The organism is Capnocytophaga sp. oral taxon 336 str. F0502, assembly GCF_000411575.1.
GTDB classification, from domain to species: Bacteria; Bacteroidota; Bacteroidia; order Flavobacteriales; family Flavobacteriaceae; genus Capnocytophaga; species Capnocytophaga ochracea.
In genome coordinates this window covers 466372-524042 of the sequence record NZ_KE150488.1, presented here as the reverse complement: position 1 = coordinate 524042, position 57671 = coordinate 466372, and the positions used below count along the sequence as shown (strand labels likewise).

Sequence of the window (57671 nt, the reverse complement as noted above, 5' to 3'; positions counted from 1 at the left end):
CCGGAGAAGTATCGGCAGTGCGATGTCCTAAACGCACAATGATGACTTTATCAGTAGGATTTACAATTACGTATTGTCCCAAATGTCCGCGCATCATAAAGAAATGGGTATCTTTATAGTCTAATAACCACCAACCATAGCCGTATTCTGGACTCTCGGCAAAGCGCGGTTGTACAGAAGTCGCCACAAAGGTAGAGTCTAATAGCTGTTTGCCATTCCATTTACCATTATCTCGATAGAGTTTCCCGAGGCGGGCAAAATCACGTGCATTCGAAGCAATACAACAATACGCTTTTTCGAGTCCGCTTTCTTTACTGTCCAATTGCCAAAGAGCATCGCTCTCACAACCCATAGGTTGCCATAAGCTCTCGGTGAGATACTGAGTAAGGGTCTTCTTTGTAGCTTTCTCCAATACCATTCCCAAAAGAAAAGTATTTCCACTGAGGTATTTATAGGCTTTCCCAGGAGGAGAAACAATCCTCAGTTGGAGCATCTTTTCTCTAAAATGTTTATCAAAATAAGCACGAGTCGTAATAGAAAACGGATTGTAATACGCCTCGTCCCAGTCAAGCCCTGATGCCATAGACGAGAGGTCGCCTACCGTAAGCTGGGCTCCGAAGCCTTTTTTGTACTCAGGGAAGAAATCGCTTACTTTTTGGTCGAGACTCTTGATATAACCATCAGCAATAGCCCTACCCAAGAGCGCCGACACATAGCTCTTTGCCATAGAAAACGAATTACTCTTGCTCTCAGTATTATAGCCTTCAAAATACTGTTCGTGCCATATACTATCTCCTTTGATGATAAGAAAAGCTACCGTTCCGTATTTCTTGTGAGCATTTTGTAACTCGGGGGTTTCGGGTATTTTGTTGTAATCCGCTGAAAGTGGCCAAGGCTGAGGAGTAGGACTTTTAGCAATTGTACGATTGTCAAAATAGGTATAATCATCAAGGAAAGTAGTAGTATGCCCCGTGCCGTAGACCACCACTACTGCTTTGAGAATATAACCATAGCCTGCCACGTAAAGGGTACCAATGAGTAATAGCAGTACAACAACGAAATTAATGAGAAACTTTTTCATATTTATTTTTTAATAGGGTTTATTTATGCTTATTCTTCATCAGGCAACAATATAGTTTCGCCATTCTCGGTTTCGTACATTACCCCGAGGCGTTTACCTTTTTTCTGAGTGGTAGAAGCATCCGGGGTTGCACCTTCTACAGTTTTATATTTAGTGATTTTCTGCCCTTCACGACGAAGGATTTCCATATCATCACCTTTCTTCTTTACAATGGTAAAATCTTCACCCGAAAAGAAATCAGCCATATTCAGGTTCATCACCATCGATACCATTAAGGCAACGGCAAAGACCATTGCTACGTCAAAGAGGTTTACCACTACACTTAGCGGGTCGGCATCATCGTCTTTGAGTCGGGATATGCGTCGGTTTGTTTTCATTGTCTTGCGGGTTGAGTTAATACTCTACTTACGTACTCAAGGTTGTTGATTTCTTTGCTATACCAGCGTTGTTTGAACTGCAAAGTTACCAACCCTACTAAACTAATCACTAAGCCTACAACGGTGGTGGCAAATACCACTTGCATATTACTTGCCATCTTAGAAATGTCTCCGGTGGAGAGCCCCGTAAGCGCCGGACTCATAGCGATAAGTGTACCGATGAGCCCTAAAACGGGACCTACTTTTGCCAATAGCTTAGAGGTGGCTATGTCTTTTTCGCCTTCATTCTCGAAGTTGGAAATCATATAGTCGTAATATGCCTCGTCGGGTATATGGCTAAGAATATCACGCAAGTATTGAGTGTAAAGAGCGTTATCGCGTGCGGGCAATAGGGCTTTAAGTTGTTCTGCGCTTTCGGGTGTGAGCGTCTTGATGGCTTCATTCAGTTGTTTGTCGTTTTTGTATTTAGTGATGAAGCGGTTGTAGAAACTGCCTACCAATAATAAAGCGCGCACAAAAAGTACCAAGAGTACGATAATGTCGGGTATCAGCACACTATCCGATACCAAGAATAGAATTTTAGAAATCTCACTCATAAAGTTAATGTCTTAATTTAGTAATTTGTCAATATTTGCCTCTACTCATTAACTAACTGACAAATCAGCTAACTTGGTAATTGTTTGTTCGTATCCATATTCGAAGGCTTGATCGAGCTTTTTAGTATCGAGTACGCCTACATTGCTGAGGTTATGTAGTAGTAAGTAGTCACATTTTTTAAACTTGCGGTTATAATTGCCATCCATAGTGATGTTGTAAATGCGTTGCATAAACTGGAACGAGTTGCTGAGCTCCTTCTCGGTAATCGTTTCTAGCGGATTCACAAAGCTCCCTATAATTCTATCGCATCGGTCTTTGAGGGGTTCTATGGGGAAGTTGTTCAGCAATCCCCCGTCGCAATATAAACTGTCTCCTATTCTCACCGGTGAGAAGTAAGGCGGTAATGCCGACGACGCAATGAGGGGCTGAATGAGCTCTCCTTTGCTAAAATACTGTACTTTACCATTCAGCAGATTGGTAGTTGTTACCACTAAGGGCAATCGCAAGTCTTCAAAAGTCGGACATTGGAATTGTTTCTTAAAGAACTTAGTATATTTAGCACTATCTACTAATCCCACTTTTTTAAAAGTGAGCATCGACCATTTGAACACAGGTGTTTCTTTAAAAAAATGCACCATATCCTCGGGCTTTACCCCACAAGCGTAGAGTGCCCCAATAAGCGCTCCACCACTGGTACCCGAAATAATTGAGGGTTGCAAGCCTTTTTCTTCCAAAGCCTTCAACAATCCAGCGTGTGCCAAAGCGCGCACCCCGCCACCTGAAAATACTAAACCTAACTTCATAAGTTCCTCACCCCCTCCGTTCTCCCCCTCCCCAAAAGGGAGGGAGGAGGAAATCCGTAAAAGGGAATTTATTCTTTATATTGTTTGTTACTTTTATAATTTTACTTCCTCTCACTTTTTAGCTTGCCCCTCTCCTCGGGAGAGGGAAATGGGGAGAGGATTATCTAATTAAAATAAATGCCAGCATTGCACTCACGTAGGCAATTCCCGTCATAAATATCCATTGGATAGCTGTCCATTTCCAGCTGTTGGTCTCTTTTCGTACTACGGCAACAGTGCTAAGACACTGCATTGCAAAAGCGTAATAGAGCAAGAGCGAAATACCGGTGCCGAGTGTGTATACAGGCGTACCATCAGGACGTACTTCAGCGCGCATTTTTGCCAAGATAGTACGTTCGCCCTCTTCACCTTCGGTATCCAAATCTTTTCCTAAACTATAAACCGTTGATAGGGTACTAATGAACACCTCTCGCGCTGCAAACGAGGCTACTACCCCTATACTGATTTTCCAATCGTAGCCCAGCGGACGAAATACCGGCTCTATTCCTTTGCCTATGTAACCCAAAAACGAGTATTCAAGACTTTGGGCTTCTATGTAATGTGCTTTCTGCTCGGCAGTCCACTGGTGAACTTGTGCTTTCTGCTCGGCGGTAGCCTCTATGCTGTTGTACTTTTCTCCTACTCCGTGAGACCCTAAGAACCACAAAAGTATCGAAATTGCTAAAATGAACTTCCCGGCTCCTACTACAAAGCCTTTGGTCTTCTCATATACAGTGAGGCATACATTGCGCAAAAGCGGAATTTTATAATCGGGAATTTCGGCGATAAAGAAACTGTTGTTCTTGTGCATCTTCAGTACTTTGTCTAAGATGAAAGCCGAGAGCAAAGCTACTGCAAAGCCCAAAAAGTACATCGCAAAGAACGTCCACGCTTTATAGCTAATCCAGCAAAAATCACCGTCTGGAATTACCAAGTTAATGATGATGAGATATACAGGCAAACGCGCTGAACAGGTCATAAACGGAGTAACAAGTATGGTGATTAGGCGTTCTTTCCAATTCTCAATATTACGGGCAATCATCACGGCAGGTACGGCACAAGCTGCTCCCGAAATCAGAGGAACAACACTCTTACCACTGAGCCCAAAACGACGCATTACATTGTCCATCAAGAACACCACCCTACTCATATAGCCACTTTCTTCCAATAGGGCAATCAAGGTGAAGAGTACAGCTATTTGGGGAATAAACACCGTAATACCTGCGATTCCTGGTAGGATACCCTCTATTAGTAATTCGCTAAGTGCACCAGCAGGTAGTTTAGTAGCAAGCCATTCCCCAAAAACATTGAAACCGTTTTCTATCCAATCCATTGGATAGCTCGACCAAGTAAATACTGCTTGGAAGATAAGTAAGAGTATCGCAGCAAACACCACATAGCCAAAGAAGGGGTGTATGAGGAAGCGGTCGAGATGTGCTCGAAGCGTCTGTGCTTTGCGCTGGTCTACCGTATATGTTTCTTTCAGTATTTTGTTGATAAACTGATAGCGAAGTATCGTTTCTTTTTGCTGTTTGCGCCGTTGCTCACTTTCTGACGTGCCAAAAGTCATCGCCTCTAAGCGAGAGATATCTACGTAAGGAGTGAGCGACAGTTGTTGATAATTTACAATCGCTTCTTTCAGCTCCGTAAGCCCTTCGCCTTTGCGAGTGCTGGTGAGGACAACTTTCGTCTGCAAAGCTTGCGCTAATTTTTCCACCTCAATACTGATACCCTTTTTGCGCATCTGGTCTACCATATTGATAACAAGTATCGTAGGCAACCCAAGATCTTTTACTTGGGTAAAGAGCAAGAGATTTTGCTTGAGGTTACTCACCTCACACACCACTACCACCACATCAGGGTAATGAGGCTCAGAGTTATGTGTAAGCACATTTACAGCCACGTGCTCGTCTTCCGAGCTTGGATTGAGACTATAGACACCCGGCAAGTCTATGATTTCGGCTTGCTGGGTATCGGAAAGCTTGCAGTATCCTATTTTTTTTTCGACAGTAATACCAGGGTAGTTGCCTACCTTTTGGTTCAAGCCCGTCAATGCATTGAAGAGCGAACTTTTACCGGTATTAGGGTTGCCCACAAGGGCGATTTTTAAATTTGCCAATTTGTTAATTTGCTAATTAAATTGCTTGTGCGGCTTGCACCTAATTTGCTAATTGAATATTCTCTGCCATATCCTTTCTAATCGAAAGATATGCCTCATTCATACGGATATAGATAGGGTCGCCAAAAGTAGCTTTTTGGAGTACCTCTATTTCACTGCCCGCATAACAACCTAAATCAATGAGTTTTTGAGGTATTTTAGTAATATCAAAGTCTTGTATAATCCCTTTTTCGCCCTTCTTTAGCTCGGCAACAGTACAAGCACGGTTGCGCACTTCTTCCATAACGATTATTATTTAGAATGATTTTGAGTGCAAAGGTAGTAAATAATTTTAATTCTACAATACCATAACTGCCGATAACAACTGTAATATCTATAAAACAAAAGCCTAAACACCGCATTACGCTAAATGTTTAGGCTCTAAGTTAATCTTCCCTTCTCGATTCCTTTATTTTGTAATCGCCTGTATGGCTCTCTGCCGCCTGTCGTACTACGACCTCACACCAATTACCTTCCCATATATATCAGCAATATACTGATATCCGCTGGCGATACCCCACTGATGCGTGAGGCTTGCGAAAGGGTAACAGGGCGTATCTTTTTCAGCTTCTCGCGCCCTTCAAACGAGAGCGATACTATCTTGTCGTAATCGAAGTTGTCGGGAATGCGCACACTCTCCAAGCGGTTGAGTTTATCAGCATTATTGCGCTCTTTTTCTATATAGCCGGCGTATTTCACCTCCACTTCTGCGCAGGTTTTTTCTTCTTCGGTAAGTTCATTCTTCTTTATATATTCGGCAATACGGTCTATAGCCTCAAAGTCAGCAAGAGTTACATCGGGGCGAGAAAGTACCTTTTGGAGCTTGTCACCTTGTTTCATTGGTGATGACTCGTATTTTTCGAGTATAGGGTTTACCTCTTCGGGGGTAACGCTCAATTCCTTTATATAAGTGATAAATTCACTCACCTTGCGTTCTTTGGTTTCCCACGCTCGATAGCGCGCTTCACTTACAGTACCTATTTCATACCCTAACGGAGTCAATCGTCTGTCAGCATTATCCTGTCGCAAGAGGGTGCGGTATTCAGCACGTGAGGTAAACATACGATAAGGCTCTTCGGTGCCTTTGGTAATGAGGTCATCAATCAAAACTCCTATATAAGCCTCGTCGCGTTTCAGTACAAAAGGAGCTCGCTCGCGTATTTTCAGCACCGCATTCACGCCTGCCATTAGTCCTTGTGCAGCGGCTTCTTCATAGCCCGTAGTTCCGTTGATTTGCCCCGCGAAGTATAAGTTTTCTATAAGTTTCGTTTCAAGCGTATGTTTCAGCTGGGTAGGCGGAAAATAGTCGTACTCTATCGCATACCCTGGACGGAAAAACTTCACCTTCTCAAAACCTGCTACCTGACTCAGGGCAGCATATTGCACTTCTTCGGGCAAAGAAGTCGAAAAGCCATTCACGTACATCTCTACGGTATGCCAGCCTTCGGGCTCTACAAACAGCTGATGATGGTCTTTGTCGGCAAAACGATTGATTTTATCTTCTATCGAAGGACAATAGCGCGGTCCTACCCCGTGAATAATGCCCTGAAACATAGGCGAACGGTCGAAGCCTGTGCGCAATATATTATGTACGCGCTCGCTGGTGTACGTCATATAGCAGTCTTTTTGCACTGCGAGCGGCTGTGTTTCAGCAGAGAAAGAAAACTTTTGTGGATGCTCATCGCCCGGTTGAGGAATCATCTTACTGAAATCAAGCGAACGTGCATCTACACGTGGAGGCGTACCTGTTTTCATACGTCCCGCCTCAAAACCGTGTTGTACGAGGCACTCGGTGATGCCGTATGCTGCGGGTTCACCTGCACGCCCTCCGCCAAACTGTTTCATTCCTATGTGCATCACTCCGTTCAAGAAAGTACCATTGGTGAGCACTACACTCTTCGCTTTGATAGTAATCCCCAACGAAGTGCGTACTCCTACTACTTTGTCTTTCTCAATCAGAAGGTCGTTTACCATTCCTTGTAAGAAATCAAGTGTAGGCAGACTTTCCAACTGCAATCGCCACGCTTCCGAAAAACGCATACGGTCAGATTGTGCACGCGGACTCCACATAGCAGGACCCTTCGATTGGTTGAGCATCTTAAATTGAATGGCGGTTTTATCAGTGATAATCCCCATATAGCCCCCCAAGGCATCTATTTCGCGTACTATCTGCCCTTTGGCAATACCTCCTACAGCAGGGTTACAGCTCATTTGGGCGATATGTTGTAAGTTCATAGTAATCAGTAGTGTGCTGGCTCCCATATTGGCAGCCGCAGCGGCAGCTTCAGCACCTGCGTGTCCCCCGCCCACTACTATCACATCATATTCAGTTGTAAACATTTGTCTAATTTGCAAATGTGCTAATCTGCTAATTTGCTAATTTTTCTTTAGAAGTTTATACAGTTCTTTGATACTCTTTTCGAAGCGTTTGATGAGTTTAGGATTAGTTACTTTACTGCGTAACTGAGGCTGTTCATACCAAGCGGTATCAGCTCCTGCCCTACTATGACTCAGTTCCAATTGGTTGTCTATATTTACAATAAAATAATAATCGGAAGGAAAATAAGAGTCTTTTTCATCAAAGAACACAATAGATTTCGGTAGATAAAAATCTCCATATTCATAGGTAGTGTGAGGTTTTTCAGTATTCCACACTACAGCATACTTAAAACCTTTGGTGTTGTTCCAGAAAGCCCACGACGATGTTTTCTGAGGAAGCTCAAAAATCTGCAAGGCATCTTCGGGAATGAAAGCACTGAGTTGTATGATTTTATTGAATAAATCAACGGTAATCACCTCGTTCTTTAATGGGTGACCGTGTAGTTTCCTCTCTCTGTAATAGATTCTTGGCATAACAATTCAAACTCTTTTAAGTGTGCAAAGGTACAAAATAAAATCATAACTAAAAAATGATACGCAAAAAATAACATTTTTTCTCTTTCTAAATATCATTTTACAACCGTCTCACATACACCTCTTATCCCTATTGCCTATGGCCTAAGGCCTATTGCCCTTTCCCTTTCTTTCGCCTCGAAACCTCTTTTTTAACATTTTTAGCCTTGTTATATCACAGTATGAATCAGCTACTTACACACCCTTTCTATACCAATCGTCCAAGATTCGTATAAGCTTCCTATAAGCTCTCTATAAGCTAAGCACACCTCTCCAATAGCCTTTTCTCTCCCAAAAACCTCCCAACACACTTTTTATATTTTTCGTTTTCCTCCGATAACTCAAACCAGTCCGATTTGCCCGACAAGTCAGACCTATTAAAAAACCTTTTTTATCACTACTCTTTTGCTAATTTCCTCATTTCCTCATTTTCTAATTTTCTATGCCCGTCGTGCTACGACTGCCCGTGCGGTTCGCACCTAATTTACTAATTACTCGAACTCACATTAGCCTAAAAACACTTTAATTTCAATAAAAGAATAATATTTCAAAATGTTAAATAAAGTTAAATTTCACAGAAAGTTATAATCTAAGAAATAGCTTTTAAAAGTGAATCACAAACTTCTATTTATTTGAAAATAAGCATTTTGTAAAATGATATGTGAAAAACTGAAAAAAACGCAATGTTTTTGGCGATTCTCTGAAAACATTGCAAAGAATTCAGCAAAATGATGAAAAAAATAGGGTATTTTCAGGAAATGCACTTGTTTTATTCAAAAAATAACATTAGAAAATTATACACATTTGGTTATTTAGCACAGAAAAAATTACCCACAAAATTTGCTTTTATAATATTTTTTTTCTGAACCTTTGCAAAATTAATTGAACGAAATAATATAATAGCGATGAAAGAAAAATTGATGTATGCACTGTTATGTACTGTGCTGTTCTTTGGTGTTGCCTTTGCCCAAGAACGCACCGTAACAGGGGTAGTAAAAGATGAAGCAGGCACTCCACTACCCGGTGCCTCAGTACTGGTAAAAGGTACTTCTCACGGGGTCGCCACCGATTTCGACGGTAAATACTCTATTAAAGTACCTAATGACAGCGCCGTATTAGTCTTTTCTCAACTGGGGAGCGCCTCAGTAGAGAAAGTAGTAGGTACTGCCAAAGTGATTAACGTTGTCCTTAAAGAGAACGTAACTGAACTTAAAGGAGTAGTCGTTACTGGTTACCAAGAGTTTGACCGTTCTAAATTTACGGGTAATGCCCAAACCCTCAAAGCCGACAATATCAAAATGGACGGCGTAGTCGATGTAGGTCGTATGATCGAAGGTCGTGCCGCAGGGGTAAACGTGCAGAACATCTCTGGTACTTTTGGTGCTTCACCTAAAATTACCATTCGCGGGGGCTCATCTATCTTCGGCGATACCAAACCGCTATGGGTGGTCGATGGTGCCGTACAAGAAGAAGTAGTAAATCTCAGCTTCGAGCAACTCGCTTCGGGTGATGCTTCTACCCTGGTAAGCTCCGCTATCTCTGGTATCAATGCCAACGATATCGAGAGCATCGAAATCCTCAAAGATGCCTCAGCCCTTTCTCTTTACGGAGCACGCGCCCTGAACGGTGCCGTGATTATCACTACCAAAAGTGGTAAGAAAAACGTAAAAACACAGATAAACTACCAATTAGAAGAGTCCGTGCGTATGATTCCTAACTATAATCAGTACGACATTATGAACTCTCAAGAAACAATGGACGTATATCAAGAGTTGGAACGCAAAGGCTACTTTTCGCTTTCTTCTTATACTCAAGCGCGTTACGGTGGGGCTTATAATATAATGTATCGTGCTATCGATACCTTTAATCCCGCTACAGGTACTTTCTTACTCGAAAATACCGAAGCAGCACGTACTGAATTTCTAAAAAAATACGAATACGCCAATACCGATTGGTTTAAAACGCTCTTTCGCCCATCGCTCACTCAAAACCATACGGTGAGTCTTTCAGGTGGGGGTGAAAATGCAACGGTGTATGGTTCAGTAGGTTTCTTTGTAGACCCCGGTTGGACAATTGCTGACCGTGTACACCGCGTAACCGGTAACCTCAAAACCACCTATACCCTTTCACCCAGCGTAAAGATAGGGGTGCTTACACAAGGCTCTATCCGTACCCAAAGAGCTCCCGGTACTTACAACCGTTCAGCTAATACCGTAAGTGGTGGGTACGACCGTGATTTCGATATCAACCCGTTTAGCTATGCGCTCAACACCACACGCGCCTTGCGCCCTTATGGCGATGATGGACAATATGAGTATTACAGCTATAACTATGCTCCTATGAACATCCTCAACGAGCTCGCTAATAACTATATGGATTTGAACGTGCTTGAGTATAAAATTCAAGGTGACTTAGAAGTAAAACTCGCCAAAGGCTTGAAGTATAATTTCCTCGGCTCTGTACGCCACGTAAAGAGTTCTAACGAACACTCTATGAGAGAAAACTCTAACGTAGTAGGAGCTTATCGCGCCAATCGCACTACCGTGATTGCCAAAGCCAATCCTTTCTTGTTCAAAGACCCTGAAAACCCTGATATGATTCCTCAGGTAGCATTGCCCAACGGAGGTATTTATAAACTTACCGAAAACAACTTGCAAAGTTATTACTTTCGTAATGCCTTAGAGTACAAACGCTTGTTTAAAGACGTACACGACCTAAAAGTATTCTTTGGGCAAGAGTATCGCCATACCGACCGCGATAACTCTTTCTTCAACGGATATGGTTATCAGTTTGCACGCGGAGGAACTGCCTTTACCGATTATCGCGTGATTCAAAAAGCAATACAGGATAACTCTCCTTACTTTGGTAAATCTTTCACCAAAGAACGTGGTATTGCCTTTTTCTTGCAAGGCACTTATACCTATGATAATCGGTACGTATTTGCAGGTACTGCCAATTACGAAGGCTCTAACCAATTGGGTAGAAGTCGTAGCTCTCGCTGGTTACCTACTTGGAATGTCAGTGGTCGTTGGAACGCTTCCAACGAGAAATTCCTCGAAGATAATAGCACCATCTCAAACCTCGCTTTCCGCCTTAGCTACGGACTTATAGCTGGTTTAGGCTCTGCGAGCAACGCCTTAGCTATCTTTAAAAATGAGGTAGCTAACCGTTATAACCTAAATGATAGAGAAAACACTATCTATATAGAAGCGCTTCAAAACTCCGAGCTTACTTGGGAAAAAGTATACGAAGCTAACATAGGTATAGAACTTGGTTTGTTCAAAAACCGCGTTAACTTATCATTAGACCTTTACCAAAAGAACTCTAAAGACTTGATTGACTATGTACGTACCTCAGGTGTTGGAGGACAACTTGTGAAATTAGCAAACAATGCTTCTATGGTGACTAAAGGTATAGAGCTTGCTTTGGATACCAAAAATATCAAAACCGTCGATTTCAGTTGGAATACCGGTATCAATTTTGCCTATTTTAACCAAGAAATTACAAGTCTTACCTATCGCCCTAATGTGTACAACTTAGTACGTGAAGTAGGAGGAAATGTAGTAGGAGGCGCTCGTAATACCTTGTATTCTTATGATTTCAAAGGATTAAACGATAAAGGTCTTCCTGTGTTTAACTTGCTCGACGGTAGCACCGACTATAATAAAATAGATTTCCAAAGTATGGATAATATCTTGTCTTATCTCAAAAAGGAAGGTCCTGTAGAACCTAATATTACTGCGGGGCTTTCCAATACTTTCAAATATAAAAACTGGGAATTCAGTTGCTTGATTACCATAGCAGCAGGTAACAAGATACGCAAACCTGACCAATATGATGTCGATTACAACGACCTAAGTGTATTTCCTAAAGAAATGAAAAACCGTTGGATACACCCAGGCAACGAATATACTACCAATATTCCTGGTATTGCCGATAAGAGAACTGTTAACGAGATAGGTAGAAGTACCCTACGCCGTGTGTACAACGCCTACAACTATTCTACCCAGCGAGTAGTAGATGGCTCTTTTATTCGTATGAAAAGTATGAGTCTTTCTTATACTTTTGCCAAAGACGTATTGGATGCTTTGCACATAAACAACCTTACCTTGCGCTTACAAGCTACCAATCCGTTCTTGATATATGCACATAAAGACCTCAATGGGCAAGACCCTGAGTTCTTCCGTACAGGAGGAGTAGCTTACCCTGTAAATGCTCAATATACATTTACTATCAACCTTGGAATCTAAAAACAAGTAGCAATGAAAAAGAATATATATACACCCATAATAGCCCTTATTTTAGGCTTATCACTTACCGCTTGCGATAAATTCTTAGATGAAGTACCCGATGCGCGTACTGAACTCGACTCGCCCGAAAAAGTACAAGAGCTCTTGGCAACAGCCTACCCCAATGCTTTGTATGCAGATTTCTGTGAAACAATGAGCGATAATGCTGGCGACAAAGTGAACCTCACCGAGTCCTCCATTTTCAACACTCAAATGTACTCTTGGGAGACTAACAACGAATATAGCTCTTGGGATACACCACCTCATTATTTCTATGCTGCTTATGCAGCAGTTGCTAATGCCAACTATGCCTTGGAAGCAGTAGAAAAACTCGGAGGAGGTAGTGAGCTCAACTATCTCAAAGGCGAAGCACTCGTAGCCCGTGCTTATGCACACTTTATGTTGGGGCTCTTCTGGTGCAAGCCCTATAACCCCGCTACTGTCACTTCCGATTTAGGGTTGCCCTATGCTACCAAAGCCGAAAGAAAAGTTTTTGAGATATACAAACGCATCCCTTTAAAGGATTATTACGATGCGATTGAAAAAGACTTGACAGAAGGCATATCTCTTATCGATAATAGCAAGTATACTAAACCTAAATTCCACTTTACCAAAGAAGCGGCTCACGCTTTTGCCTCACGCTTCTATTTGATAAAAGGTGATTGGGATAAGGTAATAGCACACGCCAATGAAGCTCTTGGTAGTGCCCCTGCTAATAAGCTACGTGATGTGAAAGGACAACGCACACGCACTTATGCACAACAACAACTCTTGTACGCTAGCTCCGATGAACCCGCTAATGCTCTGATTGTAGGTGCTTCTTCAAAATATGAAAGAAATTTTGCTTTCAACAAGTACGGTTTGACCTTGCAGAAATCTGAAGAAGTATTAGGTGACAACAAACACCCTTTAAATGCCTTCCGTGCTACTTGGGCTTTTGCTATCTTTGGACGTGATGACTATCGCAATATCCCTAAATATCAAGAGTATTTCAAATACACCAATGTATCAGCAGGTAATGGTTACGTCTATGATATGGCAGTGCTCATCTCTTACGACGAGGTATTCTTAAACCGTTTGGAAGCCTACCTAATGAAAGGTGAAAAAGCGAAGTTCCTCACTGATTTGGTAGTCTTCCTAAAAAAGAAAACTATGCAAGACATCCCCGATTCCTTTGTGTTAAGTGAAGAGGATATGAATACCATTTATCAAAACAAAGGTACTGAGTTCGACCCCGCCTATATACTTTCTACCCAACAACGAGAATGGTTACAAGCAGTAGCCGATGTGAGAAGAGCTACCTTTGTGTTTGAAGGTTTGCGCTGGATAGACAACAAACGTCTCGGAATGAAAGTCGTGCACGTGAAAAGAGGTCAAACAATGGAACTTCTTAAAAACGACCCTCGTCGTGAGTTGCAAATTCCTGAAGATGCTGTTTCTAATGGTATCACTGTAAACCCAAGATAATTGCTAATTTTTAATAGTTAATCATATGAAAAAAATAAGTATAATCGCAGTGTTGGCTTTATCGTTAGCTGCCTGCAACAACAAAGAATCACTAAACTCTGAGAGCGTGTTAAAACCCAGAGTTACAGCTAAGACCCCTTTGGATACCTATATATACAACAACTTCCAAAAGCCTTACAATATTATAGTAACCTATAACTATATCGATGCTGATTTCGAAATGGGTAAATACTTCTACCCCCCTACTGAAGCCAAAGTGCAACCGATGCTTGAAATCGTAAAAAAAGTATGGATTGATGCCTATTCCGAGGTAGCAGGACCTAACTTCATAAAAGAAGTAGCACCGCGCCAAATCTCCCTTATTGGAGGATACAACGTGAACCCCAGCGGTACCATTACTCTTGGTTTTGCCGATAGCGGTATGAAAATTACCCTTTTCAATGTCGACCAGCTCGACACCCACAATCACAGTGGCACACGCCAGTATTTCCATACCATCCAGCACGAGTATTGCCACATCATCAACCAGAAGAAACCTTATTCTTCTGAATATGGTAAGATTACCCCTTCTGGCTATACCGCCAACTGGTATAACGTGCGAGAAGCCGATGCTAACGCCGCTGGTTTTATCACCCCATATTCTATGTTGAATGACATTGAAGACTTTGCCGAGATGACTTCTGGGATGCTCAGTATGAGTAAAACCGCTTGGGACGCCAAAATAAACGCTATCAGTAGCGCGACTGGAAAAGAAGCTATTCGCAAGAAGGAAGCTTTTGTAGTTGCCTACTTCAAAAGCGAATGGGGTATCGATATCTATCAACTACAAGCTAAAGTAGAACAACAAATGCTATCTGTATTACAATAAAAAGTAGAACAATGAAAAAATTAATATACCTATTTGTAGGGGCTCTTACAATTTTTGCCTGCCAAAAGAACGAACCCGATGACCTTTTTGGCAAAAGCCCCTCTAAGCGCTTCGAAGAAAATCAAAGCGAACTCCGCAACGCCCTTACTTCCGCCTCTCAAGGCTGGAAACTTACCTACTTTACCAAAGAAGGCACCTTTGGAGGCTACCATTTCTTGATGAAGTTTACTCCTGAAGGTCTTGTAACAATGGTATCTGATTTCAATAGTAGTACAATCTCTCCTACCACCAGCAAGTACGAATTGCAACAAGGACAAGGAGTGAAACTCACCTTCACTACCAAAACCTATATCCACGAGCTATCTGATGCGATGCAAGGACAACGAGGAGCAGGTTATGCAGGTGAATATCAGTTCCTGTATTACGGTAAAGAAGACGATAAACTCAAATTCAAAACCCAGCGCAAATCTACCGAACAATTTGTGTACTTTGAGCCCGCTACAGCGCAAGATTGGACAGACATTAGCACTCTTTCAAGCAACCTCAATGCCTTGGCAGAGAATATCTCTAATTATTATATGGAGGTAACAGCTAATGGTACTACTATTCCCTATGAAATCGATATGCAAAACGGGAGTATAGGGGTAGCCCCACTTTCTAATGCCAATGATTTCTCACAAGTCTCAGTAGTGGCCACCAAAATAGGAGTAGCCTTTAAACCTGCTCTTACTATTCAAGGCAAAAACTTTACCGAGCTTATACGTGATAATAGTACCACCCCTCCTACCTATAAAGCTACCGTTGATGGCGTAACGGTAAAGGTGTACTATTCATTAGTACCTCCTGATGAATTTGTTACAGATGATTACCTAGTTATTCCTTCAAGATTAAATGCTTTTGTAATACTTCCTTCTACCTTAAAATCTCTTATGTCACGAGATTTTTATGATAATATCTTAAAAATCGATGGCGTTAAAGATTTTGAAATCTTTAGGATGGACTTTGGTAATGATGGAACTTGCACAATCCAAATAGCGTATAAATTTGATGGAAATAATAATTCATGGCTTTACCTTACCTGTAATTATGAATTAAGAAACAAACGCTTGTATTTAAAAAATCCAGGAGCCCTAAAAAAAACAAACGCTACTGTTTGGGAGAAAACTGAAAATGCAACTATTTTTGCAAAAGCTACAAATGCCATAACAAAAACAATACAAATAGCTGCAGAAGGATTTTATGTAGCAAATACAGGACGTACTTATTCAGGATACCCAATATACTCCTTACAAAGTCGTAATAATCCTACTTATATCGCTCCTTATCTCGTCTATAAAAGATAATTTAACAACTTTGTCAAAGTTTCTTGCCCGTGCGGCTCGCACCTTTGGCAAAGTTATTTAATCTCTAAAACTCTAACCTAAATGTACAAATTTATCCTTATAGTAGCTGTACTCCTGCTCATTACCCATATTTTCTATGAGCCTTCAGTAATAGCTATTACTGCCCTATTACTGCTTATTGTGCTATCTATTTGGAAAATAAAACATCCATAAAATAAACACCTTATGAAAAAGTTTACCCTACTCTTGATCGCTATGAGCCTCTCGTTCTGCTCTAAGAACGATGATAACACTCCTGAGCCCGACCCTATTGCTCCAATACAAAACCCTGCCCTGATGAAAGAACTTACTGCTTCTTCCGAAGGATGGAAACTTACTTATATCTCTGCTGACGACTCTTTTGGAGGCTATCAGTTCCTGATGAAGTTCGACACTCAAGGAAAAGTATCTATGCTCTCCGACCTCTGTGGCACTACTACCCCCACTATCAGTAGCTATAGCACCCAAGAAGAGGCACGTGGTTTGGTGCTCAGTTTTATAGGGCAGAATCAAATCCACCTGTTAGCCGATGCCTTGCAAGGGGAAATAGGCTATGCCCATACAGGAAAGATATATCAGTTTTTGTACACAGGTAAAGATGGTAACAAACTCAAATTTCAGAATCTACTTGTAAAAGGCAATTCTTTTATTTACTTTGAGCCTGCCACCTCTGCCGATTGGACACATACCCCTGCTTTGTACAAAAATATCACTCCGATAACGGAAAATGCAACTCATTATTATCTAAAAGTAAGCACCGGTACGGGCTCTCCTACTACTTACCCTATTCAGTTTACCAATAGAGTGTTGGCGCTGAAAGATACACAAAGTAAAGTAGCTGTTTTAGCAACTGAAAAAGGCGTTGCTTTCAATTGCACTTTCATTTTAGGAGGACAACCTTTTACCGAGTTGGAACGCATTGCAGGTAGTATGCCTCCGGTGTATAAGGCAACAGTAAATGGGGTTACTGCCGAACTTTTCTATTCCTCAGTACCTCCTAATTTCTTTGACAACGACGATTATAAAGATGTCAATACCACTATTGAAGGGTTTGCTCTTATAAGCCAAGCTTTCAAAAATAATGAATATATGAGTGAAGCCTTCTATGAAGATGTCTTAAAAGTCAATGCCTCTACCGACCTCTTTATGCTTAGAATAATGTTTGATGGCACTGATGATTGTAATATACAAATAGGACATCGATTCCCTGATAGTGGATTCTCTATACTACAAATCAGTTGTAAATACGAACTTAAAAACAAACGTTTATACTTAAAAGACAGTGATAAAAATTTGAGTACTAGCGATGCTAAAGCTTGGAGCGATGAGAAAAACAAGGCTATCTTAGAGCAAGCTAAACGTGCGTTAGGTGCCATCTACGACCTTGGTACACAGGGCTTCTATATTAAAAAATTAAATATAAAAGTTCAACCTCAAGAAGATAACCCCGTATATCTATTGCAAAGCTATGAATTTCCTTTGTACGCTTTCCCTATTTGGGGAGTACCTAAATAAGGGGTCAGTTATTGGACGGAGTCTGATTGGTCTGACAATTCTGACTTTCAATCCTTGAAAGCTTAAAAAACTAAATATAAAATGAAAAAGTTATTATTATCCCTGTTATTATGGGCTACTGTTAGCGCTTTTAGCCAAGAAAAAGAAACCGCTAAAGATAGTATTCCCTATTCTAAATGGTCATTCATACCCTCTGCCGGTATAGGTTTTGCCAAAATGGTAAGCAACGATTTTCAAACCTTCGGGATTTTTGAACACGGTCATTTACAAATACACTATTATCCCGAAAGAAACTTCCGTTTGGAAACAGGATTAGGAGTATCTCATTTTTCACAAGGAAACTTTAAAGAGAGTGAAAAAGAATACTCCCTGCTAAGGGTAGCCACCCTTGAAGTACCTGTGAGATTAGAAGTGCTTACTCCTGTAAATAACAATGTTTATCTCCTTACAGGTGGGGGATTACAGTTCAACGCTCCTATATGGCATCAGTTTAAAACTCAAGACGTAAACTACCAAAGCTCCACAGGAGGTACTCTCAACCTCTCTCTTCACCTCCTCGCTGGGATAGAAATCTACGCTACCGATAAAACCATACTCTCTATTTATGGAGAATACGGAGGCTCTTTTTGGCAAAAAGGGAACTATGTAACTCGCCATCAAGCTACTATTAACGTTGGTTACACTTATATATTCTGAAAAACGTCAGTTCTCACAGGTGCGAGCCACACGGGCAGGAGAAAATTAGCAAATGGGTAGTGATAAAAAAGGTTTTTCGGAAGGAAACGGATAAGAACGGAAGAGAGGATTCAGGTAAGAGGTAAAAGATAGGAGGTAAATTGGGTGCACTTAGCTTATAGAGAGCTTATAGGAAGCTTATACGAATCTTGGGCGATTGGTATGAAGGGTATGTAAATGGTTGATTCATACTGTAATACAACAATGCTAAAAATAGTAAAAACAGGGTTTCGAGACGAAAATAAGAGAAAGGATAAACGGCTTACTGAAGGTCTCGGAGAGACTCTGAGAAACTCGGAGGTGCGAGCTATAGGGTCGTAAAGAGGGGAGTATAGCGATATAAAAGAGGAAATAGTATTTGGTTATACCCGACTGATGTTAATCAAAAAGAGAGGGGAGACAGTTTACATAAACTGTCTCCCCTATTGTTATATAAAATAATAGCGATGGGATTTTTCTACTGTTTAAAATACTTCTCTAAACTCTACTTCTTTATCGGTTTTGTTTACGATGAGTATTTCAGAAGACTGGGCTGTATGACCTAAATCTTTACCTTCATCTATGGTATATTTCACCAAAATACCACCTGTAAGTGTGGTTTCTAAGGCTTTTACCACTATTTTTACTTCCTTATTGCTGGCAGGAGCCACGATAGCTAAAACGCTCTGTTTGCTGAAATCAATAGCGGTGGGGCGCGCTGTGATAGTAGTAGCACCTCCAAAGATACGGTCAAAATCAGCTTGTGAGTCGATTTTTAAAGTTTCTACTTTTGTATTTTGGAAAGTATTATTCACAAAATAGTTCTCAGCGGGAGTGTAACTCACAGCATTTTTGCTGTTGCCACAACTGGTGAGAAACGTTGCTATTACTGCCATACTTAGGATAAGTCTTTTCATTATTTGTGAGTTTTTAATGATAACCTGCTAACATATAGACAAAAACCGTGCCAAGGCTATAAAAGGTCACGTGCAATAAGGCGTTCCATACCCATTTTTTTTGCTACACGGTCACCTTGTAAACCGTGTAAAAAGACCCCTAAGCAAGTAGCTTCTACCGCACTATAACCCTGAGCCCGTAAGCCCGTAAGCATTCCAGTAAGCACATCGCCACTGCCCGCGGTTGCCATTCCTGCATTTCCAGTGGAATTTATCCAATACTTTTCTCCATCGGTTATCATCGTATAGGCTCCTTTAATAAGAAGTATTACTTTGTGCTCTTTGGCAAAGGCTTTGGCTTTGGTCAGCTTGTGCAGGTCGTCGTCCCACTTACCTATAAGACGCTCTAATTCCTTAGGGTGTGGCGTGAGAATTGCATTTTTTGGAAGGGTTTTTAATTGTTTTGGATGTTGAGCGAGGATATTCAGCGCATCGGCGTCCATTACAAAAGGAGTGTCAGGGTACTGCTGAAAAAGACCAAAGAGTGCTGAGGCGGTTTCGGGATGCGTACCCCAACCGATACCCACACCTACGGCAGAGGGCGTAAAAGGAATCTCTGCTGTCTTATAGTGTTTTTCTTCCTCACAGGTGAGTACCATCGCCTCAGGTAGGGCAGTTTGCAATATGTCATAACCACATTGGGGAATAGCAACGGTAAGCAGACCTGCCCCTGCGCGCAATACGGCTGTTCCGCTAAGCACTACTGCCCCTATTTTACCATAGCTCCCACCTACAAGCAACGCGTGCCCATAAGTACCCTTGTGCGAAAATTTAGCACGTCGTCGTTGTAATTGCTGTATATCGGATTCGAGATAGTAGAAATCCGGGTGAAGAGTCTTTAAAAAATGCTCGTCTAAACCTATGTTGAGCACTTCCCACTTACGGATATAGCAACCTGTGGAGGGAAGGAAGAAAGGCAATTTTGGGGTTTGAAAAGTGAGCACTTGGTGAGGGTGTACCCAAATCTCCTCGGGAGACGGAATACGTTCGGTAGGCAGACCCGAGGGCATATCTACACTTAATATATAGCTGTTAGAGTTATTTAAATTCCCAAATATTTGTTGTATCCATTTAGGAGCTGGACGGTTGAGTCCAATGCCAAAAACAGCATCTATCACTATCTTACCAAACGTAATATTATTTACTTGTTCGGCTCGTATTTCGGCAATTGCAATTCCTTGTGCTTCTAAGAGTTCTTTATTCTGCTGGCAATCGGGCGATAGGTGTTCGCTGAAACAAAGTAGATAAACATTCACTTGCCAACCATCAGCTATGAGCATACGCGCCAAAGCGAGACCATCTCCTCCGTTGTTCCCCGTACCTGCCAATACGGTAACAGTTCGCTCTTTAGGGAGGTGTTCTTTTATCCACTCAAAGAGTTTGGTTGCGGCACGCTCCATCAGTTGCCACGAAGTGATACCTTCAGCAGAGATAGTATGCGCATCAGCTTCGCGCATTTGTTGTGTGTTTAGAATTTTCATTTCTCTAAAGTAAAAAGATATTAGCTAATCAAAACATTTGCTCATCTACTAATCTGCTAATTTTTAAATTAAATTGCGTGTGTAACTCGCTTTTAATTCTTATCAGGTTTATAGAGTGATTGCTTAAAGAGCTCATCAGGTTTCATTGCTAAGATTTTCAACATAGATTCCTCTTTGTGATTTTTGGCATAGGCTTGTACTATGCGCAACCCTATAAATCTACCTATTTGTCCTGGTGATTCATTGTCTAATTCTAAGTAAAACTTGGAGAAGGGGGCTGGATACAAAAAGCGGGTGAGCAGTTTCTTATCTGTTTGATACAGCAATTCTTTTTCTATAAAATAACGCCATATCTCAGCTTCGTTTGCCTCAGCCCAAGCGTACTTCTTTGCATCATACCGCAAAAGGTCAGCGGGTGTTTTTTTGGGTAATAGCTCACTTTCTAGATAGAGCTTTTTGCCCTCGTAAATCATATTGTCCAAGAAAGTGAGGTGTATGCCACGAGGTACGAGTTTATCGGCAAAAGCATCAGCTACATCTATCACAAGGTTTTTCTTGTCTAAATCAGCCCTGATGTACTTATCCATATCTTGGTAGTATTTGTGTTGAGTTCCTAAGTAATTATCTGTACCGATAAGTAAGAGACTATCGGCATAAATCACTCGGGTTTCATAAGCTACCCTACTGATGAGCATTACTACCTTAGGTGGCTCAAACTTGGGGAAATAGTACTTAATATGCTGAAACAAGTTCTTAATCTCTTTCTTTTCAGCAGAAAGTGTACCTACACTCTTTTCAATTTCTCCGTACAAATCGGCATAATGTAGATTCGCAAAAGCAGGAATATCAGGGAAGATAGAACCCTTTCGTATCTCACACCACTCTTCGGGAGTAACGCTCTGAGTGAAAAAATAAGGATACTGTGCACTTAACTCACCCATTTTTGCGTCGGGAGTTTTCATAAAGAGCGAATCAAGACGTATCCAATCAAAGTCCATCGGAATTGCTGCTATTTCTTTCTCTTTTTTGTCGCTACAAGCCATTGCTAATAGCAGACTCGTAAAAATGAATATTTTCTTTATCATAGTATTTGTTATTAGTTGTTAGTTTTAGCTCTTAGATTATTGTCCAAATCGGCTATTATCCCACACCAAAAAACTGCATATCTGTTCTTCTTTGGGTGCAAAGATAAAGCAAATTTATCAATTTAACAATTAGTTGTCAGCCTTCAGCCTCCTATAACCAGTCCAGCTCGCACAGGTAACCACCTGTCGTACTGCAACCAATAATAAGAAAAGTCGTTCAGCAGCTTGCCAAACGACCTTTCTCAAATATTAACCCTCTAAAATTATTTCTTCTTTTTCTTCTCAAAATTCACCGCACACGAGTCGATTTCCGATACGCGCAAAGTGTTTACCATTCCCTTGCCTTGCATAGGCATCGATACGAGACTTATCATTATATCACCCATATCCACGTAGCCTTTTTCGTTGGCAATGTGGTTAATGTCTTCAATAAGCTCATCAGTAGAGACAAAGCGGTCGTAGTAGAAAGTAGTTACCCCCCACAAGAGGTTCAACTGGGTGAGGATACGCTTGTTGGCAGTAAAGATGAGAATGTGCGAATTAGGTCGGTACGACGAAATGCGGAAAGCAGCATACCCACTGTTTGTAAGTGAAGTAATTACTTTGGCATTGGTGTCGTTCGCCATCTTGGCTGCGTGAAAACAGATAGTGTTAGTTACATAGCGCAACGAACGGATAAAAGGTGTAACAAGTGGCACTTGTATCAAATTCGAATCCTCTACACTCTTGATGATGCGAGTCATTTGTTGGATTACTTGTACAGGGTATTTTCCTACCGAAGTTTCGCCTGAAAGCATTACCGCATCAGCACCGTCCATTACCGAGTTTCCTACGTCGTTTACCTCAGCACGGGTAGGTGTCAAGCTGGAAATCATACTTTCCATCATTTGGGTAGCGATGATTACCGGAATGTGGTGTGATTTAGCTTTGCGCACCAATTCTTTTTGGATAAGAGGTACTTCTTCCGCTGGGATTTCTACCCCAAGGTCACCACGGGCAACCATAATCCCATTACAAGCTGCCATAATCTTATCAATATTCACCAAGGCTTCTGGCTTTTCTATCTTGGCAATGATAGGAATTTCGTGACCTGCATTCTCTTTGATGAGGTCTTTTAAATCCTGAATGTCTTCAGGGTGACGCACAAACGATAGCGCAAACCAGTCTACGTCTTGTGTGATAGCAAAAAGGGCATCACGCACGTCTTTTTCGGTAAGCGCAGGGAGTGATATTTTGGTGTTAGGCAAGTTCACGCCCTTTTTAGATTTCAGCGGACCGCCTTGCACTACTACCGCTACTACCTCGTCTTCACGGTTGGTGGATTCTACTTCAAAGATGAGCTTCCCATCGTCTAATAAGATGCGCTCTCCTGGGTTCACGTCCATTGGGAAAGCTTTGTAGTTCATATATACGCGCTCTTTAGTTCCTACGAAGGGCTCTCCGGTAACAAAAGTAACTCGGTCACCTGGGTATACCGTAGCGTCGTCTTCCATTACCCCCACTCGCAATTTAGGACCTTGTAGGTCAGCGAGGATAGCTGTATGAAAGCCGTTTTCTTCGTTGATTTGGCGAATCATTTGCACGCGGTTGCGCACATCGTCGTAATCGGCGTGCGAGAAGTTGATGCGGAATACATTTACCCCTGCAACCATCATATCTCTTATCACCTCAGGACTCTCGGTCGCTGGACCTAAGGTCGCTACAATCTTTGTTTTCTTTGTATTTAACATTCTTGAAAAATCAATTTATATTTTTTATCTAGGGTATCAATTGCTATTTCTCGTGCGGTAGTGGCAGGCACTTCACGAAGCCGATTTAAAATTTTCGGTATATCCAGCCGCCCTTCAGTATCTATCTTCAAAAAGTAATCCACCTTCTTTTCGTTCTCAACCAAATATTGCACCTGTGGCAGTTCTTCAAAAAGGGTAACCACAGCGGTAGGAGCTTGTGTATCTTGCAGTTTGTTAGCTATACAATGCCAAGTAATATCCGTAGAGGTGTCGTCCCAAGTATAATAAGAAAACTGTTCTCCCGAAGGCATCGTCAAACAAGCCTTTCCTTTTGTCTTAGCCAACTGCAAATGTAGCGTTTTATTTAAAAAATACGCCAGCTGATAGTCTTCCAAATGGGTGTGAAGAGCGATAAGTTTATAATCGCAAAAAAACTCTGTCGATAGCTTCAGTTTTGCCATAACCACTCATTTCGGGTGCAAAGATACAAAACAATTCACAATTAGCAATTAACCATTGATAATTTTAACACGATAGCTTCTTCTACTATCAAAACCGCACTCCAAAGCTAAACCCTATCCCTCTATACTCCATCATCTCAGGAGCGTTAGGCTCAACTCTCCTTGATAAAACGATATGCTTTGTCTCTCAGATACTATAAGCTCGTAGCTTCTTCTTTTATTTCGGTGCAAAAATACAAAAATAACACACAATACCAAAAAACAATTTTTAAGATACATCTCACTAAACTTTGTTTTATCTTCGTTTTTCTTCTCGTTTATCACCTCCTAACCCTTCTCCTTCAACCATTCACTACCAACTACTTACACACCCTTTCTATACCAATCGTCCAAGATTCGTATAAGCTTCCTATAAGCTCTCTATAAGCTAACCACACCCTTCTTACACCCTTTTTTCATCAAAAATCCTCCCTCCCTTCTTCCGTTCTTTTCCGATATCTTCCGAATGCTTCTAACAGACCCAACACATCGCTTTTTTATCTCAAACTTTGCCAAAGTTTGAAACTTTGGCAAAGTTGAATAAACTGACAATCTTCATTTCCTCATTCTCTCATTTTCTAATTTGCTAATTTTTCCCCGCCTGTGTGGCTCACTCCACCCGTCGTGCTATAACTCTCTACTTAACAAATCCAAGAATATATATAACAAAAAGGCTATCCTAAAATAGGACAGCCTTTATTATATAACTTATACGGTTCGTACGCGCCTGTGTGGCTCACACGCTCGCACTATTTTACTCCGTGCATCATCGCTTGAAGTTTCTTGTTAAGGAGTATCATTCCTAAACCGCAGAGGATTACAAATCCTGAAACCGCAGCAAATACTACGCTTGCCCCAAGTTTCTCTACGTAAGAAGCAATCACTCCTCCTGCTGCATTGGCGAAGAAAGCAGCCATCATCCAAACACCCATCATAAGTCCTGCTAAACGCGGAGGTGAAAGTTTTGTAACCGTAGAAAGTCCTACGGGTGATAAGCACAACTCACCAATGGTATGAGTAAGGTAAGTAAGCACCAACCAAGCCAAGCTCGCTTTCACTGCTATATCTTTAGGGTCTACCCCTATGGAGCCACCGCGCTCGTAAACAGCACCAAGCATAAAGAAGAACCCTACCCCTAAGAGTATCATTCCCATTCCCATTTTAAACGGAGTAGTGAGACGTTGTCCCATTTTAGTACCCCAAAACGATGCAAATACCGGTGCTAATAATACAATGAACAATGGGTTTACTGATTGGAACCAAGCAGTAGGAATTTCAAAGCCCATCACCGTCCTGTTGATATAGTTATCGGTATAAAGGGTAAGCGAAGAGCCCGCTTGCTCAAATCCTGCAAAAAAGAAGATTGCAAAGAAGAAATAAATAAAGATAACAGCAATGCGTTCTTTTTCTTCTTTGGTAAGTGGTTTTTGCACTTCGGCTTCCGAAAGTTCTTGTACTTTTTTCTTACCACCTTTTGGTTGCAATCCAAGGTCGCCTAAGTATTTCTGTGCAAAGAAAATAAATATCAACTCTCCTATAAGCATACCGATAGCAGCTGCCAAGAATCCATATCTATAACCGTAAGACATTATTATTTGTCCTGTTTCTGGATTAATAACATTTTTGGCGAAAATATTATCAGTAAGAAATCCAGTAATGAGTGGTGCTAAGAAAGCTCCTAAGTTAATACCCATATAGAAAATCGAGAAAGCCGAGTCTAAACGTTTATCACCAGGTTCGTACAATCCCCCTACAAGGGCAGAGATATTTGGTTTGAAGAACCCATTACCAATAATAAGCAAGAAAAGCCCTAAATAAATTCCTAAGTGCGGGTATATATTAGGAAAAAAGGTCTGACGATCCAAAGCAAATAATACGAACTCACCGAAGAACATTATGAGCCCCCCTAACAATACTGCCCTGCGTTGTCCTAAAAAGTTATCGGCTATCCAACCGCCAATCAGTGGAGTGAAATAGGTAAGTCCTGTAGCAAAGCCATAAATAAGACTCGCTGTACTTTTGTCAAAGGCAAGGCCTCCTTCTAAGAAAGTTTTGGTGAGGTATAACATCAAAATACCACGCATTCCATAGTAACTGAAACGCTCCCACATACCTGTTAGGAACACCAAATAAAGCCCCTTAGGGTGCTTCTTTTTCGCATTTTCTACGTTTGTATCCATTTATTTAATAAATTAAAAAGTTTGTTTATAAATTTTCTATGATAAAATTCGTCATTTTTGTATATAACTGATAGCGTGTGCTACCTGTGTTGTCGTAAATACCGTGATTCTTATCGGGGTAAATTAACCAATCAAAATCTTTTTGCAAACTCACCAAGGTATTGATGAGCACCATTGCGTTTTGCACGTGTACATTGTCGTCGGCACTACCGTGAATGAGCAAGTATTTACCTTTGAGTTTGGCAGCGTGAAACAACGGTGAATTTTCGTCGTAACCCTTGGCGTTCTCTTGGGGGGTGCGCATAAAACGCTCGGTGTAAATAGTATCGTAAAAACGCCAATTGGTAACAGGGGCTACTGCTATCGCCATCTTGAATATATCGCCTTTTTGAAACAAACAGTTAGACGACATAAATCCGCCAAAACTCCAACCCCAAATACCTATTCTGCTCTTATCTATATAAGGATAAGCCCCTACGAGCTGAGCAACATCGGCTTGGTCTTCAACTTCGTATTTCCCTAATTGCTGATAGGTACATTTCTTAAAATCTGCTCCTTTGTAACCTGTGCCTCTGCCGTCTACACATAGCACTATATAACCTTTTTGGGTGAGCATTGCGTGCCAAAAGTCGTTCATATCCCACCACTGGTCGGCTACCTCTTGTGAGCCTGGTCCTGAGTATTGGTACATCAAGAGCGGATATTGCTTTTTAGGGTCGAAATCCTTAGGTTTGAGCATATAAGCGTTGAAAGTACCCTTAGCAGTTTTCAGTTCCATAAACTCTTTTTCGGGCAAATTATAGGCTTTCAATCGTTGGGCGTATTCGGCATTGGTAACGATTTCTTTGAGTTGCTTTCCACTTTTGGTATCGTTTAACGTATAGCGTGGAGGCGTAGTGGCATTGGCAAAAGCGTGGATATACATAGAAAAATCCCCACTGAATGTGCCTTTGTTTGTTCCTGCCTCAGTAGAAAGTGCGCGAGGAGCTTTGCCTTTGAGGTTTACCGCATAGAGCCCTCGGCGGGTAGAGCCCGTCTGGGTAGATTGGTAGAACAACTGTTGGGTTTTAGGATCATAACCATAGCAATCGGTTACTTCCCAGTTACCACGCGTGAGCTGGCGTACTAATTTTCCTTTGGCATTGCAGTAGTAAAAATGGTTATTTCCATCTTTCTCCGATTGATAAATAAAACTATTATCGGGTAAAAATAGTATCTCCTTGTTGATGCTTACATAAGTCGTGCTGGTTTCCTTCACTAAGGAAGTCGTCGCCTTCGTCTGGCTATCCACTTGTAAAAGTTGCCAATCGTTTTGGTGGCGATTGAGAGTTTGTACCGTCAGCTTATGAGGGTCGTTTGTCCATTGCAAACGTGGTATATAATAGGCTTTCAAGGGTATTTCAGCCACCGATTTATCAGCCACAGTATAGATATGCAAACTCACCGCCGAATTAGCTTCCCCTGCTTTGGGATATTTGAAAGTATAAGGTGTAGGATAAAGGTCGTAACCGTAGATGTCCATTGAAAACTCAGGTACTTTGCGCTCATCCGAACGTATAAATGCTAATTGTGTACCATCAGCATTCCAAGCAAACAATCGCACAATCCCAAACTCTTCTTCATACACCCAATCAGCAGTACCGTTAATGATAGCGTTCTTCTGTCCGTCAGTAGTGATTTGGGTTTCCGCACCCGTCGTAAGGTCGTATAAATACAAGTTGTTTTCGTATACAAAAGCCAATTGCTTACCATTAGGCGAAAAAGAGGGGACTTGTATGCGCTTGTCGCTCACTTTTTTAAGGTTGCCAGAAGCGAGGTCGTACAGAAAATAACCGGCTATAAACGAATGTCGGTAGATATCTTCTTTTCGGGTAGCGATGAGGAGTTTTTTCTCATCGGGAGAAAACTCATAGCTCTCAATCCTATTCACCCTTTCATTAGTTTCAAAGAGTGTTTGTACTTTGCTGAGTGTTGCAAAGTCGTAAAGGTTAATTTCCTGAATGTGTTTGTCACGGTTATATTCGAGCACTGTATATTGCGGGGTTTTCTTCAGTGCCTTCAAGTTGTACATACGTTCGGGGTAAAAAGCGTGTTGCGTCCAGATATTCTCTAAAGAAATAGACTGTGCAGATAACAAGTAAAAGCTAAGAAATAAAGCCAACAAAAGCTGGGTATGTAAGTATTGGTGCACTCTATTGCGTCTAAATACAGCCACCTTTTGTAATTCATAATTCGCCATTTCTAATTAGTCTTTTGTCATTTATCATTAACCTCTAACCATTGATTATTAATTTCGCGGTCAATATTAGTCAATATTTTTGATATAGAAGCTATCTTTTAATCTGTTTTTTTATATTTATTTTCTATATGATTGATTTTGAATAGCTCTCACTATTCAACCGATTTTCATATTCCCCTAATACTTTTAGCTCTTCTGTCATAATATCCAAAAGTTGCATCGCTTGCTGGTATCGGGCATAACTATCAAACACCACATCTACAAAGAATGCGTATTTCCAAGGAGTCTCTATTACAGGCAACGACTGTATTTTAGTCATATTCATATCGTAATCGCGTAACACGTTCAGCACCGTTGCCAAGCTACCGCTCTTGTCATACACCTGGAATTTAAGCGTCGCCTTATTGATATCTCTTTTGGGTAGGTGTGCATCAGTAGTTCTGAGTACCACAAAGCGGGTAGCATTACGCTTAATGGTTTGTATGCTTTCCGCAATAATAGGCAAGCCGTAGAGCTCAGAAGCCGATGCCGAAGCAATAGCCGCCACCCCTTTGAGTTGTTGCAAGTGTATCTGTCGTGCTGCCTCAGCTGTATCAGGAGATTCCACCAGTCGTATATCAGGATAATCGTGAAAGAAATCCTTACACTGCAACAGTGCCATATAGTGCGAATGCACCTCAGTAATATCCTCCAAGCGTTGCCCTTCTAGCGCCATCAAGTGGTGCTGTATGTTCATATACTGCTCCCCTGTAATATGCAGGTTATGGCGGTCTATAAGCGCATAATTAGGTAATATTGCTCCTGCAATGCTATTCTCAATAGCCATCACGCCCCAGTCAGCATCGCCTTTCAACAGTGCTTTCACTACCGCATCAAAAGTACGACATTCCAGCACCTCTATGTCTTTGCCAAAGTAACTCTCAGCCGTCTGATAGTGAAACGAACCTTTGATACCCTGTATTGCTATTTTTTCACTCATTTACATATTAAAAATCACCCCTTGCGCTTCTTTCTATGGCAATATCGCTCCTACTGCTATATCACAGCGGTGTCCCGGTTGCCCGTGAGGCGGATTAGGCTTCCCCGAAAAGCCCGGTTCAGTAGTCCCCGTGTGCTGTTGTGCCATTTTGGGGTCGATAACTATTTGTTGCTCTACCGTTTTAGGCGTAGCTGGTGCTTGCTGTTTCACAGGCTTACTGTTCAGCGGAGCGCCCACCGGTATATCACAACGGTGCCCTGGTTGCCCGTGAGGCGGATTCAGTTTCTGTCCCTTCGTCGCCACCCCTTGCTGTGTCTGAGGTTGTGCCACCTGCACCTGTTGCACTTGTGGCATACCTCCCGAAACTACGGGCTTAGCATCGGCACTGCTCACAGGCTGTGCTTGTGTTTGCGTTTGGGCTATCACATTGCCGTCGTTGGGTAGCGGAGCCCCCACGGCTATATCACAACGGTGTCCTGGCTCTCCGTGAGGCGGATTGAGCTTTACTCCTTGCTGTGTAGTTGGTAGCGATACGTTGTTAGAAAAATTCGCCCCACCCGCACCAAACGGATTTTTTTCGTTGCTCTTATCGCGTGCTTCCTCAGCTTTTTGAGTGTTAGCAAGAGCATCTTCGGCAACAGCTATTTCCTGTTGCCTGTTATTACAAGCCATTAAGGCAAACATTGTGGTAGTGAGTATAGTAAATCTTACATTCATAAATGGGTAAATTTTCGGCAAAGATAGAAAATAATTATCAATTAGCAATTTACCCATAAATATTTTCTCACCCCCAGCACTGTAAGTTCTTACATTCGTTATATATCCTACACAATCCCTATTTACATAGTTCTTTTTTCTACGAAAACGCTTCCTCACAGATATCCTCTCGTCATTCGTCCCTCGTCATTTCTTCCCTTTTTCGTCACCACATTCCTCTTTTGAAGATAGCCAGCAATAGCTAGGTATGTGCCCCGCGAGAGCGAAGTATGTGTAAGGGAGGAGGTTTCTTTCGCTTCCCCGTCACTACATTCCCCCTTTGAAGGGGGCTAGGGGGATGTTTCATTATTTTTTTCGTCCCTAATTCTCTCTCTTTGAAGGTAGCCAGCAATAGCTGGGTATGTGCCCCGCGAGAGCGGAATATGTGTAAGGAAGGAGGTTTGTCTCCTTTTCCAGCTTGTCCCCCTTCGGGGGTTCGGGGGCTCACCGAATAAATGACTCGCCACATTCCCCCTCATTGAGGGGGGTAGGGGGAGGTTTCTTTTGATTTTCCGTCATACTCCCTCCTAGCGCCTATTGCCTAAGGCCTAGTGCCTCTTCCTCTTTCTTTCGCCTCGAAACCCTCTTTTTGCCATTTTTACACTCGTTGTATTATACTATGATTCAACTACTTATACACCCTCCCTATACCAATCGTCCAAGATTCGTATAAGCTTCCTATAAGCTCTCTATAAGCTAACCCCACCCTCCTTACACCCTTTTTTCATCAAAATCTCTCCCTTTCTTCTTTCGTGCCTTTCCGTTTCCTTTCGATAGCTCAGGTATATCACTTTTAGGGGTACACACTTTGCCAAAGTTTGAAACTTTGGCAAAGTTAATTATCAGTATTTCTGGCATTTCTGGCATTTTTGGCATTATCAGTATTTCTGGCATTATTGACATTTTTAGTATTATTGGCATCATTATTTTTGTTTTATAAATAATAATTCACTACCTTTGTACCGAATTTTAATCACATACGTTATGAAAACACGTACAAAAATCTTAATTGTAATAGTTATAGCTCTTTTAGTTGCTCTCTTAGCACAAGACATCGACAGTCTATTAAACTCTTTTTATGAGGGGTATGAAACAGGTAAACAACGCTGATGATTTTTATAATGCCTGTATGTGATGACCCTCCCAACATTTCCCTTAATTCGCATTTTAATAATAAGCATATGAAAAAATCAAAACCAAACCGAATTATAGGTGCTTTCCTAATACTAATGGCAATCGCCTATCTGTACAACAACTGGATTTCCGCCAAACAAGGGTTCCTTGAAGGATTGTTCGGACAATAGTTATTAACATTAATACTCGTTTGTAATATGAAAACAAAAGAATCAGAAACAGTATCCATACCCAAAATGATATTCTTAGCCATTCTACTATGGTGGTTCTTATATGGCGTATTTTATACCTTAGGAGAATTTGTAGGGAATATCCAGAAAGACTTATGATTTTTTACCTCAGTCCGTCGCCTTATTCTCAGTGACAAAAGACTAACCCTTGTAGCTGTTATCTTGTCTATATTTTTTATTTATAGATTAGGAAAAGCTACAGGCGAATTTTTGTATTATATCTCTCATTAAATCCTTATATTATGTGGTTAGCTATTGTATTTTTATGTATCTTTTTAGCCAGTGCTTATCGCGAGAAAAATAAAGAAAGGCGCTTGTTACTTTCTATTATTTGGGCGATAGCAATACTCCTTACCATAGGCTTTCAAATAGGAAGAGACCGCGCAAAAGCCGATATAGCTACAGAAGAATCTATGATTTCAAAAACTAAATAATAAGAATGCTCGTATAGCTCGCTCCTCCGAGTCCCTTCGTCAGCGTGAGCTACAAGCTCACGCTCCATTTCTTCATTCTCTCATTTCCTCATTCTCTCATTTCCTAATTTCCTAATTTTCTCATTCTCTAATTCTCTAATTTGCCACATACTCAGCTGTCATAAATTTTATCTTTTATCTTCCAAAAACTTTTTTTGCTTTTTATTTGCTTTTATCTTTTTTTGTTTATATCTTTGTCCTCTAAAACAATCGTAAGTTTTAGAATGTTAAACGAAACTATTATATTATGAATGAATTAACAGAAAAAGACCGCCAATTGCTCATTAAAAAAGGGATCTCCGAAGAAATACTCGATGCCCAAATAGCGCAATTCAAACAAGGAATTCCTCCTATACAACTGTATAAAGCCGCTGTGATAGACGATGGTATTATTCCGCTCAGCAAAGAAGAAGCCGCCAAGTACGCTGCTATTTACCAAAAACGAAAGCGCGGTAACACTATCCTCAAATTCGTTCCTGCCTCTGGTGCGGCTACCCGTATGTTTAAAGCTCTTTTCGCTTTCCGAGACGATTTCGAACCCGATCGTGAGTCATTTATAGCTTATGTCAATAGAACAGGTAACAAAGAAGTTAAAACCTTCTTCGAAGGTCTCGAACGCTTTGCCTTTTATCCTATCTTAAAAGCTGCTATTGATAAAAATCACCCCGACTTTTCCTCACTAAACGAAGATATCCAAAAACACATCATCGTCAATACGCTTCTCAATGAAGAAGGGTTGGGCTATGGCAATATGCCTAAGGGATTACTACCTTTCCATAAGCATTCCGAGAAAATCGCCACTCCTTTTGAAGAGCACTTCCGCGAAGCAGTACTTTATGCCTCCGATGAAGAAGAAGCACACCTACACTTCACCATCACCGAGCAGCATACCGAAGCTTTTTATAAGGAACTCAACCATATCAAACCTATACTCGAAGAACGATATAACATTACTTTCGACGTAACTTTCTCTTACCAAAAACCAAGTACTGATACAATTTCGGTAACCGAAGATAATGAGTTTTTCCGCGACGAAGAAGGTAATTTAGTCTTTCGCCCTGCGGGGCACGGAGCGCTACTCAGCAACCTCAACGATATCGATGCCGACATCATCTTCATCAAGAATATAGATAATGTGGTAGTGAAAAAGTATACCGATGAGACCGTGTTTTACAAAGAAGCGCTCGCCGGAAAACTATGTGAAGTACAAGACGAAGTGTTTAAAATCCTACATCGTATAGATAATGATAAGATTAAGAAGAAAGAGATTAAGCATATCCTCGATTTCCTCAAAGAAATTAATATCTCTGTTCCCGATTATCTCTATAAATTCCGCCGTCAATATGCTATGGAGTTTATCAAAGAGCAACTGAATCGCCCTATACGCGTATGCGGAATGGTGAAGAACGAAGGAGAACCCGGTGGAGGTCCTTTCTGGGTGAAAGATGGTGAAGGTTATAGTTTACAAATCATCGAATCTGCACAGGTGAATATGGCAGATGCCAAGCAAAAGGAAATTTTCCAGCAATCTACTCACTTTAACCCCGTAGATTTGGTTTGTGGCACGAAGAACTACAAAGGCGAGAAATTCGATTTACAACAGTACGTAGATCCTAACCAAGCCTTTATAACCTCCAAAACCTTTATGGGCAGACCGCTAAAAGCATTGGAACTCCCCGGTTTGTGGAACGGCTCAATGGCTCACTGGATTACCCTATTCGTAGAAGTACCTATCATCACCTTCAACCCCGTAAAAGTAGTAAACGATTTATTGAAGAAAACTCACCAAGGATAATTCTTTATTAACAATTGATATTATTAAGAAAGCGTTGGCAAAGGTCGTGCTACGACCTTTGCCAACGCTTCTTATGCAATACCTTTTATCTTTTATTCACATACCCAGCTGTGAACCCTCACTGGTTTTATCTTTTACTCACATACCCAGCTGTGAACCCTCACAGGCTTTACCTTTTATCTTTTACCTTTTACCTAACTATACACTCCCCCGTTGATATTAATCACTTCTCCGGTGATATACGAAGCTTTTTTAGATACCAAAAACGATACGAGGTCAGCTACTTCTTCGGCTTCCCCAAAACGACCTACCGGTATAAGTTTCACGAGATCTTCTTCGTTGAGCGAAGAGGTCATATCAGTGCGTATAAACCCAGGAGCAATGGCATTCACGGTGATGTGTCTTTTGGCTACTTCTTGCGCCAAGGCTTTGGTAGCCGCAATAATCGCTCCTTTGGCAGCCGAATAGTTGGTTTGCCCTGCGGTTCCCTTCACTCCCGATACCGACGAGATGTTGATAATACGTCCATAACGATGGCGTAGCATCTTTTGGATAAAGAAATTAGTAACATTGTAGAAGCCGTCGAGAGTAGTGGAAATCACCTTGCTCCAATCCTCTTGGGGCATCCACATAAAGAGTCCATCGCGGTTAATACCTGCGTTGTTCACAATCACCTCTACTACGGCATCTTTATTGTCGTGTTGCCATTTGGTAAGGGCTTCGGTAGTACTTTGGTGGTCAGATACGTCAAAGCGTATAATCTCTCCTTCACGCCCTAATTTCTTGATGTGATTGAGGGTTTCAAGTGCAGCTACCTCATTGCTTTGGTAAGCAATGAGTAAATGATAATCGGTGTCTTGTGCAAGCTTTTCGCATATAGCGCGCCCTATACCTCGCGAACCTCCTGTAATAATAGCATACTTTCTCATTTGTTTTTTTATTTAGTTTTACTTCTTTTTTTGTTTTCTATCATTAGTCCGATAAGTCAGATTGTTCTATTTCTTCAACCACGATGTAGTTTCCTTCAAGTAAGTATAAAACACCAAATCTTCCTTAAAGAACGGAATAATCTCTCTTATTTGTTTGTACCATCTTTGCGTAGTGCTCGAAAGCTCGTCATAACAGCCCAAGATATCGATAGCCTGCGCAATGGTGATAGCCTCAATAGCAAGCACCTGAAAAGCGTTCTCTATCACCTTGCGGGTGAGCGTTGCGGCATTGGTACCCATACTCACAATGTCCTGATTGTCGTTGTTGTTCGGGATACTATGCACATACATCGAGGTAGAAAGGGTTTGGTTTTCGGCAGTGGTAGAAGTAGCGGTAAACTGTACCCCTTGCATACCGAAGTTAAAGCCCAACTTACCCGCATTCACAAACGGCGGTAAAAGCTCGTTGATTTTAGGGTTCAATAGGTAGTTGAGTTGTCGCTCAGCAAGCATTGTCATACGGGTAACTACCAGTTTAAGCTTGTCCATTTCAAGGGATATATAATCGCCGTGGAAGTTACCCCCGTGATATACCTGCTGGGTAGGCACATCTACTATTGGGTTGTCGTTAGCCGAGTTCAGTTCCTCTTCTACGATGCGCTCAGTATGCGCAATGGTGTCGTATACAGCCCCGAGTATCTGTGGCACACAGCGTAAGGAGTAGTATTCTTGTACCTTTTCTTTAAATACAGTTTCGTTGTGCTGCCCTTTGTAAAGATGTTCTGCACGTTTGCGGGTGCGCTTGCTGTCGTGCAAGAAGTCGCGCATCATTCGGGCGATTTCTTTTTGCCCAGTATGTTGTTTGGCGTTGTTTAATTCAGATGAAAAATGGTCGTCATAAGTCTGTACTAGCTCGTTGATAGCCGTTGTGAACTTCACTGTCCAATCCAATAGCTTTTGTGCGTAATATACATTCACCCCTGCCAAGCCCGTCATTACCGACGTGCCGTTCATCAGCGAAAGTCCTTCGCGCAAATGTATTTGTAACGGTTTGAGCCCCACTTCGGCAAATACTTCCGCCGTAGGTCTGCGCACGCCTTTGTAGAACACTTCTCCTTCGCCTATGAGCACTAAGGCGAGATGGGCTAACTGCACAAGGTCGCCACTAGCTCCCACGCCTCCGTGTTTGAAGATAAGCGGGGTAATGCGGTAGTTCAATAGGTCGCGCATCAGTTCAATTGCCTCTATATGCACCCCCGATTTGCCTAACGACAAGCTCGTAAGTCTACACAATATAGCTGCACGCACGGTTTCTTCATCAAACACCTCCCCTAAGCCCGAACTATGACTGCGGATAAGGTTGTATTGCAACTGCAATTGGTCTTCTTTTTCAATGCGATATTGCGCCATCGGTCCAAAGCCCGTATTCACGCCATAAATGATTTTGTTCTCTGCAAAGTCTTTTAAGAAAGCGTAACTCTCTTCAATGAGGGCTTTAGCTTCTTTGCTAATAGCCACTTCTTTCTTATCAAAAACGATATCTTTAAAATCGCTGTAAGTACGTAATGTTTTCATTGTTTTTAGTTATTAATATAAATCAAGTTTTGTGTTAAGTCGTAGGAGCAAAGTCAGCGAGCTGGCACAGCTGAGTATGTGAGGCAATTCGCCCTATTAAGGCAATCACTCCATTAGGAATCTGGCGACAAAGATAATAACTAATTTGTAAATTAGCAAAATTTAGTACTTAGTTTTTAGTTATCAGTGATGTCCTGAGCCTCTCCGAGATTTTCTGAGAACTCCGATTAACTACACACCCTCATTTTCTAATTCTCTAATTTTCCAACTGCTCGTGTAGCTCTCACCTCGTCGTACTACGACCCTTAGTAAATTTGATACACTGATAATCAGTCGCTTTTTTCAGTATATTGTAGGGAGCGATTTGCAAATCGCCCTCTAAAAACAAGCCTATTGAGTCGTAATCTATTTTTGTTTGACTATAATATCTATTCAATATATACAATACTGATTTACAATTGTATTTGTATTATAATCCGTGAAATCCAGCAACGAAGTTGCCAATCCGTGCGCATCACATTTGTCAATTGTCAATTGAAAGACTATCCGTGCAATCCGTGTAATCTGTGTGTAGTTTGCGAGCTGGCATAGCAGAATATGTGTCTAAAGGCAACTTGTTGCCTATTTGTTTGATTTGTAAAGAATTGTAAGAGTCCTGTAGCGTAAGCTACACTTTTCTTACATCGGACTCACGTTAGTTATTTTATGTCCGACAAATCTAACCAGTTGCCAATGATATTAGCAGATAGTAGCACTATAAACTCAATTAATCTTCGATTATAATTTGATTAATCATCATTGTAGAGCCACTGTAGAGCCACTGTAGACCCACTCATCGTTTACCCTACCTTTATCTTACCCCTGCTCTACCTCCTGACAAACCTTGTCTTTCATCCTAATAGTTATCACTACTTTTTACTCACACCTAAATTATTTATTTTTTTAATCGATTTTTCTTTTATTCTCTCATTTCCTCATTTTCTAATTTTCTAATTTTCTAATTTTCTAATTTCCCTCATATCTTTTACCTATCCAATGCACATTATTTAATTTTTTTTTCGTACCTTTGTCGCTCACTATTGTGCGATAGATATGAAGCACTTCATCATCTTACTTATCATTCTTTTGGGGCATTTCCCCACCACAACAGCCCAAAATCAGGACTTGCCCTTTGTCCCACCTATCTATAACTACTCTCAAACTCAATACAAGGCAGGCTTGCAAAATTGGCAAATAAGCCAATGCAAAACGGGCGTCCTCTACGTGGCTAATAACCAAGGGCTACTTACTTTCGACGGACAGGTATGGCAACTCCACTACCTGCCCCAGAAAAAAATAGCCCGTTCTGTTCTTGCCGATAATAACGATTCCAAACTGCGCGTCTATGTAGGCTCTTTCGAAGAGTTTGGCTACTTCCAGCGCAATGCTCAAAACCAATTGGTCTACACTTCTTTAAAAGACCAACTCAAAGATTACCGCTTTCACAACGATGAAGTCTGGCGCATATTCAAGCATCAAGATAAAATTTACTTCCAAACTTTCTCCTCCTATTTTGTGTTCGACGGCAACCAAGTACGCGCCTTCAACCCTAAACCCGCCCCTTTTGCAATGTTCTCCGACGGCAATACCCTCTATATGCAAGGCGTAAATGCGGACTTTTATACCATCGACTCTCAACATCGCCTCCACCAAAAACTCTCTACTAACAGCTTAGGAGGATTGGTAATCGCTACTATCCCCTATCAAAAAGAACTCCTTCTGGTAACCGACAAGAACGGCTTGTTCTTTTTCAACCCTCAAACCGACCAGTTGCGCAAGTTCACTACCGATATCGACGCTCTATTACCCTCCATTAGGCTGAACCGTGCGCTCATTACCGATGAAGGTAACCTCATCTTAGGAAGCCTTTCCGAAGGTTTGTATGCTATCAATGTCAGTACAGGTAAACTCCTGTGGCATATCCAGAAGAAAAACGGACTGAACAATAACACCGTACTCGGGCTTTATGAAGATATCCAGCACAACCTCTGGGTAGCCTTAGACAACGGTATTGCTATGATTGAAATCCCTAGCAAACTCCGCTTCTTAAATTTAAATGGCGATGTAGAGCTCATCAGCGATATGGCTGAGCAAGGCAACTCTTATTACTTAGCCTCTAATAAAGGGGTCTTTTCCCTTACTAACGGGAAACTCAACAAACTGCCCAACTTCTCAAGCCAAGTGTGGTTCGTAAAGCAGTTCGACCACCAGTTATTTGTAGGACATAACAAAGGAGTCTCCGAACTCGTAGGTGACCAATTACGTCCCCTCAGCAATGTAGGCGTCGGAGGTATGGATTTAAAGAAGGGAATGATTCACGGTCAGGAGGTACTCGTCGGCTCTTCGTATTCTGTACTTACTATTTACAAGAGAGACAAAGCTGGCAGGTGGGAACCCTCACATATCGTCGATGGCTTCTTCGACCTTACTTATCGCATCGAAATAGACCCTATGGGCAACATCTGGACAAATCACATCTATAAAGGCGTCTGCAAACTTTCACTTACCGAAGACCTAAAAAAGGTGAAGCACAAAGTAGTGTTCAGTAAACCTAAAACCAAAGAAGCCCTTCGCCTCCTCAAAATACGTGGAAAAGTAGTCTTTGCCGACGGCTCTCAATTCTACTACTACAACGAAGATAAAGAAGAAATTGTACCTTATACTATCCTCAATGAACAACTCCCTCAGCTCACTAAAACCCGCAATATAGTACCCGTAAACGATAATCGGTTCTGGTTTATCACTGCCACCGATTACTTTTTAGTTTCCTTTGCCGATGGTCAATACAAAATAACCGAAAAGATTGCTTTCGATGAGCTCCAACACCCCACCACCGAAGACCGCGCCTCTGTATTCGTTTCCTCCGATGGTGCTTCTTTCTTTTGTTTAGACGGTAGTATCGCCCGTTATACCGATAACACCCCTCAAACCACCTACCCCTATAATCTCAGCCTAAAAAGCCTCCGCTCCTACGACCGCAATACCAACCAATATCTTTTGGAAGAAATTACCGCCAATCCTTCTTTCCCTTACGCCAAAAACAATTTGGTGTTCCAATTTCAGTATCCCAATTTTAGTAAAGAACATTACCAACTGTGGTACGTCTTAGAAGGGTATGACAAGCGGTGGACGCAAGCCGACTCCGATTTTAGCATCAGCTATCAAAATCTCCCCCCTGGTAAATACAGGCTTAAGGTAAAAGTGCTCAACGAACTAAACAAAGAGCTCTCCCTCTATTCTCTCCCGTTTGAAATCACCACCCCTTGGTATAAAAGCCTTTGGGCTTATATATTGTATTTCGTCAGCTTCATCGGGGTAAGTATTGTAGCAACAGCTATCTACTTCCGTTATAAAATGAAGAAAAAAGAGCGTTCCTTCTTGCGTGAAAGAATACGTCGCCAACGCCTGCTCGAGTCACGCGAACAGGAAGTAACTAAACTCCAAAACCAAATGCTCGCCAACCAGTTAGAGTACAAGAGTAAGGCTCTTGCCGAAGCCACTATGCTAAACATCAGGCGCGACGAGTTCCTTACCAATCTCATAGTAGAGCTCGAACAACTAATGGACAATCAGAAAGTAAGTAAAGCCAAAAGTCATCTTATTTTGCAACATATCCGAGAGAATATCTCAGAAGAAGACCAATGGACAGTATTCCAAGAAAACTTCGATATGATTCACAAGAACTTCTTCAAGAATCTCAAAGAGCGTTTCCCTTCACTCACCACCACCGATTTGCGTATTTGCGTACTGATAAGGCTTAATTACACAACCAAAGAAATCGCCACTATGCAAGGTGTATCCATTCGTGGGGTTGAAACCGCCCGTTACCGTATCCGCAAAAAACTCAACCTTTCCGAAACCGATAACCTGTACGACTTTTTTGTAAAATTCCAGTAAAAAACACCTTTCCACACCTCTCCTTTATCTTTCCCGTCACTAATTCCCCTTTTGAAGCGAGCCAGCAAGAGATTTTCATTACATTCCGTTCGTCATTCCTCATTCATCACTCGTCATTACACCCCCTCTCCTTGGGAGAGGGACGGGGTGAGGATTCTTTTTCTTTCGTCTCGAAACCCTCTTTTCACCATTTTTGGCATTGTTGTATTATACTATTAATCAATTTTTTACACACCCTTCCTATACCAATCGTCCAAGATTCGTATAAGCTTCCTATAAGCTCTCTATAAGCTAACCCCACCCTCCTCACAGCCTTTTTTCATCAAAATCTCACTCAACTCTCTTCCGAACTTTTCCACTTCCTTTCGATAACTCAGAGGTATCACTTTTAGGGGTATACACTTTGCTAAAATTCTTACCCGTGTGGCTCACCCCTTTGGCAAGTTTAATCTCCTATGGTGCAAGCTTGTAACTCGCACTCAATTTGCTAATTTCCTTATTCTCTCATTTCCTCATTTCCTCATTTGCTAATTTGCTAATTTACTAATTTACTAATTAATCTGGCATTATTTTTGAAGTTACACACCAAAACAAAAACTCATAAACTAATTAATTAAAAACTAATCACTAATGAAAATCCTTTTTTTTACTTTAATGACAACGGTCTTCACAATGGGGTGTGCTAACGGCAATAGCCAAAGAACACCCTCACTTACCACTAACGACGAAAATTCAACTAATCAACAAGCAGAAATGAAAAAAACAAACAAATCAAAATCTACTGACATCTATTTTGCAGGAGGTTGCTTCTGGGGCACCGAACACTTCTTTAAACAAATTCGCGGAGTACTCGCCACCGAAGTAGGCTATGCCAATGGCAAACTCTCCAAAGCCCCCAGTTACGAACAAGTAAGTACAGGCAATACAGGTTTTGCCGAAACCGTAAAAGTAACCTACAACCCTCAACTCATCGACCTCAACCAACTGCTCGACCTCTATTTCAAAATCATCGACCCCACTTCTCTCAACAAACAAGGCAACGACCGTGGCACCCAATACCGCACAGGCATCTATTACGTAAACGAAACCGAAAAACCGCTTATCGACAAAGCTATTGCGACACTTGCCACACAATACAGTAAACCCATAGTAGTAGAAGTGCTCCCTTTAAAGAACTTTTATAAAGCCGAAGAATATCATCAGGCGTATTTAGATAAGAATCCGCAAGGCTATTGCCATATTTCACCAGCCTTGTTTGAAATAGCCCGCAAAGCCAATCCAGTCAAACAGAAAGGCTTTAAAAAACCTTCTCAAGCCGACCTTCGTAAGCAACTCACCCCCGAGCAATACGCCGTTACCCAAGAAAGCGCTACCGAGCGCCCATTTGCCAATGCCTATTACAATGAGTTCCGAGAAGGTATTTATGTGGATATTACCACCGGCGAACCCCTCTTTATCTCTACCGATAAGTTCGAATCAGGCTGTGGCTGGCCAAGTTTCTCTAAACCTATTGATAAAAAACTTATAGAAGAAAAAACCGATAAATCTCATAATATGACTCGTACCGAAGTGCGCAGTAAGTTAGGCAACGCACACCTCGGTCACGTTTTTAACGATGGACCTAAGGATAAAGGAGGCTTGCGCTATTGTATCAACAGTGCCTCATTGCGCTTTATCCCCAAAGACGATATGGAAAAAGAAGGTTATGGCAAATATATACCCCTCTTAGAGAAAAAAACTAAAAAATAGAAAATTAATACTCTCATTCTAAGAAAGGGGAAGACTACTATTTTAGGTCTTCCCCTTTTTACTTATCATACACTTAGCCAAAGTTTTTGCCTGTGCGACTCGCACCTTTGGCAAAGTTGAAGCCTTATAACCATTTCACAAGGCACAGTGTTGATTTTATTCTGATTTTTGTTTAATTTCTATAACGCAAGCTATACTTCCTCTTATCTTTAATTTCGCCTCTTCGCCCTACAAACAATTCTTTAAATTTGCTTTTCTCATTTTAAAGTTCTACCTTTGCAAAACTTTTAACTATTAACTCTTAACTCATAATATGAATCAAGAGTTGAAAAATAATAATTATTGATTAACAGCACGTTGTTGCTTTTACGTCGCGTTTCCCCCTTTGAAGGGGGCAGGGGGATGTTTATAATCAGTAAGTTTATCCAACCCTTGATTCGCTTTCATAACTAAAAAGATGATTATTCAAAAAAAAGACGTATTAGAAGCGCTCCGCAAGATTACCACTCCTGGTGAAGGAAAAAATATGGTAGATAGTGGTGCTGTACAAAATATAGTAGTTTTTGGTGATGAAGTGGTAGTAGATGTAGTGATAAACAACCCCAGTCTGCAAGCCAAAAAACGCACCGAAGTAGAGGTGATGAAAGCCATTCACGGCGAAGTAAACGAGAAAGCCAAAGTAGTGGTAAATGTAAAAGTAATCGCCCCCGAAGTTACTGAAATCAAAGGGAAACCTATTCCAGGTATTCAGAATATCATAGCCGTTGCCTCAGGCAAAGGAGGCGTAGGAAAGAGTACTGTTACAGCCAACTTAGCAGTAGCACTTGCCAAAATGGGCTTCAAAGTAGGTGTGCTCGATGCCGATGTATATGGTCCCTCTATCCCTATGATGTTCGATGTAGCCACCGAGCGTCCGCGTTCAGTAACCATTGAGGATAAATCGTTTATTCAGCCCATCGAAAACTACGGGGTAAAAATACTCTCAATTGGGTTCTTTACCAATGCCAATCAAGCAGTGATATGGAGAGGTCCTATGGCAGCCAAAGCCCTTAACCAGCTCATTTTCGAGGCTTATTGGGGCGAATTAGATTTTCTCCTCATCGACCTTCCCCCAGGTACAGGCGACATTCACCTAAGCATTATGCAAGCCTTACCTATCACAGGGGCAGTAGTAGTGAGCACTCCACAGCCCGTCGCTCTTGCCGATGCTCGTCGTGCGGTAGCAATGTTCGGACAAGAAAATATCAATGTGCCTGTGTTGGGTATCGTAGAAAATATGGCTTACTTTACCCCTGAGGAATTGCCAAACAACAAGTATTATATCTTTGGTAAAGAAGGAGCTAAACACTTGGCAGGAGAACTAAAAGTGCCTTTCTTAGGCGAAATACCCTTAGTACAAGCCGTTCGTGAGGCAGGCGATACAGGGCAACCCATAGCGTTGCAAGAAGGCAGTCCGCAAGTAAAAGCCTTCCACTCCTTAGCGCAAGAAGTGGTGAAGAATGTAGTCGCTCGCAACGAAACCCTACCACCCTCTGAGGCTATCAAAATTACCAATATGGCAGGGTGCAGTAGTAAGTAATAAGAAACCAAAAGAGTTATACTTACCCTTTTACCTTTTATCTTTTAACTCTTAACACCTAATATCAATGAACCCAGAAGAACTTAAACAAGAAGTAATAAAAGCTTTAGATAAAATACGTCCCTATTTGCAAAACGATGGGGGAGATATTTCTTTAGTGGATATCGAAGATGGCAAAATCGTAAAAGTGCGATTAGAAGGTACTTGCACTAACTGTTCAGTAAACCAACTCACACTTAAAAGCGGAGTGGAAATGACTATCAAAGAGTTTGTACCTCAAATAGAAAAGGTAATCAGCGTGGAATAACTAATCAGTATAATGGCAACGAATAAAGAATCGAGAAAAGAATATTGGAAACGCAAGTGGCTCAGTAAATACCGCTTGGTAGTAATGGACGACAGTACTTATGAGGAGAAAACCTCCTTCCGTTTGAGTCGTCTTAATATCTTTGTGTTTGGTTCCTTGTTTGCCTTTGTGCTCATTACACTCACCACCGTGCTGATTATCTATTCACCTTTGCGTCAGTATATCTTAGGGTATACTGCCGTAGAAAACAAACGCGAGACTTTAAACTTGCTCTTTAGGGTAGATTCCTTAGAAGGTAAAATACAAAGTAATGATGAGTATCTCGCTTCACTGAAAAAGGTACTTGTAGGTAATATCAAACCTCAACAAGACAAAGATACTACCAGCTTTAACATCTCTGACCCTAAATACAACCCTAAGGCTTACAGGACAACTCCTACCAAAAAAGATTCTATTCTTCGTAAAGAAGTAGAAGAGGAAGAGACTCAACCTCAACCTCAAGACAGTTTATAATACAAAAAAACAATGACAAAACTAAGTGTAAACATCAATAAGATTGCCACCTTGCGCAATGCACGTGGAGGCAATATCCCCGATTTGTTACAAGTAGCCAAAGATGTACAACAGTTTGGTGCCGAAGGTATCACTATTCACCCTCGCCCCGATGAACGCCATATCCGCTACCAAGATGCCTTCGATTTGCTAAAAGTAGTAACCACCGAGTACAATATTGAGGGCAACCCTATCCCTAAGTTTATAGATTTAGTGTTACAAGTAAAACCTACCCAAGTAACTCTTGTTCCTGATGCCGAAGATGCTATTACCTCTAATGCGGGTTGGGATACTGTTAAACACAAAAGTTTCTTAACCGAAGTAGTTACCGAATTTAAGCGCAACGGCATTCGCACCTCTCTTTTTGTAGACCCAATGGAAGCAATGGTAACGGCTGCCGCTACCACAGGAGCTGACCGTGTGGAGCTTTATACTGAGAGGTATGCGCGTGAGTATGCTCGCGGCGATAGAACCCAGATAGCCCCTTATATAAAAGCAGCCTTAGAAGCACAAAAAGTAGGATTAGGACTCAATGCAGGACACGATTTGAATCTCGACAATGTGAAGTACTTCAAAGATAATATTCCTAATTTATCGGAAGTATCCATAGGGCACGCACTTATTTGTGAAGCACTCTATTTAGGTTTAGAAAATGTAATACAACTCTACCTAAATAAATTGGCAGATTAGTAAATAACGAAAGGTTCATTAGCTAAAAAAGCAGAGAATTTTACACAAAAACTCTTTAATAATTATTCTGAATGTCAAAGTATTGAAAAAAAGTAGTGAAAAAACTTAGAAAATAATCACTAAATATTTTGCAAGTTTCGAAAATAGTATTACTTTTGCACCCGTAATGAAAGAAGGTACCTTAGCTCAGTTGGTAGAGCAAAGGACTGAAAATCCTTGTGTCCCTGGTTCGATTCCTGGAGGTACCACGAGATCTTCTTCATAGAGGAAATTTTTCATATTTTTAAGGATTAGGAATTGCAAAAGCCTCAGCGTAATGCTGAGGCTTTTGTTTTTTATTTTATACTTTCATATTTAAAATATTCTGTATCCTACTGAAAGGCTAAACACTTGGTTTGAGGTACTCTCAGAACGGTTAGGGAGCACATCGCTGAAACCAATACCGTACTGAATGCCTGCTGTAAATCGTTTGATTTCTACGCCTGTGGCTAAGTTTAATCCTGCATCAAAAGGGCGTAAATCATCAGAAGAACGATTACCTATGCTGAGGGAATGGCGATTGGTTACTTTATAGTCCTTTAACTTATCTTTCTTGTAGTAAGCCCATTCTTCACGGCTATTGCCCCACAAAGCAGCTGCTACATAAGGACCTGCTTTCCAAACGAGTTTTACATTCCTGAGTTTAAGTTTATAGCCTACATAAAAAGGCATCTCTAAATAACCATAAGTGTAATGCAACTCACTGATTTGTTTTTCTTTACCTTCTTTATATTTATACTCATAGGCTTGCCCTTTGGTGTTGAGTATTAAACCTGTTTCAAGAGCGAGTCCGGTAGGGAAGTTCAAACTGAACAACGCCCCTGTATGAAAACCTGGGGTAAAAGTTCTATCACTATTAGAAGAATCGGCATAATAAAGTCCTGCTATATTGCCTCCTATTTTCACTTCTAAACCTGGCTTTACTTGTGCCTGTAACATCGCTATACTGCTGAATAACATTACAGCTAAAAATAGTTTTGTTCTTTTCATTCTATATTGATTTTTGTTATTTAAAGTACAAAGATACAAAATATTTTGTAAATGAACAAACTTGCGAATATATTAATTATTATTACCTTTGCCTCCCAAACTAAAAGCTGAACTCTAATACTTAACAACTGATGAAACAGATAGACGGTTTTTCTAAACTTACCAAAGCCCAAAAGATTGCCTGGCTTTGCGATACTTATTTCCCTAATATAGAGAATGCTGCATCTTTTTTTGAAAAGTACCACAATGCTGATACTGACCTTCAAAAACTGCACGACGAGTTTATTGAAAATACAGTCTCTAACTACTATCTGCCCTTTGCGGTAGCGCCTAACTTCCTCATCAACGGGCGCACTTATACTGTACCTATGGCTATTGAAGAGAGTTCGGTGGTGGCAGCTGCTAGCAGGGCAGCTAAATTCTGGCAAAGCCGTGGTGGTTTTCATACCGAAGTGCTTTCTACCGAAAAAACAGGACACGTACATTTCTTCTTCTACGGTGAAAAAACTAATTTAGAAAACTTCTTCAACCACATACAACCCTTGATGCTCGCTAAAGCACAACCCATTACTGCTAATATGGAAAAACGCGGGGGCGGTATTACTTCTCTTACCTTAGTGGACAAAACCGAAGCTTTGGCGCACTATTATCAGCTTTCGGCTACTTTTGAAACCTTAGACGCGATGGGTGCGAACTTCATCAATTCGTGCTTAGAATCCTTTGCACAGACGTTTAGAGAAGAAGCGGAACGGGACGCCTCTATCGGTAATAAGTATGAAATCGTAATGTCGATACTCTCGAACTATGTGCCTAACTGTTTGGTGCGCGCAAAAGTGCAATGCCCTATTGAGGAGTTGGAGATTGCCCACTTAAAAGGTGCTGAAGCTGCAAAGAAATTTGTGCAAGCACTTGCTATTGCCAATGCTGATGTGTACCGTGCTACCACTCACAACAAAGGTATAATGAACGGTATTGACTCGGTTATTTTGGCTACGGGTAATGATTTTCGTGCCATAGAAGCTGGTGCGCACGCTTATGCTGCTCGTAGCGGGCAGTACAAGAGTTTATCGGCTGCGTGGATAGAGGGCGATACTTTCTTCTTTGCCCTTGAACTCCCTTTGGCTTTGGGCACCGTAGGCGGACTTACTACATTGCACCCTTTGGTAAAAACGGCTCTTGAAATCCTTGAAAAGCCTAACGCTCGCGAGTTAATGCAAATAGTGGCTTGTGTGGGGTTAGCACAGAACTTTTCGGCTGTAAGTTCGCTGATTAGTCTGGGAATCCAGAAGGGGCATATGAAAATGCACTTGAACAACATTTTTAACCAATTAGGAGCTACCGAAGAGGAGAAGCGCATACTTTCTTCTTATTTTAAAGATAAAACCGTAACATATAACGAAGTAGCCGAAGCTCTCAAGAAAATTAGGAAATGAGGTGCGAGCCGCACGGGCAAATCTTTGGTAAAGTGTAGCGACGCAAAATTTGCAAACCAATTCTGATGGACTTTAGATAAACTTCAAACGAAACTACAGTGGGTTTTCAGTGGCTCTACAGTGGGTCTACAGTGGCTCTACAGTGGGTCTACGATGATGATTAATTAAATTATAATTGAACATTAATCGAACTTATAGAACTACTATCTTCTAATATCTCTCGTTCTACTGGTTAGACTTATCGGACATAAAATAACTAACGTGAGTTCGATATAAGAAAAGTGTAGCTTACACTACAGGAATCTTACAAATCTTTACAAATCAAACAAATAAATAGCAAGCGACCTAAAAGTCTCGGACTGATTACACGGACAGTCTTTCAATTGACAATTGACAATTGATAATTGACAAATGTGATGCGCACGGATTGGCAACTGCATTGCTGGATTTTCACGAAGCAGTAACAGAAGGACGATTGTAAATTAATGTTGTATATATCGAACTGACGTTAAAAATAGTATCAAGGCTACGCCTTGTGAAATAACAATGAGGAATAACGAGGAAGAATTACAGGAAGAAAATGAGGAAAAATAGAGGAAAAAGGGCTGAAAAGTGAGGAAAAAATGGAAATTATATAAAAGAGTAATTTTTTAGTATGTTTTGGGTACTACGTCAAAAGTACTACAAGATTTAGTAAATAATTAGAGAACAATAGGTTACAAATGCAATTTTAGGGAGTTTTTAAGTGATTTTTAGTAAAGCAAGACCCCTTGCAAGCTCTTATTTTACGTGGATAAATAATTTTTCTTAACAATTGTTAAAAAACTACGTCATTAGTACGTCATTGAGGTAAAACGCGTTAAATTAATCTTAAAAAGTTTGGCAAGTACTTGACAACCCCCTTAACTTTGCAATGTTCAATTTTTACTAAAAAACGAAAAGAAATATGAGAAAAAACATCTTTGCATTAGTAGCTTTTACAGCACTTACTTTAGTAGGATGCAAATCAGAAGCCGATGACGGTGTAGGCGAGAAACCGCGTTCTAGCACCGAGACCAACTTTTTCTTCCGCAATGGTGCTACACACACTATCCATATGCAAGAAAAAGAAATACGCACGGTTACTATTGACGGTGCGACTGATAACTTCACTTATGAAGCCCCTACGGGTTATTTGAGTGTAAGCAAGAGTACAGACCCCTCTCCTTCTCTTGTTATTGAAGCTGAAGACGGCAGTACAGGCAGTCACGATATTCGTATCACCGATAAAACTGCTGATGGGGTAGGCATTACTGCTACCCTTACTGTAATAGTGGGCGAACGTGACAGAGGTTGGAAAGGAAACACCTTTACTATTGAGAATATTGACGGTGACAAAACTACCAAAGACGCTAAGGACTATGTAGACATAGAGGTTCCCGAAGGCTTTACTTACGATGCCTCTACTTTAAAACCAGATGGTGCCGGCGAAAGGGTAACCATTAAGCAAACAGGTACTTTATTAAAAGTAACGGCTAAAAACCATTACGATGAGACAACCCCTATTACCTTTAGATTGACAAAAGCCAATGCGGAAGACCGTGTGGTAACTATTAAACGCGTAACTAAATTTTGGAGTACCAACAATAATGGTACCGTTTTAGCAGGACTTTCTAGCAATGTATACGTTACCCAGCGCAGTTTTGATATGTTGCAAAACCCACCAAAAGTACCTTACACAGTAAAAACGGTTACATATGGTTATTATGATCCCAACGTTTCTCCAAATGGATTCGAACTTTACCGCAACCCTATTATTACAAAGATAGACCTTAACAATGTAGAAGATATTGGTTCATTTGCTTTTTATAATTCTCAAAACTTAGTAACTGTTGTGGCGGATAAAGTAAAATATATAGATAATGGAGCATTTGCCGGAACGAAAATCAAACGTATCAATTTGCCTGAAATAGAGAGGATTAGTGGTAACAGTTCTTATTATTCCTTCCCTACAACCTTACAGTCTATTACAATGGGAACTAAAGTAAAAAGTCTTGACAGTTACCTTTTCCTTAAAGAGTTAAGAGAAGTGCGTATAGCCTCCACTACACCAGGAGCTATTTCAATGAGTTCTCAGGTAATGCAAGAGGGTAACAATACAACATTGTATGTGCCAAGTGCTTATGTGAATGACTGGAAACTTAAATTCCCTTGGGTAGAACAAACGTTTAAAGGGGGAATAAAAGGAATGTAAGAAAAGCGCGTGTAACGACAAACTAATTTCTAAAACAAAACGAGAATGAACAGAATAAAAATACTTATGGTTGCTACCTTAGCAACCCTTAGCACAGGTGTGTTATCAGCACAAGATAACTACCGCCCTTGGCTCGTAGGAGCGGGCGTGAGCACCGTAGACTTTAAAGTACCTGAAAGAAGTGTAATAAAAGACTGGTTCGGGTATCCTGATATGAATGTGGGCTTCCGCGTGAATGCTGCTCGATATATCAAAAAAGGTATTACTGCCGAAGCAGGTTTTGCTTATGCAAGTATTAAGAAAGACCAAAATTACTTCCCCGATGTAGAGGAAACGAAACTCACCAATGCGAAGAGTTATTGGGCTTTTGATGTACGTGGTCGTTATCACCTAAACCGCTTATGGAACGGATTGCCTTGGCTTGACCCATATCCACAAGTGGGTGTAGGCGTTGCCTCAGTAGATAACGAGAGCAAGTTTAAGTTTATCGCTGGTGCAGGAGTGAACTTCTGGTTTACTGATGTAGTAGGTGCCAATGTGAACACTGCCTACAACGTAGGAGGTGGAACCGGTCACGACTACTACCAATGGGGTGCTGGTGTAGTGCTTAAATTGCCTCTTACTGCCCGTGAGAATCCTATTGTAGACCACGTAGAACGCACCAAGGTAAAAGAACCTAAGGTAAAGAAAGAGCGCAAACGCGTATCGGCTAACAAAGCGATTACTCGTGTGGAAACGGCAGAAGAACGCGAAGCTCGTACCCAACGCGTGGTGAAACAGATAAACCTTTATGCTAAGACTATCTTGTTCGACACTGATAAATCGGTAGTGAAACCACAGGCTGAGTTTATCTTGGATAACATTGCTATCATTATGAACGAGAACCCTGATTTTAACTTTGTAGTAGAAGGTCATACTGATAACACCGGGACTCCTGAGCACAACCTCAAACTCTCACAAGACCGTGCTGATGCTATCAAACAATACCTTTCACGCCACGGTGTAAGCAAAAAACGCCTCGACGCCAAAGGTTATGGACAAACACGACCTATTGAGAGCAATGAGACTGAACGTGGAAAGGAAATTAACCGTAGGGTGGAAATAAACGTAGTGAAAGATAATCAGTAGTAATGGCAGTCTCCCACAGAAATAGGCGATAGAACTTCATCACAATGATAAACAAAAACTGTTTTTAGCCTCTGTGGGAGTTTTTAAGAACATCATTTTAAGACCAAAAATAAGAAGGTTTTTTTCATAAGGTGATATTTTTCTTCACCGCAACTATTTAAATTATACAGTAATGAAGGCTTCCTGATGAGATATCGGGAAGCCTTATTTAGTCGTAGGTGCGAGCCGCACGGGCAGAAAATTAGAGAATTAGGAAATGAGGTGCGAGCCGCACAGGCAGAAAATTAGAGAATTAGGAAATTAGGGGATAGAGGAGGAAACACGATGCAAAAGCGACAATTTTATATTAATCACTAATCGTTAACCACTAACCATTATTCTTCACTTGTAAAGGTACTAGCCGGGAGGTTGGCTTGGTTTACTAAATTGGCGTCGGTAACAGGGGTAAAGCCGTAGCGCACGGTTTTAGGGGTAGCGACTTGGTCGCTGGTTACTTTCACTTCTTCACCTACTATTTCGGCGGTAGCAGGATAAAAAATACCATTGCCGTCAGAAAGTTCAAAACCGCGTAAGGGCTTACCATCGGCGGTGTGCAAGCCTTGTGCATACTGAAAAGAAACTGTGGCTACTTTCCCACTGAAAGTCGCTGAACGGAACAAAGGTCCTGAAGGGATTATATTTGTCTTGCCATAAGTATCATTCAAAGCCCATTGCGCTAAGCGTTCGCCTATGGGTTGTTTGTTCTTTGGGTGTACATCGGTGGGGTGACCGTGGTCGTAAGACACTGCCATTCCGCTGTGTGGTATGTCTTTCATCAATCGACGTTGACTGTCTCTAAACCAACCCCACGACGGACGGTTGATACTAGATAACTGTACGTAGTAAAAAGGCATTTGTGGATTGCCAAACTCAGTGCGCCAACTCTTCACCAATAGAGGGAATAACTTGCTATGAGCGTCCTTGTTATGCGCATTCGATTCGCCTTGATACCATATTACCCCTTTGATAGCATAATGATTTAAAGGGAGTATTCCCGCTTCGAATAAATAAGCAGGCTCATAGGGGTGACGTTGGAGTTTATCCGTAGACTTTTTGATGTTCTCGGAAGCACGAGAGCGCACCCAATCCATTATAAAATCATTCTCACGCCAATTATAAAGGATACTTGGAAAGTTATATTCCAAAGTACGGCGGTCTATCCACGCTTCGGTAGGTGAGCCCCCCACAGCATTGCAAATGAGCCCCACAGGCATATCCAAATCTTTTTGGAGAGTACGCCCGAAGTAATAAGCTACCGCAGAAAAATGGCTTACTGTTTTAGGAGAGCACACTTGCCACTGAGTAGGGCGGTAATATTGTAAATGGTTGAGCGAATCTAATACTGAGGGATTCCATTCTACGGGGTCGGTACGCCACCTTTCTTTCATATCAAACAGGCGGATATTAGGATTATCGGCTTGCGGAATATCCTTTTCGCCCGTAGAAGTTTGATTCATATAAAACTCCATATTCGATTGCCCTGAGCAAAGCCATACTTCGCCGGCTACTACATTGGTAAAGGTGCGTTTTTCTTTTCCTGCTGTAATTTGGAGCGTATAGGTTTCTTTGGCAGTAAGTGGCGATAAGGTTACCTGCCATTTGCCATTGCTATCGGCGGTAGTGGTGAGTTGTTGTTTGCCTATCTTCACAGTGATTTTAGTACCTGTATTGGCGATACCGCCCAGAGTGAGAGGTATGCCGTGTTGCAACACCATATTATCGGAATAGATAGCGGGGAGGTGCAAGCCTCCGTAATCGCCTGTAATGGCACTGTAGACTACCTGTGCCAAGATAGCCGCTCCTTGAACATTAGGGTGTACCGCATCGGGGAGCATTTGAGGAAAGTGATATAAAGGCTCGTGAAAGTCGATAAGCTGAACGCCCGCTTGCTTAGCGATGCGCTCTATGGCTTGTTGCATTTCGGCGTGCCAATCGCGGGTGCCAGATTCGAATCGCTTATGCCGATGTGCGAGTGGGGTCATACGAGCGATGAGGATACGCGCTTTGGGGTTCGCTTTTTTAAACGATGCAATGAGAGACAGATAATCTTTTACGAAATCATCGCGGTAGTTAGGCCAGTTGCGGGGATCGGTATCGTTAATACCTAAGTGAATGACCACAATATCTCCTGCAAAGGCAAGTGCTTTTTTGTATTCTTCTTGCTGAATGTAAGGCTTATGCCCTTTGCTGAGCAAAGTAGCTCCTGAATGACCGAAGTTTTCCACCTCATAGCCTTTTCCTAACTGACGTTGAAGCACCGAAGGATAGCTGTTTTGTTCGCGGTTTTCAATGCCATAGCCATAGGTAATACTATTGCCTACACACGCCACTTTAATAGGCTTTTTTTGTGCGCAAGCAAAGGCGGTAAGGAGTAAGAGTGTGATAAAGAAAAGTTGCTTTTTCATTGGTTAGTATACTTAGAAAGTAACAATGTTTTATATTAAGCTACAAAGGTAAGAAAAAAAGTGTTAGGTTGTATACAAATAACATTAGGAAATGAGAAAATGAGGTGCGAGCCGCACGGGCAGGGAAATGAGAGAATGAGGAAATGAGGTAAATGCCAATAATACCAATAGTACCAGAAATTCTAATAATACCAATAATATCACTAATCAACTTTGCCAAAGGTGCGAGCCGCACAGGCAAAAACTTTGGCAAAGTGTATACCTCTAAAAGTGAGACATCTGAGCTATCGGAAGGAAACGGAGAAATTCAAAAGAGGGGAAGTAGGGTTTTTGATGAAAAAAGGCTGTAAGGAGGGTGGGGTTAGCTTATAGAGAGCTTATAGGAAGCTTATACGAATCTTGGACGATTGGTATAGAAAGGGTATATAAAAAGTTGACTCATAGTATAATACAGCGATGCAAAAAATGGTAAAAACGGGATTTCGATACGAAAGAAAGAGGAAGAGGCACTAGGCCTTAGGGCATAGGCAATAGGAGGGAGTATGACGGAAAATCAAAGGAAATGTGGTAAAAACATCCTCCTATACACATATCCAGCAGTCGTTATCTTGGGATAACATCCCCCCTACCCCCCTTTCAAAGGGGGAATATGGCGACGGAAAGGAGAGGGGATAATTAGGGAATTAACAAATTTGAAAATTAGCAAATTAGAAGTGAAAGCACGAGCTAAAAGCTCGCGCCTGCGGAGGTAAATGGGAAGTGTGAGGTCTTAGGCCGTAGACAATAGGGGATAACTGTCACGTCCTAAAAAAGGTTGTCATAATTAATTATTATTTTATTAGTCAAATTTTCTTATTAAGCTACCTTTTGAAAGTACACCTGATCAGGAGTTTTTAAGTTCAATGCATAGTGAGGACGTTTTTGATTATATGTCTTTATAGCCGAGCATACCGCACTAAGAGCCTGTTGTTCAGTATTAAAAGTAACTCCTAAATTAAACTCTTGCTTGAGAATTCCATTGATACGCTCCGCGTGAGCATTTTCATAACAGTGATTCTCCTGAGTCATACTAATTTGAATGTGCTCTTTTTGCAATAACAATATATACTCTTTGCTACAATATTGAACTCCTCTATCCGAATGATGTATTAAAGACTCTGACTTTTTCTTCCCTTTTAAAGCCTTCTTCAAAGCCTCTAAACACCCTTCAATAGATAGACTATAGACTATTACTTAAACAATATCCCACTATCCTTCTTGAATATAAATCAGTTATAAGCGATAAATACCTAAAACCTTCTAAGGTGCGAATATAAGTTATATCACTTACCCATACTTGATTTTTAGCACTCACTTCTACATCTTTAACAAGATTTGTCCACTTTCTAAAAGAATGATTAGAATAGGTCGTACGGGTATAACTCCTCTTCCTTTGAATAAGTAAATCATTATTATTCAATATCATAAAAAACTTATCTCTCCCTATTTTTGCTACCTGATGTATCTTATCTGATAACATATAATAAAGCTTCTTTCCTCCTATCTTGGGCAGTTCTCGACGTATTTCCTGTACCATCTCAATAATTATACTCTCTCTGAGTGCTACCTCCTTAAACAATTTAACTGCTTTATAATGAGCTTGTCTGCTAATACCAAAACACTTGCAAAGAGCGCTTATCTTTTCTGTTTTGGAAAGTACTTCAATAACTCTTGTTCTAACTTTTTTTTTATTTCATCGCCCATTCCTGTTTCCTGACCAAGAATTTGAAAAATAAGTCTTATAAACTTTATTCTCTAAAGTCGTTTCAGCAAAAGCCTCTTTAAGGGCTTTTAACTCCTTTTTAAGAGCTTGAAGCTCCCTGATTTCATCAATTGTTTCCACGCGTACTATTTTATTTAATAAGTGATTTTTACCATACTTTTTGAGCCATTTTTGAATCGTTGTACTTCCTCCAATGCCGTACTTGCGTCGGCAGTTTGCAATACTCAATCCGTTTTTCTCTATCTCTTCTACGATACTCAACTTAAACTGTACCGAACTGTTTCTTTCCTCCCTTTTGTCATATCTTTTTATGGTTTTTAGTGTAAACCTATTTCAGAATATGACATTTGATGAAAAAAGGGTGTAAGGAGGGTGGGGTTAGCTTATAGAGAGCTTATAGGAAGCTTATACGAATCTTGGACGATTGGTATAGAAAAGGTGTATAAGTAGTTGACTCATAACATGATACAACGAGTATAAAAATGGTAAAAAGAGGGGTTCGAGGCGAAAGAAAAGGGAAGAGGTGATAGGCCTTAGGCCATAGGCACTAGGGGGAGTGTGACGGAAAAAGTGAAGGAAATGTAGGGTCGTAGCATAATGGGAAGTTAACTTTGGCAAAGTTGAATAAACTGAGAATCCTCATTCTCTCATTTCCAAATTCTCTAATTTCTCCCCCGCCCGTCGTGCTACGACCCTTGTAATTACTAATGTTTAGAAGGTAGCTATCAAGAACTCTTATAGCACTATCGATAAAATTATAACCCAAAATAGTTGCATTTGGCATTTTTTTTGTAATTTTGCCCCCGAAATAATTTTAAGCAGGTGTACTTCTTCTGAAGAACAGATGTAAGTCTTAAAGAAAACAATTTTTATGAAAAATGTAAAAAAGAGGTATTATTGTGCCGTGATGATGGCCGTATTTTTTATGTTGGGTTTTACTGTAAAAAGTGACGAAGAGAGAACTACCGTAGTACCGCCCAGCTTTGTAGTAGATATACCTCGTTTGGTTACCGCTATGCCAAAAGAAATAACAAGCGAACCCAATCTGTTTTCCTTAAATCCACCACAAGTAGGAAAAAGTTTTATAGGCTTTAAAGAAGCCTTAGCCTACCGCGAGTCACGAGGCAATTATTTTATAGTGAATAGGTTTGGCTATATGGGGAAATATCAATTCGGAAAATCAGCTTTGCAGTTCTACGGAGTAAAAGACGCTCAGCAATTCCTCAATTCCCCCGAACAACAAGAACGACTTTTTACCCTTAGTCTTCAGCGCAACAAATGGTATTTGCGCAATGAAATCAAGCAATACGTAGGCACTAAAATTAACGGTATAGAAATTACCGAGTCAGGCATATTAGCCGCAGCTCACTTAGTCGGAGCACAATCAGTAAAAAAATATTTGAAGAAAAAAGGACGCTATGCCTTTGCCGATGGCAATGGTACTACGTTGCAAAACTACCTAAAACACTTTGCAGGGTACGACACAGCACACATTATCCCTGAAAAACTCCCACGTTTTTAGAAACATAAGTTAATCGAAAAACATAAACTTTCTTCATCTTTGCCAAGGTTTTATAATCTTGGCAAAGATTTCTATTTTCCTACTTCTCAGCATTTGCCAATCCCTAAATTTGCTCATTTGCTAATTACTTCATACCTTTGCACCATAATTGGCAAAGTTGCTAATTGACAAATCCACAAATTAACGACGAATGGTTTACAATCACAAAGAAATAGAAGCCTTTTGGCAAGAATATTGGGCTAAACACCAAACTTTCAAAGCCCAAAACAACAGTACCAAACCTAAGTACTACGTGCTCGATATGTTCCCTTACCCCTCAGGGGCGGGCTTACACGTAGGGCATCCGCTGGGCTATATCGCCAGCGACATCGTGGCTCGCTACAAGCGTCACAAAGGCTTTAATGTGTTGCACCCTCAGGGGTATGATAGCTTCGGTTTACCTGCCGAGCAATACGCTATCCAAACAGGGCAACATCCAGCCCTCACTACGGCACAGAATATTGCCCGTTACCGCGAACAATTAGATAAAATGGGCTTTTCTTTTGATTGGAGTCGCGAAGTAAAGACCTCCGACCCCGATTACTATCGTCATACCCAGTGGATATTCATACAGTTGTTTAATTCGTGGTATAACAACGCAACCAACAAAGCAGAGCCTATCGAAACGCTTATCGCTCTCTTTGAAACAGAAGGCAATAGCAAGGTAAATGCTGCCTGTGACGACGATACCCCAACCTTCACTGCTGCCCAATGGCACGCAATGACAGCTGAAAGCAAACAACGTCATTTACTAAAATACCGACTTACCTACTTGGCAGAAACCGAAGTAAACTGGTGTCCTGCCTTAGGAACTGTTTTGGCTAATGACGAGATAGTCAATGGCGTATCCGAGCGTGGTGGTCACCCAGTGATTCGCAAGAAGATGACTCAATGGAGTATGCGTATCACCGCCTATGCCGAACGCCTCTTGCAAGGATTAGACACCATCGATTGGAGTGAAAGCATCAAAGAAAGCCAACGCAACTGGATAGGGAAATCAGTAGGAGCAAGTATTGATTTTTCAGTGGCTAATAACGACGGTAA

Annotated in this window: 48 protein-coding genes, 1 tRNA gene and 1 pseudogene (2 of these 50 only partly in view); 24 read left to right on the top strand and 26 right to left on the bottom strand. The window is 41.2% G+C overall.

The window, feature by feature from the left end; all coding sequences use genetic code 11:
- From HMPREF1528_RS02320 to HMPREF1528_RS02285, 8 genes are all read right to left on the bottom strand, one after another.
- On the bottom strand, positions 1–1081 hold the 5' portion of the coding sequence (locus tag HMPREF1528_RS02320) for a serine hydrolase domain-containing protein (protein WP_016478481.1). 74 nt of this gene lie to the left of the window's left edge; 1081 of the gene's 1155 nt are visible here — the first part of the coding sequence; its start codon is at positions 1079–1081; its stop codon lies beyond the left edge, outside the window.
- A 29-nt stretch (positions 1082–1110) separates the two neighbouring features.
- Positions 1111–1458, bottom strand: coding sequence for a DUF2149 domain-containing protein (locus HMPREF1528_RS02315; protein ID WP_002674860.1), 348 nt, complete (start codon positions 1456–1458; stop codon positions 1111–1113).
- Positions 1455–2054 (bottom strand): MotA/TolQ/ExbB proton channel family protein, encoded by a 600-nt coding sequence (locus tag HMPREF1528_RS02310; protein ID WP_016478480.1) that lies wholly within the window; start codon positions 2052–2054, stop codon positions 1455–1457. The genes HMPREF1528_RS02315 and HMPREF1528_RS02310 overlap by 4 nt, the downstream gene beginning before the upstream one ends.
- Positions 2055–2102: 48 nt before the next feature.
- Positions 2103–2858 (bottom strand): patatin-like phospholipase family protein, encoded by a 756-nt coding sequence (locus HMPREF1528_RS02305; RefSeq protein WP_016478479.1) that lies wholly within the window; start codon positions 2856–2858, stop codon positions 2103–2105.
- A gap of 160 nt (positions 2859–3018) precedes the next feature.
- The gene (gene feoB / locus HMPREF1528_RS02300; RefSeq protein WP_198009998.1) at positions 3019–5016 is read right to left on the bottom strand and encodes a ferrous iron transport protein B; all 1998 of its coding nucleotides are present in this window, start codon (positions 5014–5016) and stop codon (positions 3019–3021) included.
- Between the two features lie 40 nt (positions 5017–5056).
- Entirely contained in the window at positions 5057–5299 is a 243-nt protein-coding gene (locus HMPREF1528_RS02295) for a ferrous iron transport protein A (RefSeq protein WP_016478477.1), read from the bottom strand.
- A 224-nt stretch (positions 5300–5523) separates the two neighbouring features.
- The gene (gene mnmG / locus HMPREF1528_RS02290) at positions 5524–7395 is read right to left on the bottom strand and encodes a tRNA uridine-5-carboxymethylaminomethyl(34) synthesis enzyme MnmG (RefSeq protein ID WP_016478476.1); all 1872 of its coding nucleotides are present in this window, start codon (positions 7393–7395) and stop codon (positions 5524–5526) included.
- 36 nt (positions 7396–7431) lie between these two features.
- Complete coding sequence (locus tag HMPREF1528_RS02285; protein WP_016478475.1) at positions 7432–7908, bottom strand: hypothetical protein; 477 nt, start codon at positions 7906–7908, stop codon at positions 7432–7434.
- A 944-nt stretch (positions 7909–8852) separates the two neighbouring features.
- Here HMPREF1528_RS02285 and HMPREF1528_RS02280 point away from each other — a divergent pair.
- The 7 genes from HMPREF1528_RS02280 to HMPREF1528_RS02255 all read left to right on the top strand — a co-directional run bounded on the left by HMPREF1528_RS02280 (position 8853) and on the right by HMPREF1528_RS02255 (position 18164).
- Complete coding sequence (locus HMPREF1528_RS02280; protein ID WP_016478474.1) at positions 8853–12197, top strand: SusC/RagA family TonB-linked outer membrane protein; 3345 nt, start codon at positions 8853–8855, stop codon at positions 12195–12197.
- A gap of 12 nt (positions 12198–12209) precedes the next feature.
- Entirely contained in the window at positions 12210–13703 is a 1494-nt protein-coding gene (locus HMPREF1528_RS02275) for a RagB/SusD family nutrient uptake outer membrane protein (RefSeq protein WP_016478473.1), read from the top strand.
- Between the two features lie 25 nt (positions 13704–13728).
- Positions 13729–14571, top strand: coding sequence for a putative zinc-binding metallopeptidase (locus HMPREF1528_RS02270; RefSeq protein WP_009410818.1), 843 nt, complete (start codon positions 13729–13731; stop codon positions 14569–14571).
- An 11-nt stretch (positions 14572–14582) separates the two neighbouring features.
- Entirely contained in the window at positions 14583–15914 is a 1332-nt protein-coding gene (locus HMPREF1528_RS02265) for a DUF4302 domain-containing protein (protein WP_016478472.1), read from the top strand.
- A gap of 81 nt (positions 15915–15995) precedes the next feature.
- Positions 15996–16127 (top strand): hypothetical protein, encoded by a 132-nt coding sequence (locus HMPREF1528_RS13055; protein ID WP_016478471.1) that lies wholly within the window; start codon positions 15996–15998, stop codon positions 16125–16127.
- A gap of 12 nt (positions 16128–16139) precedes the next feature.
- Positions 16140–17468, top strand: coding sequence for a DUF4302 domain-containing protein (locus HMPREF1528_RS02260; protein WP_016478470.1), 1329 nt, complete (start codon positions 16140–16142; stop codon positions 17466–17468).
- Between the two features lie 81 nt (positions 17469–17549).
- Positions 17550–18164: an outer membrane beta-barrel protein gene (locus tag HMPREF1528_RS02255; RefSeq protein ID WP_016478469.1), complete on the top strand. Its 615-nt coding sequence runs from the start codon at positions 17550–17552 to the stop codon at positions 18162–18164.
- 503 nt (positions 18165–18667) lie between these two features.
- Here HMPREF1528_RS02255 and HMPREF1528_RS02250 read toward each other — a convergent pair.
- From HMPREF1528_RS02250 to HMPREF1528_RS02200, 11 genes and pseudogenes are all read right to left on the bottom strand, one after another.
- Complete coding sequence (locus HMPREF1528_RS02250) at positions 18668–19099, bottom strand: hypothetical protein (protein WP_016478468.1); 432 nt, start codon at positions 19097–19099, stop codon at positions 18668–18670.
- 56 nt (positions 19100–19155) lie between these two features.
- Positions 19156–20619: a bifunctional ADP-dependent NAD(P)H-hydrate dehydratase/NAD(P)H-hydrate epimerase gene (locus HMPREF1528_RS02245; RefSeq protein WP_034567769.1), complete on the bottom strand. Its 1464-nt coding sequence runs from the start codon at positions 20617–20619 to the stop codon at positions 19156–19158.
- Positions 20620–20711: 92 nt separating this feature from the next.
- Positions 20712–21704 (bottom strand): hypothetical protein, encoded by a 993-nt coding sequence (locus HMPREF1528_RS02240; RefSeq protein WP_016478466.1) that lies wholly within the window; start codon positions 21702–21704, stop codon positions 20712–20714.
- Positions 21705–21967: 263 nt separating this feature from the next.
- The gene (gene pyk / locus HMPREF1528_RS02235; protein WP_009419067.1) at positions 21968–23434 is read right to left on the bottom strand and encodes a pyruvate kinase; all 1467 of its coding nucleotides are present in this window, start codon (positions 23432–23434) and stop codon (positions 21968–21970) included.
- Positions 23428–23895 (bottom strand): IPExxxVDY family protein, encoded by a 468-nt coding sequence (locus tag HMPREF1528_RS02230; RefSeq protein ID WP_009419066.1) that lies wholly within the window; start codon positions 23893–23895, stop codon positions 23428–23430. The genes pyk and HMPREF1528_RS02230 overlap by 7 nt, the downstream gene beginning before the upstream one ends.
- A gap of 788 nt (positions 23896–24683) precedes the next feature.
- Entirely contained in the window at positions 24684–26114 is a 1431-nt protein-coding gene (locus HMPREF1528_RS02225; protein WP_016478465.1) for a peptide MFS transporter, read from the bottom strand.
- A gap of 25 nt (positions 26115–26139) precedes the next feature.
- Positions 26140–28353: a S9 family peptidase gene (locus tag HMPREF1528_RS02220; RefSeq protein WP_016478464.1), complete on the bottom strand. Its 2214-nt coding sequence runs from the start codon at positions 28351–28353 to the stop codon at positions 26140–26142.
- Positions 28354–28477: 124 nt separating this feature from the next.
- Positions 28478–29332 carry a prephenate dehydratase gene (locus tag HMPREF1528_RS02215; protein WP_016478463.1) on the bottom strand — a complete coding sequence of 285 codons (855 nt, stop codon included), beginning with the start codon at positions 29330–29332 and terminating at the stop codon, positions 28478–28480.
- Positions 29333–29365: 33 nt separating this feature from the next.
- Positions 29366–30049 (bottom strand): hypothetical protein, encoded by a 684-nt coding sequence (locus HMPREF1528_RS02210; protein WP_016478462.1) that lies wholly within the window; start codon positions 30047–30049, stop codon positions 29366–29368.
- 373 nt (positions 30050–30422) lie between these two features.
- Positions 30423–30557: pseudogene (locus tag HMPREF1528_RS12855) on the bottom strand (phosphinothricin acetyltransferase); the annotation flags it as partial.
- A 242-nt stretch (positions 30558–30799) separates the two neighbouring features.
- On the bottom strand, positions 30800–30982 hold the full coding sequence (locus tag HMPREF1528_RS02200; protein ID WP_016478460.1) for a hypothetical protein: 183 nt from the start codon (positions 30980–30982) through the stop codon (positions 30800–30802).
- Between the two features lie 90 nt (positions 30983–31072).
- Between HMPREF1528_RS02200 and HMPREF1528_RS13050 the strand changes: the two genes are divergently transcribed.
- The 5 genes from HMPREF1528_RS13050 (at position 31073) to HMPREF1528_RS02185 (ending at position 33720) form a co-directional block, all read left to right on the top strand.
- Positions 31073–31198 carry a hypothetical protein gene (locus tag HMPREF1528_RS13050; protein ID WP_015782257.1) on the top strand — a complete coding sequence of 42 codons (126 nt, stop codon included), beginning with the start codon at positions 31073–31075 and terminating at the stop codon, positions 31196–31198.
- A 71-nt stretch (positions 31199–31269) separates the two neighbouring features.
- On the top strand, positions 31270–31392 hold the full coding sequence (locus HMPREF1528_RS13045) for a hypothetical protein (protein ID WP_255348471.1): 123 nt from the start codon (positions 31270–31272) through the stop codon (positions 31390–31392).
- Positions 31393–31419: 27 nt separating this feature from the next.
- Positions 31420–31551 (top strand): hypothetical protein, encoded by a 132-nt coding sequence (locus HMPREF1528_RS12085; RefSeq protein ID WP_016478458.1) that lies wholly within the window; start codon positions 31420–31422, stop codon positions 31549–31551.
- 143 nt (positions 31552–31694) lie between these two features.
- On the top strand, positions 31695–31886 hold the full coding sequence (locus HMPREF1528_RS02190) for a hypothetical protein (RefSeq protein WP_016478457.1): 192 nt from the start codon (positions 31695–31697) through the stop codon (positions 31884–31886).
- A 286-nt stretch (positions 31887–32172) separates the two neighbouring features.
- Positions 32173–33720: a DUF4301 family protein gene (locus tag HMPREF1528_RS02185; RefSeq protein ID WP_009751511.1), complete on the top strand. Its 1548-nt coding sequence runs from the start codon at positions 32173–32175 to the stop codon at positions 33718–33720.
- 194 nt (positions 33721–33914) lie between these two features.
- Here the strand turns inward: HMPREF1528_RS02185 and fabG are convergent, their stop codons facing one another.
- Both fabG and hutH read right to left on the bottom strand, forming a co-directional pair.
- Positions 33915–34649: a 3-oxoacyl-ACP reductase FabG gene (fabG, locus tag HMPREF1528_RS02180; protein ID WP_002674825.1), complete on the bottom strand. Its 735-nt coding sequence runs from the start codon at positions 34647–34649 to the stop codon at positions 33915–33917.
- A gap of 66 nt (positions 34650–34715) precedes the next feature.
- Entirely contained in the window at positions 34716–36224 is a 1509-nt protein-coding gene (gene hutH / locus HMPREF1528_RS02175) for a histidine ammonia-lyase (RefSeq protein ID WP_016478456.1), read from the bottom strand.
- Positions 36225–37316: 1092 nt separating this feature from the next.
- Between hutH and HMPREF1528_RS02170 the strand changes: the two genes are divergently transcribed.
- From HMPREF1528_RS02170 to HMPREF1528_RS02140, 7 genes are all read left to right on the top strand, one after another.
- A complete protein-coding gene (locus tag HMPREF1528_RS02170; RefSeq protein ID WP_016478455.1) occupies positions 37317–40160 on the top strand; it encodes a triple tyrosine motif-containing protein in 2844 nt (947 codons plus the stop codon).
- A gap of 630 nt (positions 40161–40790) precedes the next feature.
- Positions 40791–41909 carry a peptide-methionine (R)-S-oxide reductase MsrB gene (msrB, locus tag HMPREF1528_RS02165; protein WP_016478454.1) on the top strand — a complete coding sequence of 373 codons (1119 nt, stop codon included), beginning with the start codon at positions 40791–40793 and terminating at the stop codon, positions 41907–41909.
- A 457-nt stretch (positions 41910–42366) separates the two neighbouring features.
- Entirely contained in the window at positions 42367–43488 is a 1122-nt protein-coding gene (locus HMPREF1528_RS02160) for an Mrp/NBP35 family ATP-binding protein (protein ID WP_016478453.1), read from the top strand.
- 67 nt (positions 43489–43555) lie between these two features.
- Positions 43556–43795, top strand: a complete 240-nt coding sequence (locus HMPREF1528_RS02155; protein ID WP_009421579.1) for a NifU family protein — start codon at positions 43556–43558, stop codon at positions 43793–43795.
- A 12-nt stretch (positions 43796–43807) separates the two neighbouring features.
- Positions 43808–44308: a hypothetical protein gene (locus tag HMPREF1528_RS02150; protein ID WP_009417051.1), complete on the top strand. Its 501-nt coding sequence runs from the start codon at positions 43808–43810 to the stop codon at positions 44306–44308.
- A gap of 12 nt (positions 44309–44320) precedes the next feature.
- Positions 44321–45037, top strand: a complete 717-nt coding sequence (locus HMPREF1528_RS02145; RefSeq protein ID WP_016478452.1) for a pyridoxine 5'-phosphate synthase — start codon at positions 44321–44323, stop codon at positions 45035–45037.
- 175 nt (positions 45038–45212) lie between these two features.
- A tRNA-Phe gene (locus HMPREF1528_RS02140) sits at positions 45213–45285 on the top strand.
- A 106-nt stretch (positions 45286–45391) separates the two neighbouring features.
- On the opposite strand, the gene HMPREF1528_RS02135 is transcribed toward HMPREF1528_RS02140, so the two are convergent.
- A complete protein-coding gene (locus HMPREF1528_RS02135; protein WP_016478451.1) occupies positions 45392–46066 on the bottom strand; it encodes a porin family protein in 675 nt (224 codons plus the stop codon).
- A gap of 131 nt (positions 46067–46197) precedes the next feature.
- Between HMPREF1528_RS02135 and HMPREF1528_RS02130 the strand changes: the two genes are divergently transcribed.
- The 3 genes from HMPREF1528_RS02130 to HMPREF1528_RS02120 all read left to right on the top strand — a co-directional run bounded on the left by HMPREF1528_RS02130 (position 46198) and on the right by HMPREF1528_RS02120 (position 50860).
- Entirely contained in the window at positions 46198–47499 is a 1302-nt protein-coding gene (locus tag HMPREF1528_RS02130; RefSeq protein ID WP_016478450.1) for a hydroxymethylglutaryl-CoA reductase, degradative, read from the top strand.
- A gap of 946 nt (positions 47500–48445) precedes the next feature.
- The gene (locus tag HMPREF1528_RS02125; protein WP_016478449.1) at positions 48446–49732 is read left to right on the top strand and encodes a leucine-rich repeat domain-containing protein; all 1287 of its coding nucleotides are present in this window, start codon (positions 48446–48448) and stop codon (positions 49730–49732) included.
- A 45-nt stretch (positions 49733–49777) separates the two neighbouring features.
- The gene (locus HMPREF1528_RS02120; RefSeq protein ID WP_016478448.1) at positions 49778–50860 is read left to right on the top strand and encodes an OmpA family protein; all 1083 of its coding nucleotides are present in this window, start codon (positions 49778–49780) and stop codon (positions 50858–50860) included.
- Positions 50861–51234: 374 nt separating this feature from the next.
- Here HMPREF1528_RS02120 and HMPREF1528_RS02115 read toward each other — a convergent pair whose 3' ends face one another.
- The 4 genes from HMPREF1528_RS02115 to HMPREF1528_RS11945 form a co-directional block, all read right to left on the bottom strand.
- Complete coding sequence (locus HMPREF1528_RS02115; protein WP_016478447.1) at positions 51235–53304, bottom strand: GDSL-type esterase/lipase family protein; 2070 nt, start codon at positions 53302–53304, stop codon at positions 51235–51237.
- Between the two features lie 855 nt (positions 53305–54159).
- The gene (locus HMPREF1528_RS12850) at positions 54160–54399 is read right to left on the bottom strand and encodes an integrase core domain-containing protein (RefSeq protein WP_255348472.1); all 240 of its coding nucleotides are present in this window, start codon (positions 54397–54399) and stop codon (positions 54160–54162) included.
- Positions 54400–54523: 124 nt separating this feature from the next.
- Positions 54524–54769 carry a DDE-type integrase/transposase/recombinase gene (locus HMPREF1528_RS13175; RefSeq protein WP_410492501.1) on the bottom strand — a complete coding sequence of 82 codons (246 nt, stop codon included), beginning with the start codon at positions 54767–54769 and terminating at the stop codon, positions 54524–54526.
- 267 nt (positions 54770–55036) lie between these two features.
- On the bottom strand, positions 55037–55327 hold the full coding sequence (locus HMPREF1528_RS11945; protein WP_232211449.1) for a hypothetical protein: 291 nt from the start codon (positions 55325–55327) through the stop codon (positions 55037–55039).
- 610 nt (positions 55328–55937) lie between these two features.
- Here HMPREF1528_RS11945 and HMPREF1528_RS02095 point away from each other — a divergent pair.
- Both HMPREF1528_RS02095 and HMPREF1528_RS02090 read left to right on the top strand, forming a co-directional pair.
- Positions 55938–56588: a hypothetical protein gene (locus HMPREF1528_RS02095; RefSeq protein ID WP_016478446.1), complete on the top strand. Its 651-nt coding sequence runs from the start codon at positions 55938–55940 to the stop codon at positions 56586–56588.
- Positions 56589–56778: 190 nt separating this feature from the next.
- A protein-coding gene (locus HMPREF1528_RS02090) for a class I tRNA ligase family protein (protein ID WP_016478445.1) crosses the window boundary here: on the top strand, positions 56779–57671 show its beginning. The gene runs 2143 nt beyond the window's last position; only the first 893 of its 3036 coding nucleotides appear in the window; its start codon is at positions 56779–56781; its stop codon lies off the right edge, out of view.

Bases quoted from the DNA above. Each gene is read 5' to 3' on its own strand.
- HMPREF1528_RS02265 (WP_016478472.1), top strand. From the start codon at position 14,583: ATGAAAAAATTAATATACCTATTTGTAGGGGCTCTTACAATTTTTGCC.
- HMPREF1528_RS02280 (WP_016478474.1), top strand. From the start codon at position 8,853: ATGAAAGAAAAATTGATGTATGCACTGTTATGTACTGTGCTGTTCTTT.
- HMPREF1528_RS02135 (WP_016478451.1), bottom strand. From the start codon at position 46,066: ATGAAAAGAACAAAACTATTTTTAGCTGTAATGTTATTCAGCAGTATA.
- HMPREF1528_RS02150 (WP_009417051.1), top strand. From the start codon at position 43,808: ATGGCAACGAATAAAGAATCGAGAAAAGAATATTGGAAACGCAAGTGG.
- fabG (WP_002674825.1), bottom strand. From the start codon at position 34,649: ATGAGAAAGTATGCTATTATTACAGGAGGTTCGCGAGGTATAGGGCGC.
- msrB (WP_016478454.1), top strand. From the start codon at position 40,791: ATGAAAATCCTTTTTTTTACTTTAATGACAACGGTCTTCACAATGGGG.
- HMPREF1528_RS13045 (WP_255348471.1), top strand. From the start codon at position 31,270: ATGAAAAAATCAAAACCAAACCGAATTATAGGTGCTTTCCTAATACTA.
- HMPREF1528_RS02160 (WP_016478453.1), top strand. From the start codon at position 42,367: ATGATTATTCAAAAAAAAGACGTATTAGAAGCGCTCCGCAAGATTACC.
- HMPREF1528_RS02120 (WP_016478448.1), top strand. From the start codon at position 49,778: ATGAACAGAATAAAAATACTTATGGTTGCTACCTTAGCAACCCTTAGC.
- HMPREF1528_RS02285 (WP_016478475.1), bottom strand. From the start codon at position 7,908: ATGCCAAGAATCTATTACAGAGAGAGGAAACTACACGGTCACCCATTA.
- HMPREF1528_RS13050 (WP_015782257.1), top strand. From the start codon at position 31,073: ATGAAAACACGTACAAAAATCTTAATTGTAATAGTTATAGCTCTTTTA.
- HMPREF1528_RS02210 (WP_016478462.1), bottom strand. From the start codon at position 30,049: ATGAATGTAAGATTTACTATACTCACTACCACAATGTTTGCCTTAATG.
- HMPREF1528_RS02245 (WP_034567769.1), bottom strand. From the start codon at position 20,619: ATGAAAATTCTAAACACACAACAAATGCGCGAAGCTGATGCGCATACT.
- HMPREF1528_RS02250 (WP_016478468.1), bottom strand. From the start codon at position 19,099: ATGAAAAGACTTATCCTAAGTATGGCAGTAATAGCAACGTTTCTCACC.
- HMPREF1528_RS13175 (WP_410492501.1), bottom strand. From the start codon at position 54,769: ATGATATTGAATAATAATGATTTACTTATTCAAAGGAAGAGGAGTTAT.
- HMPREF1528_RS02255 (WP_016478469.1), top strand. From the start codon at position 17,550: ATGAAAAAGTTATTATTATCCCTGTTATTATGGGCTACTGTTAGCGCT.
- mnmG (WP_016478476.1), bottom strand. From the start codon at position 7,395: ATGTTTACAACTGAATATGATGTGATAGTAGTGGGCGGGGGACACGCA.
- pyk (WP_009419067.1), bottom strand. From the start codon at position 23,434: ATGTTAAATACAAAGAAAACAAAGATTGTAGCGACCTTAGGTCCAGCG.
- HMPREF1528_RS02225 (WP_016478465.1), bottom strand. From the start codon at position 26,114: ATGGATACAAACGTAGAAAATGCGAAAAAGAAGCACCCTAAGGGGCTT.
- HMPREF1528_RS12085 (WP_016478458.1), top strand. From the start codon at position 31,420: ATGAAAACAAAAGAATCAGAAACAGTATCCATACCCAAAATGATATTC.
- HMPREF1528_RS02185 (WP_009751511.1), top strand. From the start codon at position 32,173: ATGAATGAATTAACAGAAAAAGACCGCCAATTGCTCATTAAAAAAGGG.
- HMPREF1528_RS02200 (WP_016478460.1), bottom strand. From the start codon at position 30,982: ATGCCAGAAATACTGATAATGCCAAAAATGCCAGAAATGCCAGAAATA.
- HMPREF1528_RS02130 (WP_016478450.1), top strand. From the start codon at position 46,198: ATGAAACAGATAGACGGTTTTTCTAAACTTACCAAAGCCCAAAAGATT.
- HMPREF1528_RS02215 (WP_016478463.1), bottom strand. From the start codon at position 29,332: ATGAGTGAAAAAATAGCAATACAGGGTATCAAAGGTTCGTTTCACTAT.
- HMPREF1528_RS02305 (WP_016478479.1), bottom strand. From the start codon at position 2,858: ATGAAGTTAGGTTTAGTATTTTCAGGTGGCGGGGTGCGCGCTTTGGCA.
- HMPREF1528_RS02310 (WP_016478480.1), bottom strand. From the start codon at position 2,054: ATGAGTGAGATTTCTAAAATTCTATTCTTGGTATCGGATAGTGTGCTG.
- HMPREF1528_RS02315 (WP_002674860.1), bottom strand. From the start codon at position 1,458: ATGAAAACAAACCGACGCATATCCCGACTCAAAGACGATGATGCCGAC.
- HMPREF1528_RS02275 (WP_016478473.1), top strand. From the start codon at position 12,210: ATGAAAAAGAATATATATACACCCATAATAGCCCTTATTTTAGGCTTA.
- HMPREF1528_RS02155 (WP_009421579.1), top strand. From the start codon at position 43,556: ATGAACCCAGAAGAACTTAAACAAGAAGTAATAAAAGCTTTAGATAAA.
- HMPREF1528_RS02170 (WP_016478455.1), top strand. From the start codon at position 37,317: ATGAAGCACTTCATCATCTTACTTATCATTCTTTTGGGGCATTTCCCC.
- hutH (WP_016478456.1), bottom strand. From the start codon at position 36,224: ATGAAAACATTACGTACTTACAGCGATTTTAAAGATATCGTTTTTGAT.
- HMPREF1528_RS02270 (WP_009410818.1), top strand. From the start codon at position 13,729: ATGAAAAAAATAAGTATAATCGCAGTGTTGGCTTTATCGTTAGCTGCC.
- HMPREF1528_RS02145 (WP_016478452.1), top strand. From the start codon at position 44,321: ATGACAAAACTAAGTGTAAACATCAATAAGATTGCCACCTTGCGCAAT.
- HMPREF1528_RS02240 (WP_016478466.1), bottom strand. From the start codon at position 21,704: ATGATAAAGAAAATATTCATTTTTACGAGTCTGCTATTAGCAATGGCT.
- HMPREF1528_RS02230 (WP_009419066.1), bottom strand. From the start codon at position 23,895: ATGGCAAAACTGAAGCTATCGACAGAGTTTTTTTGCGATTATAAACTT.
- HMPREF1528_RS02220 (WP_016478464.1), bottom strand. From the start codon at position 28,353: ATGGCGAATTATGAATTACAAAAGGTGGCTGTATTTAGACGCAATAGA.
- HMPREF1528_RS02295 (WP_016478477.1), bottom strand. From the start codon at position 5,299: ATGGAAGAAGTGCGCAACCGTGCTTGTACTGTTGCCGAGCTAAAGAAG.
- HMPREF1528_RS02125 (WP_016478449.1), top strand. From the start codon at position 48,446: ATGAGAAAAAACATCTTTGCATTAGTAGCTTTTACAGCACTTACTTTA.
- HMPREF1528_RS02260 (WP_016478470.1), top strand. From the start codon at position 16,140: ATGAAAAAGTTTACCCTACTCTTGATCGCTATGAGCCTCTCGTTCTGC.
- HMPREF1528_RS02190 (WP_016478457.1), top strand. From the start codon at position 31,695: ATGTGGTTAGCTATTGTATTTTTATGTATCTTTTTAGCCAGTGCTTAT.
- HMPREF1528_RS02115 (WP_016478447.1), bottom strand. From the start codon at position 53,304: ATGAAAAAGCAACTTTTCTTTATCACACTCTTACTCCTTACCGCCTTT.
- HMPREF1528_RS02095 (WP_016478446.1), top strand. From the start codon at position 55,938: ATGAAAAATGTAAAAAAGAGGTATTATTGTGCCGTGATGATGGCCGTA.
- HMPREF1528_RS13055 (WP_016478471.1), top strand. From the start codon at position 15,996: ATGTACAAATTTATCCTTATAGTAGCTGTACTCCTGCTCATTACCCAT.